Below are 56,935 nucleotides of genomic sequence, written 5' to 3'. Positions count from 1 at the left end.
GGACACGACATGCGGACCTCGGCCCGTTTCGCCCCGCCCGGCGCGTTCCTTCCGTCCCGTGCCCTCACGTACGACATGGACCTGGTTCCCGCGGCGGCCTGGATCGAGGTCGAGCAGCGGTCGGACGGTTCGGGCACCCGGGTCGAAGCCCGGCTGCGTGGGCTCGTACCGGACCGTGCGTACGGGATGCATGTGCACACCTCCCCCTGCGGCGCCGACCCGAAGGCCGCAGGGCCGCACTATCAGCACCGGGCCGCGGAGACCGCGGACCCGGCCAACGAGGTCTGGCTCGATTTCCGGACCGATCGGCACGGGAACGGCTCGGCGCGCGCCCGGCACGGCTGGGGGTTCCGGGAGGGGGGAGCGCGGTCGGTGATCATTCATGATGCGCAGGGTGGTGCGGGGGCCCGGGTCGCCTGCTTCTCGGTGCCGTTCGGGGCGTCCGGGCGGGTGTGATGCCGGCCCGTCCCGCGTAGGACGGGGGCGGTGCGGCGCCCGGCTCCTCCCCGCCGTCGCGGAGGAGCCGGGCGCCGCAGCTCGGTCGGGGTCGGGTCAGAGTGTGACGGCCGCGTGGTTGCGCGGGTGCTCCTCCTGGCGGGCGCTCTCGGCCCGTGCGGAGAACAGCCGGTCCAGGGCCACGGCACCGGGACCCGTGAAGACCAGCAGCAGGAACACCCAGCTGAAGACGGCTGCGGCCTCGCCGCCGTTCTGGAGGGGGAGGAGCGACTGCGACTGGTGCACCGAGAAGTACGCGTACGCCATCGCGCCGGAGGCGACGAAGGAGGCCGCGCGGGTACCGAGGCCGAGTGCGACCAGGGTGCCGCAGATCAGCTGGATGAGGGCGGCGTACCAGGTTGGCCAGGTGCCGGCCGGGGTGGCGCTGCCGCTGCCCATGTGGCCGCCGAGGATTCCGAAGATGGAGGAGGCGCCGTGGCAGGCGAAAAGGAAACCGACGACGAAGCGGAACAGGCTGATCGCGTAGGGCCGTGCCTGATTCAGGGGTTCGAGCATGGGGGGATGGCTCCTTCGGTCTGGTGGGGACGTGAACCGACTGAGCGCATCAGGTTAGGGAAACCTCACCATTACTTGCAAGTTCAACATTCGGTTGAGTGGCCGAAAACTGACTACTCTCCGGTGGTGAGTGATTGCTCCAGAACGGTCTCCAGCTGCGCACCTGCGGCGTTCTCTTTGGCCTGAACCAATGTCAGCGCAGCTTTCCGGCCATGCAGGGTGAGCGTCATCAACTGGTTGCCGAACCATGGGCCGCCCGACTTCCTCCAGCGCATCGGCGGGCTCCCTGTGCGGCCGTGCCGCGCCAGCGCCCGGCCGAGCCGTCGCCCCGTCCGGCTCCAGCCGAAACGGAAGCCCGCTCTGATCGTCGCCGGGATCGAATTGTGGACGGGAGAGCAGGTCAGTTGCAGGATGCGGGCGCCCGGAGGGCCGCCGGGGGTGGAGGCCGGCCACTCGGGCTCGGTGATGTACGCATGGTGCACATCGCCTGATAGCACGCATACCGTCGCCGGGGCGTCCGGGCCGCTCCCCGCCTCCCGCAGCAGCTCCGTCAGCAGGCGGAAGGATTCCGGGAAAGCGGCCCAGTGTTCCAGGTCGGACGCCCGGCGCAGCTTCTCGCCGAGGCGTGCCCAGCGCTCTCCGCGCTCGCCGCGGCAGAGTGCGGCGTTCCAGCTCTCCGCGTCGTGGATGAGCGGTGGCAGCAGCCATGGCAGCGAGCTGCCGATCAGGAGATGGTCGTACGAACCGGGGTCGGCGAGCGCCTCCTCGCGCATCCAGCGGGCCTCGTCGGCGTCGAGCATCGCCCGGCTCTGTTCGTCGAGAACGCGGGCCGCCCGGGTGTCGACAATCAGCAGTCGTACTCGGCCGAAAACACGTCGGTAGCTCCAGCGTGTACGGGTGGGGTCGGCGTCCGCCTCGGCGGCGAAGAGCCGCAGCGGTTCGGTGCCGTCGGGGGTCGCCCGGACCGCCGCGTACAGCGGGTCCTCGGCCAGTTCGGCGGGGGAGAGGTTGCCCAGGTGCTGATAGACCCAGTACGACATCAGCCCGCTGACGATCCGCTCGTGCCACCAGGGCGTGGCCCGGATGTCCGCCTGCCAGGCGGCACTCGTGTTCCAGTCGTCGACGACGTCATGGTCGTCGAAGATCATGCAACTGGGGACCGTGGACAGCAGCCAGCGCACCTCGGGGTCGCGCCAGGACTCGTCGTACAGGAGGGTGTACTCCTCGTAGTCCGCCACCTCGGCACCCGGCGGCTCCGCCAGGTCCCGGCGCGCCGCGATCCGGCGACGGGTCGCCGGTGATGTCTCGTCCGCGTACACCTGGTCGCCGAGGAGCAGCAGTACGTCGGGGCGTACGGCGCCGGGGTCGGCGGCGAGGTGCGCCGCCAGGGTGTCGAGCGCGTCCGGGCCCACCGGGTCCGGCTCACCGGCGGGTGCGGAGGCCCAGCGGCAGGAGCCGAAGGAGACCCGCACGCTCTGCCGCCCGGCGTCGGTGGAGGGTGTGGTGATGGTGCTCGCCGGGAAGCGGGACTCCTCGGGCGGCCACACGCGCCGGGTGCCGAGCAGCACCTCGTACGCCGTGGTCGAGCCGGGCGTCAGCCCCGTGACGACCACCAGGGCGTAGTGGTGCCCCGCGATCGCGAACGTCGGGGACGAGCCGGACGCCCCGTCCGCGCACCGCACTTCGACGGTGCACGGACGGTCGGTCTCGACCCAGACGGTCGCGCGGGAACCGGACTCCCAGTCGACGTACCGCAGCAGTGGTCCCAGGCGCAGCCCGGCCATGTGGTGCCCTCCTCGCGCCGCGCCGGACGGGTCCGGCCACGGGGGCCCCGTGGTGGACGGCCCGTACGGTACGGAACGACGGAGAAGGGGCTAACGGTTCCGCCGGGACCTCGGCCGGGCCGGCGGTCGTTCCGCAGGCCGGTCAGCGGTGCTCGCGCCGGGTCAGCGGTTGCCCCGCCCGGTCAGCGGTGCTCGCGCCGGGTCAGCAGCTGTTGAGGACGGACTGCAGCGCGCTCTTCTCCGCCGAGTCGACGCTCAGGTCGTAGTAGTGCTTGACGTGCACCCAGGCACGGGCGTAGGTGCACAGGTAGGCGCTGCGCGACGGGAGCCACTCGCCCGGGTCCTGGTCGCTCTTGGACTGGTTGACGTTGTCCGTGACCGCGATGAGCTGCGGGCGCGTCAGGTCGTTGGCGAAGGACTGCCGCTGGGCCGTGGTCCAGCTGCTCGCGCCGGAGCGCCAGGCCTCGGCGAGCGGGACCATGTGGTCGATGTCCAGGTCGGAGGCGGCGGTCCAGGTGGCCCCGTCGTACTCCGAGTACCAACTGCCGCTGACCGCGGCGCAGCTGGAGTCCTGCTCGACATTCGTGCCGTCGCGCTTCAGCACGACCTCGCGGGTGTTGCAGGCGCCCGACTGGGTGATCCAGTGCGGGAACTTGTCCCGGCTGTAGCCGCTGGACGATCCCTCGGTCTCCACCGTGAGCTGGCCGAGATAGGTGCGGGCGGTGGACGCGCTGACCGGCGTGGGCATGGCGGCCTGCGCCGTCGGGGCGGTGAGCAGCGCGGAAGTGGCGGCGAGGGCCGCGGATGCGACGACGACGCCGAGGCGACGCGCGTAGACACCAGACATGGGAACTCCCTTGATGTGGGGGGACGTTGGGCTGGCGACCTGATGAAGCCCGGCCATCGTGGCGGCGCCGGGTTTCCGGGAGAAGGTCACCAGGTAACAGGGTGACGACATGCGCACGTCACATCAAGGGTTCTCGCGGATCGGTCTGACGTTCAGTTCGGAGTTTGTGCTGTTTGTCGTACAGCGGGTGTCCGTACGGGGGTTGAGGGGCGGCGGACCACCACTTCGCGGCCGCCTTCGGGCCGGGCGCCGGAAACCGGAAACCGGGCGCCGGGCGCCGGGCGCCGGGCGCCGGACCTAGAGTGGCCCGCGTGCTGCTTCCGGTCACCGTGACGCTCGGGGTCGTCCTCGCCGTACTCCTGGCGTTCGCGACCGCCGTCGCCGCGTGGGCCTCGCTGGGCCGTTCGCGCGAGATCGCCGTCGCCGGGCTGCGGGCCGCGGCTCAACTCGCCGCGGTTTCCCTGGTCATCGGCTGGGTGGTCCACTCGCTCGCACCCCTGCTCGGCTTCGTGGCGCTGATGTTCGTGGTGGCGGTGTGGACCGCGGGGCACCGGATCACCGTCAACCGCACCTGGCGCTGGGCGGCGCTGCCGATCGCTGCCGGGGTGCTGCCGGTGGTGGGCGTGCTGCTGCTCACCGGTCTCGTCCCTGTCCGGGGCATCACGCTGATCCCGGTCACGGGCATCCTCATCGGGGGCGCGCTCACCGCGACGGTCCTCGGTGGCCGGCGCGCGCTGGACGAACTCGTCACCCGGCACGGGGAGGTGGAGGCGGGGATGGCGCTCGGGATGCGGGACCGGGACGCCCGGCTGGAGATCGCCAGGCCCGCGGCGTCGGACGCGTTGCTGCCGGGGCTCGACCAGACCCGGACGGTGGGGCTCGTCACCCTGCCCGGCGCGTTCGTGGGCATGCTGCTGGGCGGCGCCTCGCTCGCCCGTGGAGGCCGGTGCCGTGCAGCTCTTCGTACTCGGGGCGCTGATGGCGGTGCAGGTGGTGGCCGTCGCGCTGGTGCTGGAGCTGGTGGCGCGCGGGCTGCTGCGCCGCGACTGAGTGCGCCGGCGGGGGCGGGGGCGGGGGAGGGGCGACTCGGCGGGGTGGTGCCGGGGCCGGGTCCGGGGGCGTGGGCGGGGGCGCAGGGGCCGCGGGATTCGGCGGCGCCGGGCCGCGGGCCTGCTGGGAGTGCGGGGTTTCCGGGTCGCCCGTCGGCGGGCTGTGGGGTTTCCGGGCTGTGGCGAGCGGCCCTCAGCGGGCGCTGATGTGCAGACGGATCGTGCCGTCCGCCACCGCTTCCACCCGGATCTGCGTCAGATCCTCGACATGGGCGTCCGGGGACAGTGCGGCGGCTCGCGGGCCGACGCCCACCACACGCATGCCGGCCGCCCGGCCCGCCGCGATGCCCGCCTCCGAGTCCTCGAACACGACGCAGTCGGCCGCGGCGAAGCCCAGCTCGGCCGCGCCCTTGAGGAAGCCCTCGGGGTCCGGCTTGCTGGCGCCGACCAGTTCGGCGGTGACGCGGACGGCGGGCATCGGCAGGGCCGCCGCCGTCATCCGGGCCTGTGCCAGCGCCGCGTCCGCCGAGGTCACGAGCGCGTGCGGGAGCGCGGAGATCGCGGCCATGAAGGCGGGTGCGCCGCCGACCGGGACGACGCCGTCCACATCGGCGGTCTCCTCGGCGAGCATGACCCGGTTCTCCGCGTAGTTCTGCTCCATGGGGCGGTCCGGGAGCAGGACGGCCATCGTCGCGTACCCCTGCCGGCCGTGGACGACCTTGAGCACGGCCACCGGGTCGAGCCCCTGCTTCAGCGCCCAGCGCTGCCAGCAGCGTTCCACTACGGCATCGGAGTTCACGAGGGTGCCGTCCATGTCCAGAAGGAGGGCGCTTGTGGTGAGGGCGGTGGCCGACATCGGCTGGCTCCTGAGCGCGGGGGGTGTGGCGTGCACCCCGGTGCGAGGTGGCGCGGGTGGCGTACAAGAGCGGCCCCGCCCGCCGGTCAGGGAGTGCGAGCGGAGGCCACTTTGTTCCATCACGATACAAAAAGCCGCCCCGGAATGCGAATCCCCTTCTTCCGGTACCGGATCCGCTGCCGCCGGGATCCGCTGTTGTCCGGATCCCGTGCGGTCCGGATTCGGTACCGCGCGGATTCGGTCCGTCCCGCCTCCCGTACGTCAGTGGCCGCCGCGCCCGCTCGTCTCCGCCTCCAGCGCACGCCGGGTGTTCGGCCCGTACACGCCCGCGGGGTCGCCCTGGATGGCCTTGTACGACTGGTAGACGCGTACGGCTTCGGCGACCCGGCCCGTGTAGTCGGCGTCCGGGGGCCCCTGGTAGAGCCAGACCTCCTTCAGGCGGTTCTGCAGTTCGGCCACCTCGGGGCCGTGGTCGCCGGGCCGCAGCGTGGGGCCCGTCAGCTGGGCGGGCGGAGCCGCCGACGGGGTGCCCGGGGGCTTCGTGCCGGAGGCGGAGGGGGACAGGTCGGGTGCCGTCGGAGAGGCCGACGCGGACGCGGAACGGGTCGGCTCCGCGCTCTTCGACGGCGAGGTGGAGCCGGAGGCCGGCGCGGAGGACGACGCCTGGGCCGAGCGGGACGGCGAGGGTGAGGCGGAGGCCGACTCCGACACGGAATCGGCCGGTCCGTCGCCCATGCCGTCCGGGGCGCTCGTGGCCATGTCGGGCAGGGCCTCCTGCCGGTCCCCGTCCCCGGAGAACAGCCCCCCGGCGAAGGCCGCAGCGCCGATCACCGCGGCCACCGCCGCCCCGGCGGCGAGCGCCGCGAACGGCCGCCGCCGACGGGGCTGGACGGGATCGGTGCCGGGGTCCGGGCCGAGGCCGACGACGGTGACGGCCGTGCGCCTACGGGCCTCGTCCGGACCCTTCGCGGTGCCCGGCGCCGGGTCGGCGGCCGCGCCCCCGGATCCGTACGCCGCGCCCCCCGCTCCGGATGTCGCACCGTCTCCGTACGCCGAGCCCCCCGCTCCGTACGCCGAGCCTCCTGCTCCGTACGCCGAGCCTCCTGCTCCGTACGCCGGCGCGCCTGCTCCGTACGCCGGCGCGCCTGCCGCCCCGTCCAGGAACAGCGGCATCGTCATGCCCGCGGGGTCCGGGGCGATGTGGCCGTGGACGGGGTCGCGGTGCGCACCGAAGCGATGGATGTCGTCGGGTCCGGATCCGGCTGCCGTGCCGGCGCCCGTTCCGGTGCCGATGTGCTCCTGGGCGGTGGCGCCGCCGCCGGACAGGGTCACGTACGGCCTGATCCGCAGCGGGTCGAAGTCCTCGGCCGCGGCGGTCTCCGCCGCGCGCGCCGCCCGCCGCTCCTCCCCGGTGCGCGGCGCGGCGCCCGCCCCGCACGCGCACGCGTCCGGTCCGCCGCCCCGCGCGTCCGGCACCTGACCTGCGACCGGCTCTCGTCCGACGCGTCTTCTGCCGCACTCCGGGCACATATGTCCGGTCATAGTCGGTCCCCTCCCCTTGAGCTGCCTGCGATTATGCAGGCCGTCGCCGCGCAGCCCAACGACGCGCGGCCGCTCGGCAGGCCGTAAACGGCCAAAACGTCCAGGATGGGGGTGTATCGGACCCGAGGAGACGTTCATGGCCCAGCAGCTGAGCCCGCCGCCCCCGGCCCCGGGCGACGGACGGTCGAAGCGAACCGTCATGGTGGCCATCGGCGCACTGCTGCTCGGCATGCTGCTCGCCGCACTCGATCAGACCATCGTCTCCACGGCACTGCCCACGATCGTCAGCGACCTCGGCGGCCTGGACCATCTGTCCTGGGTCGTCACCGCCTACATGCTGGCGGCGACCGCGGCGACCCCGCTCTGGGGCAAGCTCGGCGACCAGTACGGGCGCAAGAAGCTGTTCCAGACCGCCATCGTCATCTTCCTCATCGGCTCCGCGCTCTGCGGCGTCGCGCAGAACATGCCGCAGCTGATCGGCTTCCGGGCCCTCCAGGGCCTCGGCGGCGGCGGGCTGATGGTGCTGTCGATGGCGATCGTCGGCGACATCGTCACGCCCCGCGAACGCGGCAAGTACCAAGGCCTGTTCGGCGCGGTCTTCGGCGTCACGAGCGTGCTCGGGCCGCTCCTCGGCGGCTTCTTCACCGAGCACCTCAGCTGGCGCTGGGTCTTCTACATCAACCTGCCGATCGGCGTCGTCGCACTCGTCGTCATCGCCGCCGTCCTGCACATCCCGGTCCGTCGGTCCAAGCACACGATCGACTACCTCGGCACCTTCCTCATCGCTTCCGTCGCCACCTGCCTGGTCCTCGTCGCCTCCCTCGGCGGCACCACCTGGGCCTGGGGATCGGCGCAGACCATCTCCCTCGCCGTGCTGGCCGTGCTGCTGCTCATCGCCTTCATCGCGGTCGAGCGCCGCGCCGCGGAGCCCGTACTGCCGCTGAAGCTCTTCCGGATCAGGACCTTCAGCCTCGTCGCCCTCATCAGCTTCGTCGTCGGCTTCGCGATGTTCGGCGCGATGACCTATCTGCCGACGTTCCTCCAAGTGGTGCACGGCATCACCCCGACCATGTCGGGTGTGCACATGCTGCCCATGGTGTTCGGCATGCTGATCACCTCGACCGGCTCCGGCCAGCTCGTCAGCCGCACCGGCCGCTGGAAGGTCTTCCCCGTCGCGGGCACCTTCCTCACCGCGATCGGCCTGCTGCTGCTCCACCGCCTCGACGAGACCAGCTCCACCTGGGAGATGAGCGTCTACTTCTTCGTCTTCGGGGCCGGTCTCGGGCTGGTGATGCAGGTCCTCGTGCTGGTCGTGCAGAACGCCGTGACGTACGAGGATCTGGGCGTCGCCACCTCCGGCGCGACCTTCTTCCGCTCCATCGGCGCCTCGTTCGGTGTGGCCATCTTCGGCACCATCTTCACCAACCGGCTCACCGGCAAACTCAGCAGCGCCCTCGAAGGCCGCTCACTGCCGCCGGGTGTCGACGCCGACCGGCTGGCGGCCGACCCCCGCGCCATCGGACAGCTGCCCGCCGATCTGCGCCCCTCGATCCTCAGCGCGTACTCGACGTCGATCACCGATGTCTTCCTGTATGCCGCTCCCGTCGTCCTGGTCGCCTTCGTCCTCGCCTGGTTCCTCAAGGAGGACAAGCTGCGCGGCTCGGTGACCGCCCCCGACACCAGCGAGACCCTGGCGTCGAACCCCGTGGAGCGCTCCTCGTACGACGAGTGCGCCCGTGCCCTCTCCGTCCTCGCCACCAGGGAGGGGCGCCGCGAGATCTACGTGAAGATCACCGAGAATGCGGGCTACGACCTGCTGCCCGCGGCCAGCTGGCTGCTGCTGCGGATCAAGCGGCACGGCACCGTCGAGCCCGCCCGGCTCGCCGACATCGCACCGGTGCCCCTCAGGGTGATCAGCGAGGCGGCGCGCCAGTTGGAGGAGCGTGGGCTGGCCCGGCGCGAGGGGGTGCAGCTGGTCCTCACCGAGCCGGGGTCGGAGGTCGTCGTCCGGCTCGCCCAGGCCCGCGAGGACTCGCTCGCCGAGTTGCTGGGCGACTGGTGGGGGCCGGAGCGGCCCACCGATCTGGTCAGGCTGGTCGTCGAGCTGACCGCCGAGGTGAGCGGTTCGAGCAAGGAGCGGCCGCACATGCCGGAACCGCGCCGCGACCACGCGGCCTGAACGCCGGTCCGGTCCGGTCCTTGCATGGTCCCGGTGCCGCCCTGCCCGGTCCTGTCCCGCCGCGCCCGTCCCGCGCCCGCGCCCGTCCCGCGCCCGCGCCCGTACCGTCCCGCGCCCGTCCCGCGCCCGTACCGTCCCGCGCCCGTACCGTCCCGCGCCCGTACCGCCCGGCCCCCGCCCTCACCGCTCGCGTCACAGCTCCTTGGCGAACCAGTGTTCCGCGAACTGGTTGCGGTGGTGGAACGCGGGCACCTCCCGGTAGCCGTGCTTCGCGTACAGCCCGCGCGCCTCGACGAGGTCGTTGCGGGTGTCGAGCCGGAGCAGCCGTATCCCGAACGCCCGCGCCGCGTCCTCGACGGCGGCCAGCAGCTGCCCGCCGCCCCCGGTGCCGCGGAAGCCGGGACGTACGTACACCCGGGTCAGCTCCGCGGTGCCCGCGTCCGCGTCCGTCACGAGAAACCCCGCACAGCTCGCGGCCCTGCCCTCGTAGCGGCCCACGACGAACTGCCCGGTGGGCGGTACGAGCCGGTCGGCGCCGTCGTCGGTGAGCCCTTCGTCGATCTCCTCGGCGGTCGCGGGCCGCTGCCAGTAGCGGCTGGCCACCTCGTCGTAATAGTCCCGGCGCAGCATCGCCGCGTCGGGGGAGTCGAAGAGTTCAGGGGTCACGATCCACGTCATGTGGTTCATTCTGACTTTCGGACCATCGGATGGCGAAAAGATTACGTGCAGGGGGAATCGATGACACCGGGGACGGATTCGATGGGGCGGGCCGGGGCGGTCCGGCGGCTGGCCGAGCTGTGGACACGGGAGCTGACGGGTCCGGCCCGGCCGGTCGGCGAGAGCTTTGTGTGCTCGCCCGCCGGTCTGTGGCTGGCCCTGGCCGCCGTGGCGGTCGGCGCGCGCGGCGAGACCGCCGACGAACTGCGCGCACTGCTCGGGGTGGCCGAACGGGAGGCCGGCCCGGTCGTGACGGAGGCCGCCCGCGAGCTGGCCCGCACCGAGGCGCTGGGTGTGGCGACCAGGGTGTGGAGCAGGACGCCGGTGTACCGGGCGTACCGGGAGTCGCTGCCGGACATCCGGTTCGGCGCGATGGATCCGGCGGAGGCCGATGCCTGGGTGCGCGAGGTGACCGGCGGTCTGATCGAGAAGCTGCCGCTGGAGATCAATGACGAGATCCTGCTCGTCCTCGTCAACGCGCTGGCCCTGAAGGCACGCTGGGAGGTGCCGTTCGAGGAGCGGCGCACCCGTGACGCACTGTTCACCGACGCGGCGGGGGTGACCCGTCCGGTGCCGACCATGCACAAGGGGGTGGCACTGTCGGACGCCTGGACGGTGGGCGGCGCGTACGTCGTCGAACTGCGCTGCCGTACGGGGGTGGCCGCCGGGACCCCGGCCGCCGGGACCTCGGCCGGCGGTGCTCCGGCCCGGGTGCGGTTCGTCCTGGGTGAACCGGGTGCGGGCGCGGCGGAGGTGCTGCCCGCGGGCTGGGCGCCCCGGGAATCGGGCACCGCGCCGGACGCCGACGACGTGACCGTCGCGATCCCGCGCCTCACCCTGCGTACGACTGTTCAGGCCTCCGAGCAGCTGCCCGCGCTCGGCGTGCGCCGGGCTCTCTCGGGCGGCGCCGAATTCCCCGGGCTCTCGCCCGAGCCGCTCGCGATTTCGCAGGTGGTCCAGGAGGCCGTGCTGAAGATCGCCGAGGAGGGGGTGGAAGCGGCGGCCGTGACCGTCGTCGCCATGCGGTCCGCGGCAGCCGCACCTCGCTCGCGCCGGGTCCGGCACATCGCCTTCGACCGGCCGTTCGGCGTCGTGGTTCTGGACGGTTCCGGAGCGACCCCGCTGTTCGCCGCATGGCAGGGGGACACACCGGTCCACGAGGACTGATCTCCTTCCTGAGGGCCGAATCCCTTGCGTGAGGGCCGAATCCCTTGCGTGAGCGGCGGCAGAACATGCCGACGGAACATGCCATTCGCGCATTCTTTCGGACAAATAAGCGATGGCAGTCAGGCGAAGAGGGGGTTGATTGTGTCTACCTCATAGGGCAATGCGAGGCTTCATCCGCACGTCCCCGAGTCGAAGGGGCAGTGCATGAAACGGTGGGAGGGGCGGCGCAGCGTGGCGAATGCGGATCACAGTGTGCGCGGGAACGCAGCCACGGACACGGAGCCGAGGACCGGGTTGACCCGGGCCGTGCTCTGGCTGGTCGTGGCCGTACTGGCGGTACGGCAGATGACGGTGGTGCTCCGGCAGCCGCCGGGCGAACGTCTCACGGACCTGGAGACATGGATCGGTGAGAACGGGGTCCTGCAGGTGCCGGGATCGCTGTACGACTCCGACCGGTTCACCGGGACGCCCTTCGCCGGGCTGGTCCTCAAACCGCTCACCGCCTCGGCCGAACAGGCCCTCGGCGTCGCGTGGACGTTCGGCTCCCTGCTGCTGGTCGTCGCACTCGGCATCGTCGCGGCCCGCGCCCTTCCGGCGCCCGTCGGCCGCCGTACGACCCTGCTCGCCGCGCCCGTGGCGATCAGCCTGCTCATGCTGTCGCTGCCCGTGCGCAACGCGCTGTATCTCGGCCAGACCAGCATCCTGCCCGTTCTTCTCGTTCTGCTCGCCTGTTTCGTGGTCCGGGGCGAACGGGCGTCCGGCGTCCTGATCGGGATCGCCGCCGCCCTCCAGCCGGCCGTCCTGCTGTTCGCGGCCCTGCTCTGGCTGACCGGCCGGCGCCGGGCCGCCGCGACGGGCGGTGCGGCCTTCGCCGTGGGCACCGCGGTGGCCTGGGCGGCGATGCCGCACGACTCCTGGACCTACTGGGTCCACCATGTCGCGGGAGCCGGACTCGGTGAGCGGCCGGACAGCCTCGCCAACCAGTCGCTGCACGGTGCGCTGCTCCGGCTCGGCCTGTCGGGTCCCCTGGAGATCGTCCTCTTCCTCGCGCTGGCGGCCGTCGTCGTCGTGCTCGGACTGCGGCGCGCGGTGCGGTACGCACGCGACGGCCAGCTGCTCCTCGCCGTCGCCGTGACCGGCTGCGTTGTCGTCGCCGTCTCGCCGACCGCCTGGCAGCACCAGCTGCTGTGGGTGCTCCTCGCGGTGGTCGGCAGGGTCGGGAAGCGGGCCGCCGACCGGCTGGTCTGGCCGGCCGTCGTGGTGCTCGTGCTCACGCTGCCGGGGAATATGCTGCTGCCGAACATCGGCGCCCTCCTCCCCGTACGGGACAACGTGCTGCTCCTGGCGGCGCTCGGGGCGGCCTGCGTGGCGCCGTTCCTGCCGCGCACCTCGCCGTACTGGCAGCAGCCGATCCCCACCGAGTACGCGAAGCCGGTCGCGGCGCGCTGGAGCCGCGTGCCGCTCCTGCCCTTCTGGCGCCGGGTCTTCAGCCGTCCCAACCTGCTGCTGGAACTCCTGCTGATCCGGGTCGTCTACTCCGCGTACGCCCAGGTCAGGCTGGCGGCGACGGCCGGCCGGGCCACCGCCGAGGAGCACGGGCGGCAGATCCACTCCATCGAGCAGTGGCTGCACATCGACATCGAGCACTGGGCCAACCACGCCGTCGTGGAGATCAACTGGCTGCGTGAGTTCTTCGACTACTACTACTCGACGTTCCACTTCATCGTGCCACTGACCATCCTGGGCGTGCTGTACGTGCGCCGGCCCGCGGACTACCGCTGGGTCCGCAGCTCCATCGGGTTCGCCACGCTGCTCGCGCTCGTCGGCTTCTGGCTCTATCCGCTGGCCCCGCCGCGCCTCATGCCGGGCCTCGGGTTCATCGATACGGTCCACGGGGTGCAGGACTTCGCGAAGCCTGACTACGGGACGCTGACGACGGTCACCAACCAGTACGCGGCGATGCCGTCGCTGCACTTCGGCTGGTCGCTGTGGTGCGGTGTGGTGATCGTGATGCTGGCGCCGAAGATGTGGATGAAGGCGCTCGGGCTGCTGCACCCGCTCTTCACGGTCTCCGCGATCGTGGCCACCGGCAATCACTGGGTGCTGGACGCGGCCGGCGGCGCGCTGGTCGTCTCGCTGGGCTTCGGACTGACGTACCTGCTGTCGGGGCCGCGGAAGCTGCGGCCGGGGACGGCGGGGGAGTCACGGCCGCAGGACGGGGCGAAGGCCCCGGCGGCGGGCGGTACGGCGGCCGGGACGGCTGGGGAGGCCGGTACGAAGGCCGGTACGACGGCTGGGGAGGCCGGTACGAAGGCCGGTACGACGGCCGGGGAGGCCGGTACGACGGTGGCGGAGGCTCCCGGGGAAGCTCCCGAGCCGGTGTCACCGGTTTCGAAGGCCGGAGCGGGCGGCCGGCAGTAGGCCGCCCGGGCGCCGTCGACCGCCGCCACCACCATCGCAGGCCGAAGGGGTGCCAGGGACGTGTTCACCGTCCCGGCACCCCTTCGGCGTGGATCGCCGCGCCCCCAGCATCCGCCAGGACCGGCCGCTCCGCCACTCGAACGGCCCTGCTGCGGCCCTGGGGGAAGCCCGCTCGCCCCTGCCCGCACAGGCGCAAGGCCCGCAGGCCCGCGGGCGCAAGGCCCACAGCATTCCGGCGGGCCTGCGGCCGTGCGCCGGATGACGTCAGCCGGTGGACACCGGCGCCGTGCCGACCTGGAGCTGCTTGATGCCGTTGAGCCAGGCGGAACGCAGCCGCCGCGGGTCCTCCAGCAGCCGCAGGCCGGGCAGCACGTCCGCGATGGCGTTGAAGATCAGGTTGATCTCCATCACGGCCAGGGACTTGCCGAGGCAGAAGTGCGGACCGCCGCCGCCGAAGCCGAGGTGCGGATTGGGGTCGCGGGTGATGTCGAACGTCTCCGGGTTCTCGAAGACCTCCGGATCGTTGTTGGCGGAGGAGTAGAACAGCCCGACCCGGTCCCCCTTCTTGATCCGCTGCCCGCCCAGCTCCAGGTCCTGGGTGGCGGTCCGCTGGAAGGAGACCACGGGGGTGGCCCAGCGGACGATCTCCTCGGCCGTCGTGTCCGGGCGCTCGTTCTTGTAGAGCTCCCACTGGTCGGGGTGGGTCAGGAAGGCGTGCATGCCGTGGCTGATGGCGTTGCGGGTGGTCTCGTTGCCGGCCACCGCCAGCAGGATCACGAAGAAGCCGAACTCGTCGGAGGAGAGGTTGCCCTCGCCCTCCGCCGCGACCAGCTGGGAGACGATGTCCTTGGCCGGGCACTCCTTGCGGGCGACCGCCAGGTTCATCGCGTACGAGACGATCTCCATGGCCGCCTCGGCGCCGACCTCTTCGGTGATCGCGTACTCCGGATCGTCGTACGCCGCCATCTTGTTGGACCAGTCGAAGATCTTGGACCGGTCCTCCTGGGGTACGCCGATGAGTTCGGCGATGGCCTGGAGCGGGAGTTCCACGGCGATGTTGGTGACGAAGTCGAAGGAGCCGTCGTCGTCGGCGGAGGCGAGGGCCGTCTCGACGATGGAGCGGGCCCGGCTGCGGAGCGCCTGCTCCAGGGACCGTACGGCGCGGGGGGTGAAGCCGCGCTGGACGATCTGGCGGACCCGGGTGTGCTCCGGCGGGTCCATGTTCAGCATGATCAGCTTCTGGACCTCGATCTGGTCACGGCTGATCGACTCGTTGAAGCGGATGACCGCGGTGTTGGTGCTGGAGGAGAACAGCTCCGGGTGGGTGGAGACGTACTTGACGTCCGCGTGGCGGGTGACGGCCCAGTAGCCCTCGTCGTCGAAGCCGGAGATCCCGGCGGGCTGGGTGCACCACCAGACGGGCGCGGTCTGCCGCATCCGGGCGAACTCCGGGTGGGGAACCCGGGCCTGGAGCAGGTCCGGATCGGTGAAGTCGAAACCATCGGGCAGATGGGGGCAGCGCATGGGCACCTCTCCACTCCAGATCTGGCAGCGAACTGTCTGACGACCCATCAGAAGTTGCCCGAAAGGTAGTAACGAGTTCTACAAGTGGCAAGGGGGTTGGCCGGATCTGTTTCCCCCGGCGGTCCGGAGCGGCGCGGCCGGGGGCGCGACGGGGGAGCGGAGGGGGCGTGGCGGGGTTGCGCGGCGAGTGGGGAGCGCTTGAGGTGCGTGCAGCGTACGCGAAAGGTGCGTGCGCGCCCCTTGCGTACCGGGGGTAAGGGTCATAAGACTGCTTGCATAACTAGAACGCGTACTAGTTCCTTCCGTGGGTGCCGGGACGCCCCAGCGGAAGTGCGAGGAGAGGACGAGCTCATGGCCGCGGAACCCGTCATCGTCGAAGCCGTACGCACCCCCATCGGCAAGCGCCAGGGGGCGCTCGCCAATCTGCATCCCGCCTATCTGCTGGGCGAGACCTACCGGGAACTTCTCGGCCGCACCGGCATTCAGGCCGACTGCGTCGAACAGATCGTCGGCGGCACGGTCACCCATGCCGGTGAGCAGTCCATGAACCCGGCACGCAACGCCTGGCTGGCCGTGGGGTTCCCGTACGAGACCGCCGCCACCACGGTGGACTGTCAGTGCGGTTCCTCGCAGCAGGCCTCCCACATGGTCGCGAACATGGTCGCGGCCGGGGTCATCGACGTCGGCATCAGCTGCGGTGTGGAGGCGATGTCGCGCGTACCGCTGGGCAGCGGCTCCAAGCACGGCCCGGGAAAGCCGTGGCCGGACGAGTGGAACATCGACCTGCCCAACCAGTTCGAGGCCGCCGAGCGCATCGCCCGCAAGCGCGGCCTGACCCGGGAGAACGTCGACGCGCTCGGGCTGCTCTCGCAGGAACGGGCCGCCGCCGCCTGGGCCGAGGAGCGCTTCAAACGCGAGACGTACGCCGTCCAGGTGCCGACCACCGAGGAGGAGCAGGCGGCCGGTCAGGGCATGTGGCGGCTCGTCGACCGGGACGAAGGGCTGCGGGACACCACGCTGGAGGGGCTCGGCGGGCTCAAGGCGGTCATGCCGACCGCCATCCACACGGCGGGCAACTCCTCGCAGATATCGGACGGGGCCTGCGCCATCATGTGGGCCTCCAAGCGGATGGCGCGGGCGCTCAAGCTCAAGCCGCGGGCCCGGATCGTCGCACAGGCGCTGGTCGGTTCCGATCCGCACTTCCATCTCGACGGACCGATCGACGCGACCCGCGCGGTGCTGGGCAAGGCGGGGATGTCGCTCAAGGACATCGACCTCGTCGAGATCAACGAGGCGTTCGCCTCGGTGGTGCTGAGTTGGGCGCAGGAGTTCGAACGGGACCTCGACGGGCTGGAGAAGGTCAACGTCAACGGGGGAGCGATCGCCCTCGGCCACCCGGTCGGCGCCACCGGGGCGCGGCTGATCACCACGGCCCTGCACGAACTGGAGCGCCGGGACAAGGAGTTCGCGCTGATCACGATGTGCGCGGGCGGCGCGCTGGCGACGGGCACGATCATCCAGCGGCTGTAGGCGCGGGCGTCGGCCGGGTCCCGCTCAGGGGTGCGCTCACGGGCCTGCTCGCGGGGCCTCTTCGCACGGGAGCCTGCCGGCGGAATTATTTCGAGCGGCCCCTTCGAGCGGGAGCCTGCCGGCGGAACCCCTTCGCACGGGCCTCTTCGCACGGGAGCCTGATAGCGGAATCCCTTCGCGCGGGGCCCTCGGCGCGGGAGCCTGCTCGCCGGTGCCTGCTCTCGTGGGTGCCGGTGGGAACGCCGAAGTCCCCGGCCGGAATCCGGTCGGGGACTTCACGCGTCACCGTGCCGCGTACGTCACACGGTGGTGCGGCGGTCGGCTCAGTACCAGCCGTTGGACTGCCAGAAGTTCCAGGCGCCGCACGGGCTGCCGTAGCGGTCCTCCATGTAGTCCACGCCCCACTTGATCTGGGTCTTGGGGTTGGTCTGCCAGTCGGCGCCGGCCGAGGCCATCTTGGAGCCGGGGAGGGCCTGGACCAGGCCGTAGGCGCCGGAGGAGGCGTTGGAGGCGTTCACGTCCCAGCCGCTCTCGTGCTCCACGATCTTGTGGAAGCACTGGTACTGGGAGTCGTCGCCGATCATCTGCTTCGCCGTGGCCTGCGCGCTCGTGGCGGACGTCGGCGCGGCGGCCGGAGCGGCCATCGCCGGGGCGACACCCAGGGCCAGGCCGGTGGCGCCCAGCAGTACGGCGGCACCGCCGACAGCGGCCTTGCGGCGGGCGGTGCGGGGCTGGGTGAGGATGTTACGGGCGAACGACACGGGAGACCTAACGTCGGGGACGGGGGAGTCGCGGCCGGTCGGAACCCGGACGGCGGCCGTGACCTACGGCGGCCGTGGGCCGGATCCATGACCGGATCCGTGGACCGGAGTCCATGACCGGCGCTCCGCACCCTGCGAACTTCGGTCCGGCGGACGGACCCTGTGGTGCTCGGCGACGTGATCCATGGTTAGCGGCGCCGTCCGGCCGGTGCAACGGCCCCCGGTACGGCCTCGCCTCGCAGTACGGGACCAAGGTCCCGTATCGGGATGAACCGCATCAGGGCAGGTCGTTACGGGTGTGATCGGGGTGATGGGGGTGAAAGGTGGGGTTCAGGATCTACTGCCCCCGATAGTGGAGGACCAAGGTCCTGTGGGGTCCTTCACCCCTTCGGGACCTCGAATGTGACCTGGGCCTCGAAGGCGGCGCGGCGGGTGGCCCGGCGCAGCGCCCTCAGCAGGGTGGGTCCGACAGCGAGCGTCAGGGCCACCGTGAGCACGGCCCGGCCCAGGTCCCAGCCGAGCGAGGTCGCCGTGCAGTACGCGAGGAAACGGACCAGGTTCTCTGACAGCGGGTCGCCCGCCACGAACGAGATGCCGGAGCCCAGCCCCGTCACGATCGTCCAGCCGTACAGGTTCATCACCGTGCCGTACGCGAAAGCCGCCACGCAGCCATAGGCCGACAGCATCAGCAGCTCCGCCCGGCCGCGCAGCCGGTCCGGGCCCGGCAGCAGCCCCGCGCCCATCGTGAACCAGCCCATCGACAGCATCTGGAACGGCATCCACGGGCCCACCCCGCCCGTGAGCAGCGCGGACGCGAACATGGTCACCGCGCCGAGCACGAAGCCGAAGCCCGGCCCCAGCACCCGGCCGCTGAGCACCATCAGGAAGAACATCGGCTCCAGGCCCGCCGTCCCCGCCCCCAGCGGCCGCAGCGCGGCACCGACCGCCGCCAGCACCCCCAGCATCGCGACCGCCTTCGCGTCCAGGCCGGAGTCGGCGATCATCGCCACGACCACCCCGACGAGCAGCGGAAGCAGCGCCCCGAACAGCCACGGCGCGTCCTGCGAGTGCGCGAGGCCGGACTCCTCGTCGGCGAGCAGCGGCCAGCCGAAGGCGCCCACACCGATCGCGCTGATCAGGACCAGCGCGGCGATCGCCCGGGGGCCGAGCCGTACCGGCCGCGCCCGGCGGCCGGCCGGAGCGGATCCGTTCGTCGCGCCCGTCATACGGTGCCCTCCAGCGCCCTGCGTACCTGTGTCACGGTCAGCCACTCCCGCGGGGCCAGCACCTTCGCGGTCTGCGGGGCGAACGCGGGCGAGGAGACCACCACCTGTGCGGTCGGGCCGTCCGCGACGACCTCCCCGTCGGCGAGGATCACCACCCGGTCGGCCAGCTCCGCCGCCAGTTCCACGTCATGGGTCGCCAGGACGATGGCGTGTCCTTCGGCGGCCAGGCCGCGGAGCACACCGACCAGCCGGGCCTTGGCCGCGTAGTCCAGGCCGCGGGTCGGCTCGTCCAGGAGCAGGAGCGGGGGACGCGCGGTGAGGACGACCGCCAGGGCCAGCGCGAGCCGCTGGCCCTCGGAGAGGTCACGGGGATGGGTGCCGTCCGGTACGCCGGGCAGCAGCTCCGAGACGAGGGCCCGGCAGCTGCCCGCCGGGGCGCCCGCGTCGGAGTCGGCGGCGGCGCACTCGGCGGCCACCGTGTCCGCGTACAGCAGGTCGCGCGGTTCCTGCGGGACCAGTCCGACCCGGCGCACCATCTCGCGCGGATGGGTGCGCGACGGTGCCAGACCGCCGACGAGGACGGTTCCCGAGGTGGGTTCGATCATGCCGACGAGCGTGGCGAGCAGGGTGGACTTCCCCGCGCCGTTGCGGCCCATCAGCGCCACCGTCCCGCCGGGGGCCAGCGCGAGCGACACCCGGCGCAGCGCTTCGACCCTGCCCCGCCGGACCCCCAGGCCGTCGACCCGGGTCACCGGGTCGGCGACGGCGTCCTGTGCGGCGGCGGGGGCCCTGCGGCCCAGCAGCCGGGCGAGCGGCCCGCGCCGTACGGCACCGGAGAGCGGCGCCGCGGACGGAGCGGGGGACGTGGGCCCCGCGGAAGACGCGGGCCCCGCGGAAGGCGCGGGGGACACGCCGAGGGGGCCGTCCGCCCCACCGTCCATCCCACCGTCCGCTCCGCCGCCCGCCTCCCCGGCCGAGACGGCCGAGGCGGCCGGCGCACCGGGCCCGCCCGACGGCGGCTCCACCGACGCCAGCCGGTCCCGCAGTCCCGCGGCCCGCCGCCGGGCGTCGCGCACCGACAGCGGCAGCGGGTCCCAGCCCGCCAGCAGCCCCAGCTCGGCCACCGGCGGGCGGACGGGCGACACCGTCATCATGTCCGCGGGCGCGCCCATCACCGGCGCGGCGCCGGGGGACGGCAGCAGCAGGACCTGGTCCGCGTACTGCACCACCCGCTCCAGCCGGTGCTCGGCCATCAGAACCGTCGTACCCAGGTCGTGCACCAGCCGCTGGAGCACGGCCAGCACCTCCTCGGCCGCCGCCGGGTCCAGCGCGGACGTCGGCTCGTCCAGCACCAGCACCTTCGGGTGCGGGGTGAGCACCGAGCCGATCGCGACCCGCTGCCGCTGGCCGCCCGACAGTGTGGCGATCGGCCGGTCGCGCAGCTCGGCCAGGCCCAGCAGGTCGAGCGTCTCCTCGACCCGGCGCCGCATCACCCCGGGCGCCAGGCCCAGCGACTCCATCCCGTACGCCAGCTCGTCCTCGACGGTGTCGGTGACGAAGTGGGCCAACGGGTCCTGGCCCACGGTGCCGACCAGATCGGCGAGTTCACGGGGTTTGTGCGTACGGGTGTCCCGGCCGCCGACCGTGACGCGGCCGGTGAGCACCCCGCCGGTGAAGTGCGGCACGAGCCCGGACACGGCGCCCAGCAGCGTCGACTTGCCGACCCCGGACGGGCCGACGAGCAGCACCAACTCGCCCTCGGGCACGGTGAGATCGACCCCGGACAGGGTGGGTGAGCCCATGCCCTCGTACCGTACGGAAACCTGCTCGAACCTGATCACGCCTGCTCCTTGGAGCCGTTGGGGGACGGCGGTACCGGCGCGACCAGAGCGGGCAGCAGCCCGATCAGCACCGCGGCGGCGGGCCACAGCGGCAGCACCGGGGCGACCAGGGGGACGACCCCGGGGTGCAGCGCCTCCGCGTCGACACCGCCGGCCCGGATCATCGCGGCCGCGACCGCCGCGCCCGAGCCCGCCACCAGCCAGGCCCGCGCCCCCCACCGGTCCGGGCGGTAGCGGGTCCGTACCGAACGGCGCCCGCCGAGCCGCAGCCCGGCCATCGCCGCGACCAGCCCGATGAGCAGCAACGGCATCCCGTACACCGCTCCTCGCGAGGCCAGCAGCCCGTAGGTGCCCGCGCACACCCCCAGCAGACCGCCGAGGGTGAGGACATTCGTGGTGTGCCGGACGGCGGGCGGCACCTGGGCGCTGCGCCCGTAGCCGCGCGCGTCCATCGACGCCGCCAGCGCGACCGAACGCTCCAGCGCGCCCTCCAGCACCGGCAGCCCGATCTGCGCGACGGCCATGATGCCCCCGGTCGGGCGGCCCCGCAGCCGGCGCGCGGTGCGCAGCCGCACCACGTCGGCCACCATGTTCGGCGCGAAGGTCATCGCGACGACCACGGCGACCCCGGCCTCGTACAGCGCGCCCGGCAGCGACTTCAGCAGCCGGGCCGGGTTGGCCAGTGAGTTCGCCGCGCCGACACAGATGAGCAGGGTCGCCAGCTTGGCCCCGTCGTACAGCGCGAAGACCAGCTGCTCGGCGGTGACCCGGCCGCCGATCCGGACGCCCTGCGCCCAGTCGGGCAACGGCACCTCGGGCAGCGTGAACACGGTGTGCGTGCCCGGGACCGGCGAACCGAGGAACGCCGAGAACAGCAGCCGCACCCCGACGACGAACAGCCCGATCCTGATGAACGCCCCGTACGAACGGGCCCACGGCGCGTCCGTGCGGCGGGCCGCCACCACATAGCCCGCCACGCCGACCAGCAGCCCGAGCAGCAGCGGGTTGGTGGTCCGCGAGGCCGCCGTGGCCAGCCCCAGCGCCCACAGCCACCAGGCCCCGGCGGGCAGCGCGTTGCCCCGGTCGGCCTCGGGCGCACGCAGACAACGGTGGAGCCGGGCCATGCCGGTGGAGCGGGTCATCGGCGGCGGCGGGCCTGGAACACGGCGGCGATCCCGAGCAGCAGTACGGCACCGACACCGACGAGCAGACCGGCCGAAGGACCGCCGCCGTCCCCGCCCCCGTCGTCCCCTGCCGCGGCGTCGCCGTCGGCGTCGGACGCCGCGGGCGACTTCCCGCCGCCGTCGCCCGGCACCTCCTCCCCGCAGCCCGAGGCCGGGTAGCCGGAGATTGCGCAGAGCATCGCGTCGCTGCTGTACCGCAGCGGCTTCGCCACCGACGCGAGCGCCTCCGCGCTGGAGGCGTCCGGTCCGACCTGAGCACACGCGGTGCGCGGGGCGGGCGGGGTTCCGCCGCCCGGGGCGTCCGCCGCCGTACCGGGGTCGATCACGAGCGCGACCCGCTTGCGGCCCTCCTCGGCGGGAGTGCCCGCGCAGATCGCCCCGAAGTCGGGGGCCCGGCGCGGCTGGGCCGCGTCCTTGGAGTCCTGGCTCACGGCGAACCGGAAGCCCTGCACCGTGCCGTCGTCCGGGCGGACCAGCGAGGGGCCCTGGGTGGCGTACTCCCAGTTCTTGCCGTTGCCCTCCCAGAACGACCAGTAGCGGTAGCCCGCCGCGTGGGCGGTCCCGGCACCGAGCAGCGTCGACACGGCGGTGACCGCGAGCAGCAGCGCGACACCCAGCGCCGTGGTGCGTATCCGGTGCGGTGCCGGGCCTCCCGTACGCCTCACAGCTTCGGGGTCTTCCGGCGCATGCTGATCAGGAAGCCGATGCCCACACCGAAGACGAGGCCGATGCCGATCAGCCATCCGACGCCGAGGGCGCCGTCGTCGCTGCTGGTGTCGCCCTTGGGCTGCTGACCGGTAGCGGTCGGCGAGGGGGCGGCGGTGGCGGCGGGCGCCGGGCCGGTCGCGTTGAGCTGCTTGACGAGGTCGACACCGCCGAAGTCACGGGCGGCGGTGCCGGTCGCGTGCGCGGCGAAGATCAGCTGGGCGGTGGCGGCGGGCCCGCCCTGCTTCGCCCAGCCCTTCGCGTTCTTCTCCAGCCACCGCACCGACGCGGCCGCCTTGTCCTTGTGGCCCGAGGCGGCCAGCGCGACGACCGCGTCCGCCGTGTTGCCGAAGTCGGGCTGCGGGGAGGTGTCCTCGGCGCCCGGCATCGGCGGCAGGTCCAGATGGGGCGACGAGGAGAGGACGCCCGCGAGGTAGTGGGCGCCGTTCTGCGCCGCCTGCTCGGGGGTGAGGTCGGTGCCCTTCTGGCAGACGGGGTCCTTCACGGCGCTGGAGTTCCCGGCCGCCATGCCCTTGCCCATCGCGCCGAGCACCGCGGCGGCCGTGGCGTCCGCGTTGGCGGTGAGTCCGCCGTCCTTGCCGGGCTGGTAGGCGAACGCGCCGCCGTCCTTGCCGCCGCACGGGATGGCGAAGCTCCGGAGCGCGGTGTACGGGGTGCGGCCCCCGGCCGTGGTGACGTCGGCCAGCGGTGTGCCCGCCCGGGAGAGGGCGCCGATCACGACGGCGGTGGAGTTGGCGTCGCTCGGGCTGCCCGCGTTGTACCCCCAGCCGCCGTCCTCGTTCTGGACCGACCGCAGCCAGCTGGCCCCGTTGTCGACGGCCTCGCGGTGCGCGTTCAGCTCGACGAGCGCCTGCATGGCGGCGGCGGTCGCGTTGGTGTCCATCACGGTCGACGCGTCGCACGGTTCGGCGGTGTCCCGGTACGCCGGGAAGGCGCCGCTGTCGCACTGCTGGCCCACCAGCCACTCCACCGACTGCGTGGCGGGCGTGACGTACTCGATCTTCTGCGCGAGCAGGGCCAGCGACTGCCGCCAGACCCCGTCGTACGTCGGGTCCCCTTTGCCGTACAGGCCCGGCGGCAGCTCGGCTTGCGCGGACGGTGAAGGACTCGGTGCGGCGACCGCGGCGGGGGCGGCGGCTGCCAGGAGTACGGCGGTGGTCGCGAGCGCGCAGACGCTGCGTCGTACGTTCATGGCTGGCTGGGCCTCTCCTGAGAGGGCCGGGCACGGGCACACCGAGGCACCGGGCTCCGGCCCCGTATTCCTCGACGGTGCCGGCCACCGGGGTTCCGGTGGCACGAGCCGGTCACGCTCCGCCAGGGTGGTCCGGCTCACCGCCGGTGAAGCGGCTCACGGTTGCGCGGTCAGCGCCGGATTCGCACCGGCTTCCCCCTGTACGGGCATGATGACGACCTGCTCACTCTACCGGGGCGCGCGGGGCCCGGTCCCCGGCACGGCCGGAGGGCTGCCTCACACCGCGCAGCACCTCGGACCGCCCGGCGCCGCACGCCGCGACGTGCCTCACACCGCGATGTACGTCACCGGTTCGCTGCCCGTCACCGCCTCCGCGCGCCCCAGCTTCACCAGGCGGCGCAGGTGGGACTCGGCCTCGGAGACGGCGATGGACCGGGAGGCGGGCGGGATCTGTGCCCAGGGCCGGTTCCACTCCATCCGTTCGGCCAGCTGCCACGGGGTGAGGGGCACGGCGAGCAGCGCCAGCAGTCCGGTCAGCCGCTCCTCGTGGTGGTCCAGCAGCTCCCGTACGCGGCCCGCGGCATCCGTGAACGCGTACTGGTGCGCGGGCAGCACCTCGGCGACCCCGAGCCGGCCGATCCGTTCCAGCGAGTCGAGGTAGTCGCCCAGCGGGTCGGTGACCGTGGTGTCGTCGGGGTCCTCGTACAGCCCGATGTGCGGGCTGATCCCGGGCAGCAGGTGGTCACCGGAGAACAGCCGCCCGCGGCCGGGCAGCCCCGCCGGGTGGTCCTCCTCCAGATGGAGGCAGACATGGCCGGGGGTGTGCCCGGGGGTCCAGATCGCCCGCAGCCGGCGTCCCGCGAGGTCCAGCAGCTCACCCGGCACGATCTCCCGGTCCGGCAGGGCGGCGCGCAGTCCGGGCACGGTGCGCGTCCGGCCGCGGGCACGGGCGGCGCGCAGCGGGGCGAGGTGCTCCTCGGGGGCGCCGACCGCGGCGAGCTTCTCCGTGAGGTACGCCAGCCAGGTCCCCGGTTCCGAGGAGCGGGTGCGGCGCACGATCGCGGTGTCCGCCGCGTGCATCGCGATCCAGGCCCCCGAGGCCTCGCGGACCTGGCCGGACAGACCGTGGTGGTCCGGGTGGTGGTGGGTGATGACGACACCGTGGATGTCGGTGACGGCGACGCCGAGCGCGGCGAGCCCCGCGACGAGGGTGTCCCAGGCCTCCGGGTCGTCCCAGCCGGTGTCGACGAGGACCGGACCCCGGCCGGTGTCGACGAGATGGACGAGCGTGTGGCCCAGGGGATTGTCCGGGATCGGGACCTTGATGCTGTGAACGCCTCCGCCGTGGTCGGTCACCTGCGTCATGGGCTCCCCATCTCTGTGCGGAACTGTGCGGAACATGTGGATCTGTGCGGAACATGTGGATCTGTGCGGGCATCCCGCCGGACGGCTCCTGACGGATCCGTGATCCCCGGTGTGCGCCGGGCTCACTGTAACGAGAACTTGTTCCAGCCGTGGACTCCTGGAACGTTAGCTGGTATCAGTTCTGACACCTAGTCAGATGCGCATTTCCGGAGGTGTTCGCCGGGTGCGCAGTCGGGTAGTGCCGGTCGCGGGAGGCAGCAGCCATGACGGAGTTCGTGGAGCACGGAAAACTGTTCATCGGCGGGGAGTTGACCGAACCGCTCGGCAGCGGCGTCATCGAGGTGATCTCCCCGCACACCGAACAGGTCATCGGCCGTGTCCCGCACGCCTGCGAGGCCGATGTGGACCGCGCCGTCAGCGCCGCCCGCCGGGCCTTCGACGAGGGCCCCTGGCCCCGGATGACCGTGGACGAGCGGATCGAGGTGATCACCCGGATCAAGGACGCCTTCGCCGTACGGCACGAGGAGTTCGCCCGCCTCATCAGCGCGCAGAACGGCACCCCGTACAGCTCCAGTGTCATGGTCCAGGCGCTCGCCGCGATGATGGTCTGGGACTCGGCCATCACGGTCGCGCGTTCCTTCCCGTACGAGGAACGGCGCGACGGGGTCCTCGGCCCCCTGCTCGTCCGCCGGGAACCGGCCGGAGTGGTCGCGGCCGTCGTGCCGTGGAACGTCCCGCAGTTCACCGCCGCCGCCAAACTCGCCCCCGCCCTGCTCGCGGGCTGCTCCGCCGTGCTCAAGGTCTCGCCCGAAACCCCGCTGGACGCCTACCTGCTGGCCGAGATCGCCGCCGAGGCAGGGCTGCCGGAGGGCGTCCTGTCGATCCTGCCCGCCGACCGCGAGGTCAGCGAGTACCTGGTCGGACACCCGGGCATCGACAAGGTCTCCTTCACCGGGTCGGTCGCCGCCGGACGCCGCGTCATGGAGGTCGCCTCCCGCAATCTGACCCGCGTCACCCTGGAACTGGGCGGCAAGTCCGCCGCCGTGATCCTCCCGGACGCGGATCTGGACGCCGCCGTCGCGGGCATCGTCCCCTTCGCCTGGATGATCAACGGCCAGGCGTGCGTGGCCCAGACCCGCATCCTCGCCCCGCGCTCCCGGTACGAGGAGATCGCCGAGGCGTTCGCGGCCGCCGCCGGAGCGCTCAGGATCGGCGACCCGCTCGACCCGGCGACCGAACTCGGCCCGCTGGTCGCGCGGCGCCAGCAGCGGCGCTCCCTCGACTACATCCGCGTCGGCCAGGAGGAAGGCGCCAAGATCCTGACCGGCGGCAGCCGCCCGGCCTCCCAGGAGCGCGGCTGGTACGTCGAACCGACCCTGTTCGGCGACGTCGACAACTCCATGCGCATCGCCCGGGAGGAGATCTTCGGACCGGTCATCTGCCTGCTCCCGTACGGGGACGAGGACGAGGCGGTACGGATCGCCGACGACTCCGAGTACGGGCTCAGCGGCAGCGTCTGGACCGCCGACACCGAACGCGGCATCGACATCGCCCGCCGGGTCAGGACCGGCACGTACAGCGTGAACACCTTCAGTCTCGACATGCTCGGCCCGTTCGGCGGCTACAAGAACTCCGGCATGGGACGGGAGTTCGGACCCGAGGGGTACGGCGAGTACTTCGAGCACAAGATGATCCACCTGCCGGCCGGATACCAGGGGGCGTGATGGGAGACCGCTGGCATGTGGAGGTCGACCGGAGCGTCTGCATCGGCTCCGGCATGTGCGTCAACCACGCCCCGGACGGTTTCCGGCTGGACTCCGCCCGGCAGTCCCACCCCGCCGACCCTTCGAGCGACGCCAACGAGCGGATCCTGGCGGCGGCGGAGGGCTGCCCCGTCGAGGCCATCACGCTGACCCTGCTCGGCTCGGGCGAGGTGGTGTTCCCGCCGGAGGACTGAGGGCCGTTTCGCGGGCCGGGTCCGCAGCGCCCGGCCGGCAGGGGCTTCCCGCCAGGTCAGAGCCGTGCGAAACTCCGGAAAAGATCGCACGGGCGCCCGCCCGGGAGCGAACGACCGGGCGGGGAAACACCTGTGCGTACGACAAGAGCGGCGGCGCTGGCCGCCGTGGTGAGCGCGACACTGATCGGCACAGCGGGCTGCGGCCTGGTGGACCAGGACACCCGGAGCGCGCCGAAACCGCCTCCGACCCCCACCGCACCGTTCACCAAGGAGGCGGTGGCCAACGAGGTCGGCGCGGCGGCGGACGCCTCGGGGCTGCCGCCGGGCGACGACTCCACCGCCGGAATGCCCGAGGGGGAGTGGCAGTCCTGCGTGGCGCCCTGGATGGCCGACGCCCCCGAGGCGTCCGCCGCCGACGCCTTCGCGGCGACCGTCAGGACCCTGCGGAAGCAGGGCTGGAAGCTCACCACGAGCCGCGCCGAACAGGACGTCACCTTCCGGACCCTCACCAAGCGGGGCTGGAAGGTGCACGCCCGCCACTACGCGATGGACGGCTTCGGCGCCGAACAGCCCGTGTCGTTCACGGCGGTGAAGGACGGCTGCGAGCTGCCCGAGGAGATCAAGGGCGACTTCCAGGACACCCTCTGACCCGGTGACCGGTCAGGACGGCTCGCAGCCCGCGTCGGCGAGGGCGAAGTGGCCCGCCGGGGACTCCTTGAGGGTGTGGGTGACGAACACGTTGTACAGGCCCATGTTCTCGCCGGAGCCGGTCGCGTACGTGTGCACGTACGGGGTGCGGGTGTACGGGTGTGGGTCATGCGGACGTGCGGGTGTGCGGACGGCTGCCGGAACCCGCCGCGGGCGGTCCGCCGCCGGAACCGTTGCCGCCGGAACCTATGGGCCCGCGCGGCGGGCGCCCATGTGGCACGCGGACACCCCCGGTGCGCGGGTGTGTGAGCCGCCGCTCCTGCGTGAGTCGGGCGCGTCTCCGGCGGGGCTCCCGGAGCGCCGCGCCGTCGCTTCCCGGGCCCGCCCCGCACCATGTACGCCGCCACCATGTCCGCGTACGTGGGTGTGTGCACCGGCCCCGTGTGATGCGGGCCGCGCCGTCCCTACCGTGACGGCCATGCAGACTTCCCCGCGCCCCGACCGGGCCAACGCATCCCTCCCCGCAGCCGACCGGTTCCTGGCCGGGCGGGCCGCCCTGGTGACCGGAGCGGCGAGCGGCATCGGACGGGCCTGCGCCGAGACCCTGGCCGCCGCGGGCGCCCATGTGCATGTCGTGGACAAGGCCGCCGAGCCTGCGGAGGAGCTGGCGGAACGGATCGGCGGCACGGCCTGGGTGATCGACCTCGCGGTGCCCGGGGCGGTGGACACCCTGCCCGCCGACGCGGACATCGTGGTCAACAACGCGGGCCTCCAGCATGTGGCCCCGGTGCACGAGTTCCCGCCGGACCGCTTCGCGCTGATCCACCGGGTGATGGTGGAAGCGCCGTTCCGCATCTTGCGCCGCACGCTGCCCGGCATGTACGAACGCGGCTGGGGACGCGTCGTGAACATCTCCTCCGTCCACGGACTGCGTGCCAGCCCCTACAAGTCGGCCTATGTGTCGGCCAAGCACGCACTGGAAGGACTCAGCAAGGTGGTCGCGCTCGAAGCGGCGGAGCACGGGGTGACGAGCAACTGCGTCAGCCCCGGCTACGTCCGCACGCCCCTGGTGGAGAACCAGATCGCCGCGCAGGCCCGTACCCACGGCATCTCCGAGGAGGAAGTGGTGGGCCGGGTGATGCTGGAGCGCAGCGCGATCAAGCGACTGATCGAACCGGCCGAGGTCGCCGAGGCCGTCCTGTGGCTGTGCGGGCCGCGTACGGGGCACATCACCGGAACCTCGCTCGCCATGGACGGTGGCTGGACGGCCAACTGACCCCGGCCGGGCCACCGATGGCCGTCCGCCCCGTCCGCCCCGTCCGCCCCCGCGCGCACCGGCCGCAAGCCCCGCGCGCACCCGCGTACCGGCAACAGACCCCGCGCCCGGTCCCTCCCGCCCCGTCCCTTCCGCCCCGTCCCTCCCGCCCCGTCCCTTCCGCCCTCCCCGTCCCGCCCTCCCGAGAACGCTGGCGCCCATGTCCGGACCTTCCCCTTCCCCCGCCGCTCCCGCCGTCCCCGCCGCGCCCTTCCTGCGCCGTCTGCTGGACCTGCTGGCCGACGACGCGCCCGCCGAGGCGCTGGGCGCCGTCTCCTCGGAGGCGAGGGCGGCCGGGGTGCGGGCGGACGAACTGGCCGAGGTGGAGAAGGCGGTCGCCACCGCCCTGCGGATCAGGGGCGCCCTGCGTCAGCACCGGCGCCGGGAACTCCAGCTCACCGCCCTCTTCGACACCGCCGGGGACCTGGCCGCCTCCCGCGACCTGGACGATGTGCTCAACGCGATCGTGCGCCGGGCCAGGATGCTGCTCGGCACCGACACCGCCTACCTCACGCTCCCCGACGAGGAGGCCGGGGACACCTATATGCGGGTCACCGACGGGTCGGTGTCCACGGTCTTCCAGCGGCTGCGCCTCGAACTCGGCGAAGGGCTGGGCGGTCTGGTCGCCCAGACGGCGAGCCCGTACGCGACCCCCGACTACGGCACCGACGAACGCTTCCGCCACACCCGCAACATCAACGCCGGAGTGCTCGCGGAAGGGCTCGTCGCCATCCTCGGCGTGCCCCTGCTGCTCGGCTCCAGCCGCGGCGGTACGGGAAAGGTCATCGGCGTCCTCTTCGCCGCCGACCGGGCCCCCCGGGTCTTCGGCCCGGACGAGGTCGCCCTGCTGTGCTCACTGGCCGCGCACGCCGCGATCGCCATCGACACCGCCCGTGCCCTCGCCGACACCCGCGCCGCCCTCGACGAACTCGCCGGGGCCAACGCGGAACTGGCCGGGGCGAACGCGGCGGTACGGGAGCACTCGGCCGCGATGCGGCGCGCAGAGGAGTCCCACGACCGGCTCACGGACCTGGTGCTGCGCGGCCGTGACGTCAAGGATGTCGCCGCCGCCGTCGCCGGGCTGCTGAACAGCCCGCTGACCATCCACGACCCGGGCGGCCGGCCGCTGGCCGCGGTCCGTCCCGACGGAGCGGGGTTCGCCGCCGACAGCATGGACGCGGGCTGGCTGGCGGAGACGGCCGAGGAGTCCCGCGCCGGGGCGCGTGCCGTCCACCGCGGCGGGCGCGTGATCTGCGCGGTGCTGGCCGGGCAGGAGCTGCTGGCCGGTCTCGTGCTGCACCGGCGCGAACCGCTCGACGACTCCGACCGGCGTCTGTTCGAACGGGCCTCCGTGGTCACCGGCCTGCTCCTGCTGATCAGACGCACGGTGGCCGAGACCGAGAACCGGATCAGGGGCGAGCTGATCGGCGATCTGCTGAGCGGCGCGGAACGCGATCCGGCCGGACTCGCCGAACGCGGCCGCCGTCTCGGCATCGACCTGGACCGGCCCCATCTGGTGCTGGTGGCGGAGGCCGGTGCCCGTGAGCGGCTGGCCTCCGCCGCCATGCGCTATCTGTTCGGCGGCGACATCCGCGGGGTGAGCGCCGAACACGCCGGAAAGGTCGTCCTGTTGATCGAGTGCGGGGCGGACGGGACGGCGGAGGGGCAGTCCGCGGACGGCGTCCGGCCCGGCGCCGGAGAGGCGGCCCGCGCCGCCGCGGCCCAGCTCGGCCAGCTGGTCCAGGCCCCCGTCACCGTCGCGGCCACCGGCCCCGCCCGGGGCCCGCGCGAACTGGCCGCCGCCTGCCGGGAGGCCACGCGCTGTCTGCGGGCCATGCGCGCGCTGGGGCGTACGGGCCAGGGAGCGTGCGTCGACGAACTCGGCTTCCTCGGCGTGGTGCTGGGCGACGCGCAGGACGTCGACGGTTTCGTCGACGCCACGCTGGGGCCGCTGCTGCGGTACGACGAGAAGCGCGGTACGCATCTGGTGCGCACGCTCGCCGCGTACTTCGGTGCGGGCGGCAGCCTGATCCGGGCGAAGGACGAACTGCACGTGCACGTCAACACGGTGGTGCAGCGGCTCGACCGGATCCAGGTCCTGCTGGGGCGCGACTGGAACGAGCCGGACCGGGCGCTGGAACTGCAACTCGCCCTGCGGCTGCACGGTCTGTCGGGCGGCTGACCGCCGGACGGTCGCGGCCGCCGGAGGGATGACCGTACGGCGGCGGGGCGGCGGCCACCTCACGGCCAGCCGCCCCCCGCCGCGTACGCCTCCCGCCGCGTACGCCCCTCAGCCGCGCACGCCCCTCAGCCGCGCACGCCCTCAGCCGCCGGAACCCTCCGGACACCCCGCCGCCGCCAGCAGGTGCCGGGCCACCTCCCCGGCCCCCGCGTCCCCCGTCAGCAGCGTGTAGTGGTTCACGTCCGGTACCGCCACCGCCCGTACGCGGGTGTCCTGAAGACCCGCCGCTGCCAGCCGGGAGGCGTCGTACAGGCCCTGCTCCTCGTCCATCAGTCCCCGTGCCGCCCACAGCAGGGTCGCGGGGTCCGGCAGCCTGTGCACCGCCGAGAGGACCTCGTCGTCGAACAGGCCGATGCCGTCCGCGCGTACCGCCTCGATCCTGCACGTGGAGCGCAGTTCCGGCTCCTCGCCCGTCAGATCGCGCTGGATGTACGCGTCCACGTCGGCGGACCACGCCCCGGCGAACGCGGGGTGCGCCTGCCAGAACCCCCGGTACGAGGCACGGTCGGGGAACGTCATCGACAGCCGGTCCATGGCCGGGCCGATCACCGCCGTCATGAGTTCGTCGGGCGACAGATGCGTGGGGGCGGGGAAGCCGAACCCGCCGTCCACCAGGACCGGCGGGCCGAACAGCGCCGGATGCCGCACCGCGGCCAGCGCCGCCACGAAGGCGCCCATCGAGTGCCCCGCCAGCACCGTCCGGCCGCCCCCGGGGGCCAGCGCGCCGGCCAGCGCCGCCGCGTCGTCGGCGTGCGCCGCGATCCCGTACGGCTCCGGCAGCCCGCGGCTCCCCGCCCGGCCGCGCAGATCCGGGGCGACCAGAGTGACCCGGCCCGCCAGCCGCCGGGCCACCGGGCCCCAGGAGAGCGCGTTGGCGGTGATCCCGTGCAGGGCCATCACCACCGGCGCGCCGGGGTCGCGGGCGGGCCAGCGCAGCACGGCCAGGTCGCCTCCGGCGACCGGGACCCGGAGCTCCTCGTGCAGCGGTGTGTACGTGGTCATGGGCGTCGGTTCTCCTTCGTGGTTCCCCGCGGCGGGGCCGCCCGGGACGACAGGCGCGAGGGCAGCCGGGCAAGGCCGCCGGGCAGCAGATGTACCACGGCCACGAACACCACGCCGAGCAGGAACAGCGGCTGGGAGAGCGGAACGCGCAGCACGGCGGGCAGATCGGCGACCGCTCCCGACCCCGCGAGGTCGCCGAGCCGGTGATCGGCCCAGGTGTAGAGGATGCCTCCGGCCATCGGCCCCCAGCGGGTGCCCGATCCGCCGAGCACGACCATCACCAGCAGGGACAGCGTGAAGTCGGACGTGGTGGTCTGCGGGGTGGAGCCGCCGGTGAGCAGCAGATGGACGAGCCCGCCGAGCGCGGCCAGCGCACCGGCCAGGACGAAGGCCGCCAGCTTGAAGCCGTACGGCTTCAGGCCCAGGACCTCCACCCGGCGTTCGTTCTCCTTGATGCCTTCCCAGACCCGTCCGGTGGGGGAGCGGACCGCCCAGTGGACGACGCCGAGGGTGAGAACGAGGTAGGCGAGCGAGACCCAGTAGAGGTTCGCCGTGTGCTCGATGCCCACCAGCGCGGAGGGCAGCAGGTCGGCGGGGGCCGCCCGGCCCTCCTCGCCGCCGGTGATGCCGCCGGGATCGCGGGCGACCAGGAGGGAACCGGCCTGGGCGAAGGCGAGCGTCACCATGGAGAAGCCGATCCCGGTGACCCGCAGGCTCACCGAACCCAGCACCACGGCCAGCGCGGTCCCGAAGCAGAGGCCGAGGACGGCGGACAGGGCGAACGGCAGCCCGGCCTCCAGCAGGAACATGTTCGTGGCGTAGCTGCCCGCGGCGAAGTACAGCGCATGGCCGAAGGAGAGCAGCCCGGTGCGACCCAGCAGCAGGTCGTAGCCGGTGGCGAGCGCGCCGAACAGCAGGCAGGTGGCGAGGAGCTGGAGGCTGCCGGGGCTGCCGACCGGGCCGTCCAGCAGGCCCGGCAGGGGCAGTGCGCTGTACGGGGCGACGATCAGGAGCGCCAGGGCGGCGGCGGGCCACCAGCGCAGCAGCCGGGCCGCGGCTCCGGGCGCCCCGGACGGGGCGGCCGCGGGGGCGGGGCCGGTGTGTCTCTGTGTCTCGGTGACGGTGCTCACGCGAGCCTCCCGGTCAGTCCGCTCGGGCGGACGAGCAGCAGCGCGGCGAGCAGGACGACGACCGCCAGGTCGCCGAGGCCCGCGGCGGTGTAGTAGTTGGCGAACTGCTGGACCAGGCCGATGACGACGGACGCCACGGCGGCGCCGGTCACCGATCCCATGCCGCCGGTGACCACCACCACGAAGGCGAAGATCAGCAGCGAGGTCCCCTGCCGGGGGTCGACGGAGCCGAAGTACAGCCCGCCGAGCGCCCCGCCGAGCGCGGCGGCGGCACCCCCGATGGCGAAGACGAGGGTGAACGCCCTGCGGACGTCGATGCCGAGCGCGGTCACCATGGCCCGGTCCTCGACGCCCGCCCGGACGACCAGACCGTGCCGGGTCCGGCCGAGGAAGAGCCGCAGCGCCAGCAGGACGAGGACGGCCGCCGCGATCAGCACCAGCCGGTTGACGGGGACCTGCGCGCCGAGCAGCCCGAAGGTGCCCGACAGTGCCTGCGGCCCGGGGAACGTCAGCGCGTCCGGGCCCCAGATGCCGGACAGCAGCGCGGGAACGGCGAGCCCCACCCCGACCGTGGCGAGGACTTGTTCGCGCGGCCGGGTGTAGAGCGGGCGCACGACGGCGAGTTCCAGCACGACGGCGGCGAGGGTGCCCACCGCCGTACCGAAGAGCACGGCGAGGACGAAGCCCGCCCCACCGCTTCCGGCGCCGGGCAGATTCCCGGACGCGGCCCACCAGGTGCCGTACGCCCCGATGGACAGCAGCGCCCCGTGCGCGAAGTTGAGGACATCCATCAGGCCGAAGATCAGGGAGAGCCCCGACGCGATGAGGAAGTAGAGGGCTCCCAGACCGAGTCCGGTCATGGTGAGCAGAACGATGGTGGACATCAGGAATCCGCCTCCGCGGTCGGGGAAGGGGCGGGGGACGCGGCGGTGGCACCGGGGGCGTGGCGGCTGCCCACTCCCAGCAGCCTGCGGGCCGCCTCCGCGTCGTCCAACAGGGCGCCGGCCGGGCCCTGGTGGGCCGTGCGGCCGTCCGCGAGCACCACACAGCGCCCGGCCAGCCTGCGGACGACGGCGAGGTTCTGCTCCACGAGCAGCACCGGCACCGCCTCGGCGGCCCGCTCCAGCACCTGGGCGACCTCGGTGACGACCCTGGGCGCGAGCCCCTTGGTCGGTTCGTCCGCGATGATCAGCGCGTTGCCGTTGAGCAGGGTGCGGCCGATGGCCACCATCTGCTGTTGGCCGCCGGACAGTGTCCCCGCCAACTGCCGTGCCCTGTGCTTGAGTTCGGGGAAAAGCTCATGGACGAGCGGATAGTCGGGGCCGTCCGCCCCGGCCCGTTCGGCCAGCCGCAGGTTCTCCGCGACGGTCAGTGAGGCGAAGATCCCGCGGTCCTCCGGGGCGTAGCCGATGCCGCGCCGCACCAGTACGTGCGTGGGCAGCGACACGGTCTCCTCGCCGTCGAGCCGTACGCTCCCGTCGCGCGGGACGAGCCCGAGGATGCCGCGTACGGTCGTCGTCTTCCCGGCACCGTTGCGGCCCAGCAGCGCGGTCACCCCGTGCCGGGCCACATCCAGGTCGACGCCGTGCAGGATGTGCCGGCCGCCGATGAGCACCCGCAGGTCCCGCACGGCGAGCAGGACGTCGTGGCCGGGTGCCGCGCTCCCGGGTGCCGCGTCGCCGGGCTCCGTTGCGCGGGTCTCCGTGCTGCGGGGTGTCACAGTCCCTCCCCGAGGTAGGCCTGCTGCACGGCAGGGTCGGCGGTCACGGCCTCGGGGGTGCCCAGCGCCAGCAGACTGCCGTGGTGCATCACGGCGAGCCGGTCGGCCAGACCCAGCAGGACATCCATGTGGTGCTCGACCATCAGGACGGTGCGCCCCTCGTCGCGGTGCAGGGTGCGGATCAGCTCGGTGAGCGCGGGGACCTCCTCCGCGCTGACCCCGGCCATCGGCTCGTCGAGCAGCATCAGCCGCGGATCGCCCACCAGCAGCACGGCGAGCTCCAGCTTCCGCTTCTCGCCGTGCGACAGCTCGGCCGCCGGCGTCGACGCCCGGTGGCCGAGACCGGTGCGCTCCAGTACGCCGCGCACCTCGGCGGTGTACGGGGCGGCGCGCCGCCACAGCCGGTACGAGCCGCCCCCGGCGGCCTGCGCGGCCAGCCGGACATGCTCGGCCACCGTCATCGCGGGCCAGAGGCTGGACGTCTGGAAGGTGCGTCCGATGCCGCGCCGTGCCCGGGTGTGCACGGGCAGCCGCGTCACATCGGTGCCGTCCAGCGCGAGGGTGCCCGCGGTCGGGGCGGTGATCCCGCTGATCAGGTTGAACAGCGAGGTCTTGCCCGCCCCGTTGGGGCCGATGAAGGCCAGGAACTCGCCCTCCCGGACGCTCAGCGAGACGTCCTCGACGATGGTGGCCCCGCCGATGGTCCAGCCGAGCCCGGTGAGCCGGAGCACGGGAGCGGTGAGGGTGTCGGGAGCGGTCATCGCCTCAGCCCGCCGAGGGCTTCGCGGGCGGGGCCACCTCGTCCATCGGCGCGGTGGACACCAGCTCCGGTACGGCGGTGGCGCCCTTCCCCGTGAGCCGGGCGACGAACATCGGCTGCACCAGGGCGTGGTCCTCGGCGCGGATGTGCTGCTTGCCCTTCACCCCGTCGAAGGTCCAGCCCTCCAGGGCCTTCACCATCGCCGAGGTGTCCGTGGCGCTGCCGTCCCGGACGGCCCGCACCACCATCTGCGCGGCGGTGAAACCGTCCGGGGTGAACAGGTCGGGGGTGCCGCCCGCCTCGGCAACGCCGTCGAGCATCGCCTTCTCGACGGCGTTGCCGCCGCCCGCGCCGGGGAAGTAGTGCGCCAGGAACGAGACCTTGGAACCGGCCGCTCCGAACACCGGGTACGAGGCCGTACCGGCCAGCCCGGTCACCACCTTGCCCGCGTCCAGCACCCCCTGCTGGTCCAGCGCGGTCCACAGGGCCGGTGCGGTGGAACCGGCCCAGGCCACGAAGACCAGATCGGGTCCGGCGGCCTTCACCTGGCGGGCGAACGGCGTCAGGTCCGTCGCGCTGGGCGGCGCCAGCACCGACCCGACCTCGGCGCCGCGCTCCCCGAGGACGGCCTTGACGGCGGTGACGTTGGCCTGGCCGAAGGTGGAGTCCTGGGCCAGCACCGTGACCTTCTTGCCCTTGGCCTCGCCCAGCATCGTGCCCGCCGTGAGGATGTCCTGGTAGGACTGCCGGCCGGAGCGGAAGGTGTACGCGTTGACCCCGGTCACGGCGTCGGTGGCGGCCGGGCCGTCGATGTACAGCACCTTGTTCTGGGCCGCGAGCGGGGCCATCTGGAGGGCGACGCCGGAGTCGGTGGTGCCGGCCAGCACCTTGTAGCCCTTGCCGATGAGGTTCTTCGCGGCGGAGACCGCCTTGCCCGGGTCGCCCGCGTCGTCCTGCTCGGTGACCTCGATGCGGTGGCCGTCGACCTTGCCGGTGCCGCCGGTGGCGTGGGCGAGGCCGGCCATGAACCCGTCGCGGTACTGCTTCCCGTACGCGGCGAGCAGCCCGGTACGGGAGTAGACCAGGCCCACCTTGACGGTCCCGTCCTTCTCCCCGGCCGAGCCGTCCCCGGAGCCTCCCGCCTGACCGGCGGCGGTGCAGCCGGTCAGCAGGAGCCCGGCGGTGGCCAGGGCCGTGAGGGTCAGGGATCTGGGACGGGCGGTGCCTACGGCTCTGCGACGCATGGTGACCGGCTCCTCGGCGTGGTTCGGTGATGTGCGCCGAACCGTATGAAGAGCGTCGCGCCGTCGACATGGTGCAGGGCACCTCACCTGACGGGGGCCGCATGTGGCCGCGGTACATGGGTGCCCGGGAGGACCGCCGCGCGGGGGGGGCCGCGGCGCGCGTTACCGGGGGCCGGGCTCCGCCGTCACGGCGATGAGCCTGCACACCGTCTCGATGTCTATCTTCACCTGGGCGATCGAGGCCCGCCCCGACAGCCAGGTGATCAGCGCGGAGTGCCAGGTGTGCTCGATGACCCGTACCGCGGAGAGCTGTTCCGGCGTCGGGTGCTCCAGCCCCATCGCGTCCAGGATGATCGCCGTGGTGAGCCGCGAGACGGTGTCCACCTCGGGGCTCACACTGCGGTCCGCGAACGTCAGCGCGCGTACCATCGCGTCAGCCAGATGAGGTTCGCGCTGAAGGGCGCGGAAGGCCCGCATCAGGGTCTCGGCGACCCGCTGCGCGGCGTCGTCCCCGGCGGGCGGACGCTTGCGGAGCGTGGAGTGCATGTGCTGGAGCTGGTCCTGCATGGTGGCCACCAGCAGATGGACCTTGGAGGGGAAGTAGCGGTACAGGGTGCCCAGGGCGACCCCGGCGGCCTCGGCCACCTCGCGCATCTGCACCGCCTCGAACCCGCCCCGTCCGGCGAGCTGGGCGCTGGCGTGCAGGATGCGGCGGCGGCGGGCCTCCTGGCGTTCGGTCAGCGGAGGCGCTGCGGGTCTGGCTTCCGCGGTCATGAGTCCCCATCCATGGCTTTCGTCCGCATCCGGGAGCGGTCGAGCGGGCTGCCGGGCGCGCACAGCATGCCAGGGTGCCCGCCGTGGCGCGAATCACCTGATCCGGCTGTCACGCCGACGCTACCTGCCGGTAGATTCGAGCCTTATTGAACGAGCCGGTCTGAAACTTGTTCTAGATTAGCGCGAGCGGTTACGCTCCGGCGAACACGCAGGGAGAAGGGGGCCGAGTGTGACCGCTGAGGCCATAGAAACGGGCCCCCGCACGGGCAACGGCACGTCCGGCCGTGCCGGCGACGGGCCGCTGCGCATCGCACTCCTCACGTACAAGGGAAACCCGTTCTGCGGCGGCCAGGGCGTCTACGTGCGCCACCTCGCCCGCGAACTGACCCGTCTGGGCCACAGCGTCGAAGTGATCGGTGCCCAGCCCTACCCGGTGCTCGACGAAGGCGTACCGCTCACCGAACTGCCGAGCCTGGACCTCTACCGGCAGCCGGACCCGTTCCGCACCCCGGGCCGCGGTGAGTACCGCGACTGGATCGACCTCGCCGAGGTCGCCACCATGTGGACCGGCGGCTTCCCCGAACCCCTCACCTTCAGCCTGCGGGCCCGGCGTCATCTCGCCGCCCGCCGGGGCGAGTTCGATGTCATTCATGACAACCAGACCCTCGGCTACGGTCTGCTCGCCGACCTCGGCGCCCCCCTGGTGACCACGATCCACCACCCCATCACCGTCGACCGGCAGCTCGACCTGGACGCCGCCGACAGCCGCCGCCGCCGTGCCTCCGTGCGCCGCTGGTACGGATTCACCCGGATGCAGAAGCGCGTGGCCCGCCGGCTGCCCTCCGTCCTCACCGTCTCCGGCTCCTCGAAGCAGGAGATCACCGAGCACCTCGGCGTACGCGAGGACCGCATCCGGGTGGTGCACATCGGCGCCGACACCGACCTCTGGTCGCCCGACCCCTCGGTCGCCGAGGTGCCCGGCCGGATCGTCACCACCTCCAGCGCCGACGTCCCGCTCAAGGGCCTGGTCCACCTGGTCGAGGCCCTCGCCAAGCTCCGTACCGGCAACCCCCACGCGCACCTCGTGGTCGTCGGCAAGCGGGCCGAGGACGGACCGGTCGCGCAGGCCATCGAACGCCACGGCCTCCACGACGCCGTCGAGTTCGTGAAGGGCATCAGCGACGCCGAACTGGTCGACCTCGTGCGCGGCGCCCAGATCTCCTGCGTGCCCTCCCTGTACGAGGGCTTCTCGCTGCCCGCCGCCGAGGCGATGGCCACCGGCACCCCGCTGGTGGCCACCACCGGCGGCGCCATCCCCGAAGTCACCGGCCGCGACGGGGAGACCTGTCTCGCCGTGCCGCCCGGCGACTCCGACGCGCTGGCCACCGCCCTCGCCCGGCTGCTGGGCGACGGGGAGCTGCGGGCCCGCCTCGGCGCGGCGGGCCGGGACCGGGTACTGGCCAACTTCACCTGGGCCGGAGCGGCCGCCGGCACCGCCGAGCTGTACCGTCGGGCGATCGCGGCCAGCGGAGCCCGCAGGTGACCGCCCCGGCGCCCCGCACCCCCTGATCCCCCTCCCCGGACCCCGTACCTCCGACCTCGAAGGCAGGCCCCGTGCTGACCGTCGACTTCACCCGCTTCCCGCTCGCCGCCGGCGACCGAGTGCTCGATCTGGGCTGCGGTGCCGGCCGGCACGCCTTCGAGTGCTACCGGCGCGGTGCCCAGGTGGTGGCCCTCGACCGGAACGGCGAGGAGATCCGTGAGGTCGCGAAGTGGTTCGCCGCGATGAAGGAGGCCGGGGAGGCGCCACAGGGCGCCACCGCCACCGCGATGCAGGGCGACGCCCTCAACCTGCCCTTCCCCGACGACTCCTTCGACGTCGTGATCATCTCCGAGGTCATGGAGCACATCCCCGACGACAAGGGCGTGCTCGCCGAGATGGTCCGGGTCCTCAGGCCCGGCGGCCGGATCGCGATCACCGTGCCGCGCTACGGCCCCGAGAAGGTCTGCTGGACGCTGTCGGACGCGTACCACGAGGTCGAGGGCGGCCACATCCGTATCTACAAGGCCGACGAACTCCTCGGCAGGATCCGCGAGGCCGGACTCAAGCCGTACGGCACCCATCACGCCCACGCCCTGCACAGCCCCTACTGGTGGCTGAAGTGCGCGTTCGGGGTCGACAACGAGAAGGCGCTGCCGGTGCGCGCCTACCACAAGCTGCTGGTCTGGGACATCATGAAGAAGCCCATGGCCACCAGGGTCGCCGAGCAGCTGCTCAACCCGGTCGTCGGCAAGAGCTTCGTCGCGTACGCCACCAAGCCGCACCTCACCAGGGCCGAGGCGTGAGCACTCCCGAACAGACCGAACACCTTGTCCTGCCAGGAGTCCTCACCGCCGAGCAGGCCACCGAGACGGTGGCCGCGCTGGTGGCGGCGCAGTGCAGGAACGGGGCGCTGCCCTGGTTCCGCGGCCACCACCTCGACCCGTGGGACCACACCGAGGCCGCCATGGCGCTGGACGCGTCGGGCGAGCACGCGGCGGCGGAGCGCGCCTACGACTGGCTCGCCCGCAACCAGAACGCCGACGGCTCCTGGTACGCCGCCTACCACGACGGTGATCCGGAGCGGCCGACCGACCGGAGCCGGGAGAGCAACTTCTGCGCGTACGTCGCCGTCGGCGTCTGGCACCACTACCTCGCCACGGGCGACGACGCGTTCGTCGACCGGATGTGGCCGACCGTCTACGCCGCGATCGAATTCGTGCTGGGGCTCCAGCAGCCGGGCGGTCAGATCGGCTGGAAGCGCGAGGCGGACGGCACCGCGGTCACCGACGCCCTGCTGACCGGCTCCTCCTCCGTCCACCAGGCCCTGCGCTGCGCGCTGGCCCTCGCGGAACGGCGGGAAGAGGCCCAGCCCGACTGGGAGCTGGCGACCGGAGCGCTCGCGCACGCGATACGCAGCCACCCGGAGCGCTTCCTGGACAAGAGCCGCTACTCGATGGACTGGTACTACCCGGTCCTCGGCGGCGCGCTCACCGGAGCCGCCGCCACCCGCCGTATCCAGGAGGGCTGGGACCGTTTCGTCGTCCCCGGTCTCGGGGTCCGCTGCGTGCTGCCCAACCCCTGGGTGACGGGCGGCGAGAGCTGCGAACTCGCCCTGGCGCTCTGGGTCATGGGGGAGTCCGACCGGGCGCTGGAGATCCTCCAGTCCATCCAGCACCTGCGCGCCGAGGGCGGGATGTACTGGACGGGGTACGTCTTCAAGGGCAGCCGGGCCTTCTGGCCCGAGGAACTCACCACCTGGACCGTCGGATCGCTGCTGCTGGCGGTGGCCGCGCTCGGGGGCGACGAGGCGACCACCGCGGTCTTCAGCGGTGAACGGCTGCCCGTGGGCCTGGAACCGGACTGCTGCGGCTGACCGGTACGACGGCGGCGCCGGCGCCTTCGCGTTCGAGGACGTCGTCAACAGCGTCGAGGACGCGGGGAGGAGCGCGGGCGCCGAGGTGGGGGGCAAGGCCCCGCCGCCTCCCGGCCGCGGTCCCCGCCGCCTCCCGGCCGGCAGGTTAATCATGTGATCGGGCGCCCTGCCGCGCTCTAGGGTGCGGGCATGACTGCACTCACGTACGACCGCTACTGCGACGAGATCCTGGCCCAGACCGACGAGCTGCGGGCGCTGCTCAAGGGCGCGGACCCGGCGGCCCGGGTCCCCACCTGCCCCGACTGGAGCCTGCGGGAACTCGCCGCGCATGTGGGCGGCGCGCACCGCTGGGTGGGCGAGATCGTACGGTCCCGGGCCACCGAGGACATCCCCGAGGAACGGATTCCGGGGTACGCCGGACCGGACGGCGAGGGCCCGGCGGCGCTCGACGCCTGGCTCGCCGAGGGCGCGGACACGGCGGTCGCGGCACTGCGCGAGGCCGGATCCGGCGCGGAGGTCTGGACGTGGTCCTGGGACCGGCGGACGGACTTCTGGGTGCGGCGGATGACCCATGAAACCGTCGTCCACCGCGCCGACGCGGCGCTGGCCGCCGGGGCGGTGTTCGAGGTGGCGCCCGAGGTCGCCGCCGACACCATCGACGAATGGCTCCGTATCGTCGCCTTCTCGCAGGCCGGCGGCGACCCGGAGGCGGCCGAACTGCGGGGCGGCGGACGCTCGTTGCACCTGCACGCCACGGATGTGCCGGACGCCGAGTGGCTGATCGAGTTCGGCGAGGAAGGCTTCACCTGGCGGCGGGCCCATGAGAAGGCCACCGTCGCCCTGCGCGGACCGCTCACCGATCTGATGCTCGTCTTCAACCGCAGGCTGGACCCCGGCAGCGACCGGGTCGAGGTGCTCGGCGACGCGGAGCTGCTGGACTTCTGGCTGGAGCGCTCGTCGTTCTGATGAGCCGGACGCGGGCCCGTCCGCACGGGCCCGTCCGCACGGGCCCGTCCGCATGGACCCGTTCAGCTGTTGAGCTCCGCCAGTACGCGCAGGGTGGCCGGGTCCGGTGCCGTGACCAGAAGATCGGTGACCGGGCCCTCGCGCCACAACTCCAGCCGCTCCTTGATGCGTTGGCGCGGGCCGACCAGGGAGATCTCATCGGCGAACGCATCGGGCACCGCCAGCACGGCCTCCTGCCGGCGCCCCTGGAGGAACAGCCATTGGATGTGCCGGGCCTCCTTCTCGAATCCCATCCGGGCCATCAGGTCAGCGTGGAAATTGCGCGCCGCGTGCCCCATCCCGCCGATGTAGAAGCCGAGCATCGCCTTCACCGGCAACAGGCCCTCCGCGACGTCGTCGCAGAGCTGCGCCCGCGCCATCGGCGCGATCATGAACCCCTCGCGGAGCCCGGTCAGCGAGGCCTCGTACACATCCTTGCGCATCGGCGACCAGTACAGCGGCAGCCAGCCGTCCGCGATCCGGGTCGTCTGCGCGATGTTCTTCGGCCCCTCGGCGCCCAGCAGCAGGGGCAGGGAGGCCCGCAGCGGATGGGTGATCGGCTTCAGCGGCCTGCCGAGCCCGGTGCCGTCCGCACCGGTGTACGGATGGGAGTGGAAGCGGCCGGCCAGTTCGACGGGGCCCTCGCGCGCCAGGACCTGGCGGATGACGCCGACGTACTCGCGGGTGGCCGTCAGCGGGCTCTTCGGGAACGGCCGGCCGTACCACCCCTCCACCACCTGCGGCCCGGAGAGCCCGAGGCCGAGCATCATCCGGCCGCCCGAGAGATGGTCCAGGGTCAGTGCGTGCATGGCGGTCGCGGTGGGCGTACGGGCCGCCATCTGCGCGATGGCCGTGCCCAGCCGGACGCGTGAGGTGTGGGCGGCGATCCAGGTCAGCGGGGTGAAGGCGTCCGAGCCCCAGGCCTCCGCCGTCCACACCGAGTCGTAGCCGAGTTCCTCGGCCTCCCGGGCGAGGGCGAGATGGCCGGGATTCGGGCCGCGGCCCCAGTATCCGAGCGCGAGTCCGAGCCGCATTCCGGTCCCTCCAACGGTATATGACGCTACGTCAGATCAATGCCGCGCTCCGGGACTGTACGACAACGGCCCCCCGCCCGGAAGGGCGGGGGGCCGCGGGGCCGTGCGCGGGGTCAGCCGCGCTGGATGCCCGTGGTGTCCTGGAGGACGCCACGACGGCCGTCCTGCGTCTGGGCGATGAGGCCCGGACCGCGCTGCTCCACCGCGAGGTACCAGGTGCCCGGCGCCAGTTCGGCGATCGGGTTGGGCGAACCGTCCTCGCCGTACAGCGGGCGGGCCACCGGAACGGCGAACCAGAACGGGGTGAAGTCGCCGGCCGGAGCGGCGGCACCCTGCGGGGCCTGCTGCGCCTGGGCCGCCTGCGCCGGGTCGGGCTGGCCGGGCTGCGCGCCGTACGGCTGGGGCTGGCCCGGCTGCGCGCCGTAGGGGGACTGCTGGCCGCCGGGGTAGCCGTAACCCTGGCCGGGCTGCGGCTGGGCACCGTACGGCGACTGCGCACCCTGCGCCGGACGCGGCGCACCGGCGAGCGGGGCCTTGAGCGCGGGGACGAGCGGACCGGCGACCGCGCCGGCCGCCAGCACGATGGCCGCCAGCAGGCCGAGGATCATGCCCGCGCCCGCGTCATTGGCGTCGATGATCGTCCAGAAGGCCGTCCACAGCGAGAAGACCGTGAACGCGACGCCGAACTGGGCGAGATCGAGCCCGACGACCTTGCGGCCCGGGTTGGCGCGCCCGACGATCAGCAGCGCCGCACCGATGACACCGGCCAGGAAGATGCTCATCAGGAGCGAGAGGGAGTCCCAGGCGTTCGCGCTGTACTGGGAGCAGTCGATGCCCCGCGGGCAGTCGTAGCCGGAGAGGTCGAGGAAAGAGGCGATGAACAGCACGACCGCTGCTCCGATCACCACGCCGTCGCCTCGAGTGAGGGAGCGGATATTCACGTGAAGGTCCTTAGTCGGTCGTCTCGTCGGGGCGGTCGTCGCTGCCGCCGTTGCGGCGGGTACGGCATGAAGCTCGGGGGCGGCTCCCCATCGTACGGATGAATCTATCGTCTGCCCGGCCGGGTTGCGCCCCGGTCCGGGAGCTGATCGGTTATCCCCCCGATTTCAACCCAGAACTACCCCTTCAGGTAGCTGGTGATGCCATCGGCCATGCCCTGGGCGGCCTTCTGGCGCCAACTCCCGCTGGTGAGCAGGGCGGCGTCCTTCGGATCACGCATATTGCCGCATTCGATGAACACTTTGGGCACGGTCGACAAATTCAGTCCGCCGAGATCACCGCGGGTGTCCAGTCCGGTTTTGCCGCCGATGTAATTGGAAGGCGCAGTTCCGGTAGTCCGCAGGAAGTTGCCCGCGATCCGGGCACCGAGATCGGCCGAATGTTCGACGATCTTCGAGGTGTCCGCGGCGCCCGAGCGGACCCGTGCGGGGAGGATCACATGGAATCCGCGGTTTCCCGCGGCGGACCCGTCCGCGTGCACCGAGAGCACCGCGTCGGCCCCGGCCTCGTTGCCGATCCTGGCCCGCTCGTCGACGCACGGGCCGAAGGCGCGGTCGTTGTCGTACGTGAGTTTCACCTCGGCCCCCCGCGCCCGGAGCAGATCGCGCAGCCGGTGCGACACATCGAGGGTGAACAGGGCTTCCGCGTAACCCCCGTTGGTGGAGGTCCCGGTGGTGTCGCACTCCTTGGTGCCGGTGCCGATGTCCACCTGGCGGCCGATCTCGCGGGTGTGTTCGCGGTTGCGCGGGTTGTGACCCGGGTCGATCACCACGGTCCGGCCAGTGAGCGGGCCCCTGGGCGGCTTCGGCTCCTCGGAAGCCGGGGGCTTCGCCGGCTCCGTACCCGGACGCGTGCTCCCGGGTGGGGTGGACACCGGGCCGGACGGTGACACCGGGCCGGACGGTGACGCCGGTACGGACGCGTCGGCGCCGGAGCCCGGCCGGGGCTGCGACCGCGCGGTACCGTCCTCGCCGCCACCCCCTCCGCATCCGGCGACGGTCAGGCAGAGCGAGGCCAGCGCGGCGGCGAGCAGGGGCCGGGCGCGGCGGGTGGGGGGAACGCTGTCGTCGTACGGCACGCGGGCGATGGTATCGGGGCGGGTCAGATACCCGGTCCGGTACGCCGCAGGACGCGGAGCGAGTCCGTCACGGACACCTCGGCGAACGCCCCGGAGGCCAGCGCGCGGAGATAGATCCCGTACGGCGCCCGCCCGCCGTCGGCCGGGTCGGGGAACACGTCGTGAATGACGAGCAGCCCGCCCTCGGCGACGTGCGGGGCCCAGCCCTCGTAGTCGTTGGCCGCGTGCTCGTCGGTGTGGCCGCCGTCGATGAAGACGAGGCCCAGCTTCCCGCCCCAGACGGCCGCGACCTGCGGCGACCGCCCCACGAGCGCCACCACGTGCTCCTCCAGGCCGGCCCGGTGCAGGGTGCGCCGGAACGTCGGCAGGGTGTCCATCAGCCCCACCTCCGGGTCCACCACGGACGGATCGTGGTACTCCCAGCCGGGCTGCTGCTCTTCGCTGCCCCGGTGATGATCGACGGTCAGCGCCGTCACCCCGGCCGCCCGCGCGGCGTCGCCGAGCAGGATCGTGGAGCGCCCGCAGTACGTCCCGACCTCCAGCAGCGGAAGCCCGAGCGCGGCGGCCCCGACGGCGGCCGCGTACAGGGCGAGCCCTTCATGTACCGGCATGAAGCCCTTCGCGGCCTCGAACGCGGCGAGAATCTCCGGCTTGGGCCCGACTGCGGACTCGGCGGCCACGGGTTCCTCCAGATGGGACATGGACGTACGGGACGGCGCCCCATCGTGCCGCACGCCCCCGCCGAGGGCACCGGCGGGGGCGTGGGTGGGGTGAGCCCGGGTCTGGGCGCCCCCTGGCGGGGCTGCTGCGTCAGTCAGCAGCTCTGCCAGAGTCGGGTCATGACGCGGACGCCGAAGCGCAGGCCCTCCAGCGGGACGCGCTCGTCCACGCCGTGGAAGAGGCGGCCATAGTCCAGGTCGTGCGGGAGCTTCAGGCCCTTGAAGCCGAAGCAGCGGATGCCCAGGTGGGTGAAGGCCTTGGCGTCGGTGCCGCCCGGGTTGCAGTACGGGACGGGGTGGCCGTCCGGGTCCTCTGCGCGCACCGCGTCGCACATCGCGTCGACCAGCGGGCCGTCGAACGTCGTCTCCATCGCGATGTCGTGGTTGACCCACTCGCGGCTGACGGAGGGGAGCAGGAGCTTGTCGATCGTGTCGATCAGTTCCTGCTCGTGGCCGGGGAGGAAACGGCCGTCGACGCGGGCGGTGGCCTTCCCGGGGATGACGTTGGTCTGGTAGCCGGCGTGGAACATGGTGGGGTTCGCCGAGTTGCGGAGCACCACCTGCATGAAGTCCGCGACCGGGCCCAGCCTGGCCAGACTCGCCTCGATGTCGTTCTCGTCGAACTCGACGCCGTAGAGGCGGGCGGCCTCCTCCAGCAGGGCGCGGACCGGCTCGATCAGACGGATCGGGAAGGTCTCGCGGCCGATCCGGGTGAGGGACTCGGCGAGGTCGGTGACGGCGTTCTCGTCGTTGGGCGACGAGCCGTGTCCGGCCCGGCCGTTCGCGGTGAGCTCCATCCAGGCCATGCCGCGCTGGGCGTTCTCGATGGGGTACAGCCGGCGCGTGTCGTCGAGGGCGAAGGAGAAGCCGCCGCCCTCGCCGATCGCCTCGGTGACCCCGGAGAAGAGGTCCGGTCGGTGCTCGACCAGCCAGTGGGCGCCGAACTTGCCGCCCGCCTCCTCGTCGGCGAGGAAGGCGAGCACCACGTCGCGGGACGGCGCGGTGCCGGTGCGGGCGAAGTGCCGGGCGGTGGCGAGCATGACCGCCACCGTGTCCTTCATGTCGATCGCGCCGCGGCCCCAGAGGTAGCCGTCGCGTATCTCGCCGGAGAACGGCGGCACCTGCCACTCGGAGGCGTCGGCGGGTACGACGTCCAGGTGGCCGTGGACCAGCAGGGCGCCGCGGGTGGGGTCGCTGCCGGCGATCCGGGCGATGACGCTGGCCCGGCCCGGGGCGGACTCGACCAGTTCGGAGGCGATGCCCACCTCGGCGAGGCGGCCCACCACCCAGTCGGCGGCGGCACGTTCGTCGCTGGTCGGGTTGGAGGTGTCGAACCGGATCAGCTCGGCGCAGAGGTCCACGACCTCGCTCTGGGCCTGATCGGAGGCGGGGATGAGGGTCATGCTGCTCCTGCCGGAGTGGTCGCGCGGGCGGCGGGGGCGGAGGCGGTCCCCTCCTCGTCGTCCAGGGTGGAGGTGCCGTACGGCTTGACCCAGCCCAGCAGGCCGAGCGCGCAGTACAGCAGGAAGGCGGTGACCAGCGAGTTGAGGGCCGGGATGCCGCCGTCGTAGAACTTGCCGACGCAGAACGCCACGACCCAGATGACCAGGGACATCGGCACCCAGGTGGGCGAGGTCCGCGGCAGGGTCTCCGCCTCACGGGTGTCGTCCAGCGGCTTGCGCATCCGCTTCACGACCCAGTACTCGGCGACGATGATGCCGCCGATCGGCGGGATCATCACGCCCAGCAGGGAGAGGAACTCCGTGAAGTGGGTCATGATGCCGACCGCGGACAGGAGCGTGCCGGCGATGCCGAGGACGACGGTGACCACGCCGCGGTGCAGCCGCTTGCGGAAGACGACCTGGAAGAAGTTGACGACGCCGAGCGAGGAGCCGTACAGGTTCCAGTCGTTGATCTTCGCGGTGGACATCAGGACCACCATCACACCGAAGGCGCCCGAGGTGGAGAGCACGATGTGGGACACGTCGCTCGACTTCACCAGGTGACCGAGCAGCACACCGACCATGCCCACGATGTACTCGGAAAGGATCATCGAGGAGGCGCTCTGCACGAAGACGTGCGAGCCCTTGCGGTTGTAGCGGGTCATCTCCGGGGAGACGATCGCGCCGGTCATGTAACCGCCCGCGATGGCGGTGGCGGCGACGGCCAGCGGGATCGCCTCACCGGGCGGCGGCGAGTTGATCAGGTCGCTGATCGAGTGGTCGTTGAGCGTCGTGATGATCGACCAGGCGACCATCCCGAAGAACAGCGGGGTGACGATCTTGGCGAAGAGGGCCATGTACTTGAAGCCGAAGATCACCAGGGCGGTGATGGCGATGCCCGCGATCACGCACCACATCCAGGACGGTCCGCCGACCAGCGCCGAGACGCTGTTGCCGAAGATCGTGTTCTGGACGCCGAACCAGCCGACGAGGCTGACCGCGATGACAAAGCTGACCAGTGCCGAACCGTTTCGGCCGAAGCCCGCCCAGCGGGTGAGCATCGGGGTCGCCAGACCCTCGCGCATTCCGGCCAGGCCGATCGCGAAGATCACGATCTCCAGGATCACCGCGCCGAGCGTGAAGGCGAGGAAGGCGTCCCCGAAGGTCATGCCGACGCCGATGGTGGCGCCCAGCGTGAACTGGGAGATCGAGCCGGACTGGGCCAGCCACTGCAGCAGCATGGACCAGAAGCCGAAGCGCTTGTCGCGCGGGACCCGCGAGAGCGAGTAGTCGTCGCTGCCGATGCTCTTGGCCTCGGGGGCCGTGGCGTCGGCCTGGGGGGCGGATGCCATCAGGACTCCTGGGGTGTGCGGCCGAGGGTCTGGAGGTGAGCCAGCGACCCGTAGCGGTTGACGAGGTTGTCGAACTCCACCGCGTCGTGGAATTCCAGAGTCCCGGCGCCGAAGGCCTTGGCGACCTCCACGGCGTAGCGGGCGGCGGACGCGATGTCGCTCTCGTGACTCGCGCCCGTCTGGCAGCCCGGCACCGCGGCGGCCGAGGTGACCGCGAGACCGACGACCGGAGCGGCGGTCGCGGTGGCGGGCTGGAGAATCGAATTGATGTGGTGTGCACCGTTACCGTACGGCGTGATGTCCTGCGTGGTCACCGGGTATGTGACCAACGGCTCACCGGTCACCACGGCCAGCAGCTCCCCGAGCTGCTCGCTGACCCGGAGCACCCAGCCCTCCTTGACGGTGGGCGACAGGGCCAGGCCCTTGTGGTTGATGATCCGGTTGCCCTTGGTGGTGTCGATGGAGAGCACGGCCTCCATCTCCTCGGTCACCTCGTGCCGGTTCATCGTCGCGATGTCCACGGGGGAGCCCATGAACGGCACCGGGTCGTGCGGCTCGGTCGGCGCGTTCGGGCAGATGTGGGTGGCGACGATCACATCGCCGGGGAGGACGTCGCCGCGGCGGCGCATGTCGAGGAGCTTCGCCGCCGTCGCGATGGCGCTGGCCGCGCCGTCGGCGTCGGAGACCAGTCCGGTCACCTCGGGCCGGGCGCCGATCCCGCCGAGCCGGCCGACCACACCGAGGGTGCGGGCGTCGCCGCCCGACATACGGCCGCGGGAGCCGGGGATGCGGACGAGCACGAAGTCCGTCGACCCCTGGTCACCGGCGACGGTGGTGACCTGTGCGGACGAGCCCTCGGCCCCCGCCGCGGAGTCGAGGTACTCGACGACCGTCTTGCCATTCACCTGGGGATCGTCCAGAAGCTCGACGATGTCCAGTACGTACTTCAACATGGGGGGCCTTTCTCCTGATCCGACACCCGCCCGGCGCTCTACGGGGGGAGAGCGCGGGGCGGGGTGCTGAGGACACATTCGGGATCGGATAGCGTTGAACGCAACTGTTTCCCGTTATTTGCAATTCAGGTCTGAATGGTGAGATGACGATGGCCGACTTCGATCTGGACCGGCGCACCCCGGCCGGTGCCCTGCAAACCGTCGACCGGGCGCTCCTGGTGCTGCTCGCCTTCGAGCGCACCAGGCCCGACTGGGGGGTCACCGAGGTCGCCGAGGAGTTCGGGTGGGACACCTCGGTCGCCCAACGGCTGCTCGCCACCCTCGCGGGCCGCGGCTTCCTGGTCTCCGACCCGGCCACCCGCCGCTACCGCATCGGCCCCGCCGTGCTGCGGCTCGGCCGGCTCTGGGAGCGCTCCGGCTCGCTGGAGCTGCTGGCCGGACCGGTACTGGAGGAACTGCGCCGGACCACCGGCGACACGGTCCTGTTCTGTCTCCCGGACAGCTTCCACATGCGCTGCGTGGCCGCCGAGGAGGGCGACACCGGACCGCTGCGCTACTACCCGCTGGTCGGCGAGCTGTACCCGGCGCACGCCGGAGCGACCAGCAAGTCGTACTACGCCTGTCTGCCCGACGAGCAGCGCCACCGGCTCTTCCGGGGCCGTCCCATGGCCCGCTTCACGGACCGGACCGTCACCGATCCCGACCTGCTGGAGCAGGAGTTCATGAAGATCCGGGCCCAGGGTTACGCCTGGACGGTCGGCGAGTACGACACCGGGATCGCCACCGTCGCCGTACCGGTGTTCCTGGGCCGCGAGCCGTACGGCAGTCTCAGCCTCGGTGGCGGCGAGGACCGGTTCCGGGGGGCGCCCGAGGACCGGCTCGACGCCCTGCGGCACGCGGCCCAGCTGCTGGAGCAGCGGCTCACCCACCCGCCGCAGCGGCCCAAGTCCCGCGCCCGGCGCCCCCGCACCACCTGACCCCACCGACGTATCCGAGGAACCCCCCGTGAATCTGCTTCTGCTCTCCAACTCCACCCAGTACGGCCGCGGTTACCTGGAACACGCGCTGGACACCGTCACCGCGTTCCTCCCCCGTGACGCGCGCCTGGCCTTCGTCCCCTACGCGCTCGCCGACCACACCGCGTACACCACCCGGGTCCGCGAGGCCCTGGAGCCCTCCGGCATCACCGTGCGCGGCGTCCACGAGAACGCCGACCCGGTCGCCGAACTCGCCGCCGCCGACGCCGTGTTCATCGGCGGCGGCAACTCCTTCCGGCTGCTGAGCGCCCTCTGCCGCACCGGTCTGCGCGAGGCCGTGCGGGACGCGGTGCGGGGCGGGCTGCCGTACATGGGGGCCAGCGCGGGCACCAACATGGCCGCCCCGACGCTGCGCACGTCCAACGACATGCCCATCGTGCAGCCGCCGTCCTTCGAGACGCTGGGCCTGGTCCCGTTCCAGATCAACCCGCACTACCTGGACCCGGACCCGGCCAGCACCCACAAGGGGGAGACCCGCGAGGAGCGCCTGACCGAGTTCCTGGAGGAGAACGACGTCCCCGTGCTCGGGCTGCGCGAGGGCTCCTGGCTCCGCGTCGAGGGGAGCCGGGCCCATGTCCGGGGCGCCCGCCCCGCCCGGCTGTTCACCCGAGGGGCCGAGCCTCAGGAGCTTCCGGCGGGGTCGGACGTCTCCCGGCTGCTCACGACAGTGCCGCGGTTCGACGCTCCGGTGCGCTGAGCGCCGTCAGGACGAGATCGGTCTCCGTGGGACGGCCGGTCGCCGGGGACGCCGCCGGGCAGGCGCGCGGCGCGTACCCGGCGGCCGTGGCCGCCAGCACATAGCGCCCGCCGGGCACGGCGGTCAGCGCGTACCGGCCCGCCTCGTCCGCGACGGTGAGCCCCGCCTGCCGGCCCAGGGTGTCGATCAGCGTCACATTGGCGCGCGCCACCGGCGCCCCGTCCGGGTCCAGCACCCGGCCGTGGAAGCCGCCCGAACCGGCGACGGGCACCGACGCCGGAGCCGGGGCGTGGTCCGGGCCGGAGTCCGCGGCCGGTGCGGCCTGAGCGTCGCCCGCACTGCTCGCCAGCAGCACCGGACGCGTCGCCGCCCGCCGTGAGGGCAGGAACGCGGCCAGCGCCAGTCCGATCAGTACCGCCCCCGTGGCGATCAGGAACGAGATCCGGAAGCCCTCCAGCGACGGCACCTCCGACGACCCCATCCGTACCGAGGTGTTCGCCAGCACCATCCCGATCACCGCACTCGACACCGAGGTGCCGATCGACCGCATCAGGGTGTTCAGTCCGTTGGCCGCGCCCGTCTCGGAGGGGTCGACGGCCCCGATGATCAGGGCGGGCAGCGAGGAGTACGCGAGTCCGATCCCGGCTCCGATCACCACCGAGATCACCACGGTCTGCCAGGTGGCGCTCATCAGGCCGAGCCCGGCGCCGTAGCCGATCGCGATGACCAGCAGCCCGAGCATCAGGGACACCTTGGGGCCGCGCTGGGCGGACAGCCGGGCGTACAGCGGGGCGACGAACATCATCGTCAGGCCCAGCGGCGCCACGCACAGCCCGGCGACGACCATCGACTGTCCCAGCCCGTAGCCGGTCGAGGCGGGCAGCTGGAGCAGCTGGGGCAGGACGAGCGAGATCGCGTAGAAGGCGACGCCGACCATGACGGAGGCGAGGTTGGTGAGCAGCACCTCGCGCCGCGCGGAGGTGCGCAGATCGACCAGCGGTGCGGAGCTCCGCAGTTCGAACAGACCCCACAGCACCAGGATCACCAGGGACGCGGCGATCAGACCGAGCGTGGTGCCCGAAGTCCAGCCCCAGTCACTGCCCTTGGTGACGGGCAGCAGCAGACAGACGAGTCCGAGCGAGAGCCCGAGCGCGCCGATGTGGTCGAAGCGTCCGGGCGCGCGCAGCGGCGGCTCGGGAACGAAACGCACGGTGAGGACCATGGCCAGCACCCCGAGCCCGGCCGCACCGAGGAACAGGGCGTGCCAGTCGGCGTGCTGGGCGACGAGCGCGGAGCCGGGCAGAGCGAGTCCGCCGCCCACTCCGACCGAGGAGCTCATCAGCGCCATCGCGGAACCGAGCCGCTCGCGCGGCAGTTCGTCGCGCATGATGCCGATGCCGAGCGGGATGGCGCCCATCGCGAAGCCCTGGAGGGCGCGGCCGACGATCATCACGACGAGCTCGTCGGTGGAGGCGCAGACGAGCGAGCCGATGACCATGACGGCGAGGCTGGCCAGCAGCATGCGGCGCTTGCCGTAGAGGTCGCCCAGCCGGCCCATGATCGGGGTGGACACGGCTCCCGCGAGGAGCGTCGAGGTCATCACCCAGGTGGCGTCGGACGGATCGGTGTCCAGCAGGACGGGCAGGTCCTTGATGACGGGGACGAGCAGGGTCTGCATCACCGCGACGGTGATACCCGCGAAGGCGAGTACGGGGACGATGCCGCCCGTACCGCGGTCCTTGCCCGGATCGGGGAGTTCCCCGGCGTGCTGTTCCTTCGTCGTCCGTTGCATATGTGCGGCCTCCGGGCAGCGTCGATCACCGGGGCTCCCCCCAGGGTGCGTGCATCCTGAACGCTTCCGTATCCGCACGATATTCCGATGAATGGGGTGCGAACGGGACAAGGCTCGAACCGGCCGGTGTTCTGACCTTCCGTCATATTGGAACGTGTTCTACTCTTGCGCCGTTCCAGTGGCTGCGACCGGCGAGGATCCGCAATGGGCATCGGAATCACCGAAGAACACCGCGATGTGGCGCAGGCCGTACGAGGATGCCTGGCCCGTGCCGTGCCACCTGAGGAGATCCGTAAGATCCTCGACGCGCAGGCCCCGCCCATCCCCGGCGCACGCCCCGCGCACTGGGAACGGCTGGTCGAACAGGGCCTGCCCGGCATCCATCTGCCCGAGGAGTACGGGGGCGGGGGCGGCGGGCTCCTGGACCTCGCCGTGGTCCTCGAAGAGGCCGCCCACGCCTCGCTTCCTGGGCCATATCTGGCCAGTGCGCTGACCGCCGCGGTGCTGGCCGGGGCGGGCGCGGCGGCCGGGACGGCGGCGCCCGGCGCGGAGCGGGGTGAACTCGTGCGCGCCCTTGCCACCGGCGCCCGCATCGGCGCCCTCGCCCTGGCCCCCGGCACCCTCACCGCGGTCGCGGACGGGGAGGGCCACCTCCTCGACGGCACGGCCCCGCCCGTACTCTCCGGAGCCGAGGCCGATCTGCTGCTGCTCCCCGCCGCCACCGCGGACGGGCTGCGCTGGTTCGCCGTCGACGCCGCCGCGGACGGACTGACCGTGCGCCCGCACCGCGGTGTCGACCCGACCCGGACCACCGCCGAGGTACGGGCCGACGGCGTCCGCGTCCCCGCGCACCGCGCCGTGCCGGCCGACTCCGCGCTCGTCCGCGACCTCGCCGCCACCCTGTTCGCCGCCGACGCCTGCGGGAGCGCCGCGCGGTCCCTGGCGACGGCCGCCGAACACGCCAAGGTCCGCGAACAGTTCGGCCGCCCCATCGGACAGTTCCAGGGGATCAAGCACCTCTGCGCCGACATGCTCGTCCGCGTCGAACAGGCCCGCGCCCTGACCTGGGACGCCGCCCGCACCGCGGACGAGAACCGCGTCGGCGCGGGTTCGGCCGGGGAGGACGCGGCCGGGGAGAGCGCGGCCGGGGAGAGCGCGGACGGCGCGGGGACGTCCGGCAGCGGCGCCGGGGCGCGGGGGCTGACCGCCGCCCTCGCCGCGGCCACCGCGCTCGACGCCGCGTACAGCTGCGCCAAGGACTGCATCCAGATCCTCGGCGGCATCGGCTTCACCTGGGAGCACGACGCCCACCTCCAGCTGCGCCGCGCCGTCGCCGCACGCCAGCTGCTCGGCGCGGGGGACGCCCACCGGCTGCGGGCCGCCCGGCTCGCCGAAGGCGGCGCCCGCCGCGAACTCACCCTGGAACTCCCCGCCGAGGCCGCCCGTCACCGCGCCGAGGCACGCTCACACCTCGCGGCCGCCCGGGGCCTGGGCCCCCGGGAAGCCCGGCGCGCCCTCGCCCCCACGGGCTACGCGGCCCCGCATCTGCCCGCCCCGTACGGTCTGGACGCCGGACCCGTACAACAGCTCGCGGTACAGCGGGAGCTGAAGGACCAGGGCATCAGGATCAGCGACCTCGGCATCGCCACCTGGGTGGTGCCCTCGCTGATCGCGTACGGGACGAAGGAGCAGCAGGACCGCTACCTTCCGGCCACCCTGCGCGGCGAACTCCTGTGGTGCCAGCTGTTCTCCGAGCCGGACGCCGGATCCGACCTCGCCTCGCTGCGCACCAGGGCGGTACGGACCGGCGAGGGCTGGCGCGTCACCGGACAGAAGGTCTGGACGAGCGCCGCGCAGTCGGCCGACCACGGCATCCTGCTGGCCCGGACCGACCCGGACGCCCCCAAGCACCGGGGCCTCACCTACTTCCTGGTGGACATGAGGAACACCCGGGGCATCGACATCCGCCCGCTGAAGGAGATCACCGGGGACGCCCTCTTCAACGAGGTGTACTTGGACGATGTCCTGCTGCCGGCCGACGCCGTCGTCGGCGGGGTCGACGACGGCTGGCGCGTCGCCCGCAACACCCTGGGCAACGAACGTGTCCACATGGCCGACCAGATGACCTTCGACACCGGGCTCGAAGCACTGATCGCCCGCTCGGCCGAGCTCGACGGGGCGGGCCGGGCGCGCGTCGGCGCGCTCGCCGCCGAGGCCCACGCACTGGCCTGCATCGGCCTGCGCACCACGCTCCAGCAGGTCGCCGGACGGGAGCCCGGCGCCGGAGCCTCCGTCCGCAAGCTCATCCAGACCACCCACCAGCAGAAGGTCGCCGAACTCACCCTGGAACTGCTCGGCCCGGCGGGCGCCACCGCCGAGGACGGCACCGAACGGGCCGTGCACGGCTTCCTCATGTCGCGCTGCCTGACCATCGCGGGCGGCACCACACAGGTCCAGCTCAATGTCGTCGCCGAGCGCATCCTCGGCCTCCCCAAGGACTGAAGGGCACACATGATGAAGGCGTACATCGTCGGCGTCGGGATGACGAAGTTCGAGAAGCCCGAGACCCGCGACTGGCAGTACTGGGACATGGCGAAGGAAGCGGGCGGCAAGGCCCTCGACGACGCCGGAATCCGGTACGACCAGGTCGAGCAGGTGCCCGTGGGCTACTGCTTCCAGCCCTCGACGGCCGGGCAGCGGGCCGTCTACGAACTCGGCCTGACCGGCGTCCCCGTCTACAACGTCAACAACAACTGCGCCACCGGCTCGACCGCGCTCATGATGGCCCGGCAGTTCGTCGCGGGCGGGATCAGCGACTGCGTGCTCGCCCTCGGCTTCGAGAAGATGGCGCGCGGCTCGCTCGGCGGCGGTGGCGCGGACGGCGGCGCGGCCGACTTCAAGACCTCGCCCGTCGCCCGGCACTACGGGATCATGGCCGCCGCGCACGGCTTCGAGATGTCCCCGCCCACCGCCCAGATCTTCGGCAACGCGGCCCGCGAACACATGGAGCGCTACGGGACGACGGCGGCACAGCTCGCGGCCGTCGGCGCCAAGAACCACCGGCACTCGGTGAACAACCCGTACGCCCAGTTCCAGGACCCGTACACGGTCGAGGAGATCCTCGCCGCCCGGACCGTCCACCGGCCGCTGACCAAGCTCCAGTGCTCACCCACCTCCGACGGCTCGGCCGCCGCCGTCGTCGTCTCGGAACTCTTCGTCGAACAGCACGGGCTCGGGGAGCGGGCCGTGGAGATCGCCGCCCAGGCCATGGCGACCGACACCGAGGAGTCCTTCGCCTCCGGCACCTGCGTCGACGCCGTCGGGGCGACGGTGTCACGGGCCGCCGCGCAGCAGGTGTACGAGGCCTCCGGCCTCAGCGCCGAGGACCTCGACGTGATCGAGCTGCACGACTGCTTCTCCATCAACGAACTCCTCACCTACGAGGCCCTCGGCCTGTGCGGCGAGGGCGAGTCCGGAAAGCTCGTGGAGTCCGGGGCGACCACCTACGGCGGCCGGTGGGTCGTCAATCCGTCCGGCGGACTGATCTCCAAGGGCCACCCGCTGGGCGCCACCGGGCTCGCCCAGGCCGCCGAGCTGACCTGGCAGCTGCGGGGCGAGGCGGGGGCCCGGCAGGTCCCGGGCGCACGCACCGGGCTCGCGCACAACATCGGGCTCGGCGGGGCTGCGGTGGTGACCC

At 72.7% G+C, this 56,935-nt stretch carries 48 protein-coding genes, 1 pseudogene and 1 riboswitch (2 of these 50 only partly in view); of the genes and pseudogenes, 19 read left to right on the top strand and 30 right to left on the bottom strand.

From position 1 onward, the window contains the following. Positions 1-456, top strand: partial view of a superoxide dismutase family protein gene (locus ACIGJO_RS02815; RefSeq protein ID WP_399951054.1) — the 3' portion only. It extends 309 nt beyond the left edge of the window; only the last 456 of its 765 coding nucleotides appear in the window; its start codon lies off the left edge, out of view; the stop codon is at positions 454-456. A gap of 96 nt (positions 457-552) precedes the next feature. On the opposite strand, the gene ACIGJO_RS02810 is transcribed toward ACIGJO_RS02815, so the two are convergent. From ACIGJO_RS02810 to ACIGJO_RS02800, 3 genes are all read right to left on the bottom strand, one after another. Beyond that, positions 553-1,011, bottom strand: coding sequence for a DoxX family protein (locus ACIGJO_RS02810; RefSeq protein ID WP_399951051.1), 459 nt, complete (start codon positions 1,009-1,011; stop codon positions 553-555). Between the two features lie 113 nt (positions 1,012-1,124). Then, positions 1,125-2,795 (bottom strand): alkaline phosphatase D family protein, encoded by a 1,671-nt coding sequence (locus ACIGJO_RS02805; RefSeq protein WP_399951047.1) that lies wholly within the window; start codon positions 2,793-2,795, stop codon positions 1,125-1,127. Positions 2,796-2,997: 202 nt separating this feature from the next. After that, positions 2,998-3,642: an HNH endonuclease family protein gene (locus ACIGJO_RS02800; protein ID WP_399951044.1), complete on the bottom strand. Its 645-nt coding sequence runs from the start codon at positions 3,640-3,642 to the stop codon at positions 2,998-3,000. Positions 3,643-3,953: 311 nt separating this feature from the next. Between ACIGJO_RS02800 and ACIGJO_RS02795 the strand changes: the two are divergent. Continuing rightward, a pseudogene (locus ACIGJO_RS02795) lies at positions 3,954-4,692 on the top strand (ABC transporter permease). A gap of 192 nt (positions 4,693-4,884) precedes the next feature. Here ACIGJO_RS02795 and ACIGJO_RS02790 read toward each other — a convergent pair. Then, a complete protein-coding gene (locus ACIGJO_RS02790; protein ID WP_399951041.1) occupies positions 4,885-5,547 on the bottom strand; it encodes an HAD-IA family hydrolase in 663 nt (220 codons plus the stop codon). Between the two features lie 261 nt (positions 5,548-5,808). Further along, positions 5,809-7,089 carry a peptidoglycan-binding protein gene (locus tag ACIGJO_RS02785; protein ID WP_399951038.1) on the bottom strand — a complete coding sequence of 427 codons (1,281 nt, stop codon included), beginning with the start codon at positions 7,087-7,089 and terminating at the stop codon, positions 5,809-5,811. Between the two features lie 136 nt (positions 7,090-7,225). Here ACIGJO_RS02785 and ACIGJO_RS02780 point away from each other — a divergent pair, with 136 nt between their 5' ends. Next, on the top strand, positions 7,226-9,268 hold the full coding sequence (locus tag ACIGJO_RS02780) for an MFS transporter (protein WP_399951035.1): 2,043 nt from the start codon (positions 7,226-7,228) through the stop codon (positions 9,266-9,268). A gap of 192 nt (positions 9,269-9,460) precedes the next feature. Here the strand turns inward: ACIGJO_RS02780 and ACIGJO_RS02775 are convergent, their stop codons facing one another. Then, positions 9,461-9,946: a GNAT family N-acetyltransferase gene (locus ACIGJO_RS02775; RefSeq protein ID WP_399951032.1), complete on the bottom strand. Its 486-nt coding sequence runs from the start codon at positions 9,944-9,946 to the stop codon at positions 9,461-9,463. Positions 9,947-10,006: 60 nt separating this feature from the next. On the opposite strand from ACIGJO_RS02775, the gene ACIGJO_RS02770 reads away from it, so the two are divergent. Both ACIGJO_RS02770 and ACIGJO_RS02765 read left to right on the top strand, forming a co-directional pair. Beyond that, positions 10,007-11,152 (top strand): serpin family protein, encoded by a 1,146-nt coding sequence (locus ACIGJO_RS02770; protein ID WP_399951030.1) that lies wholly within the window; start codon positions 10,007-10,009, stop codon positions 11,150-11,152. Positions 11,153-11,356: 204 nt separating this feature from the next. Next, a complete protein-coding gene (locus ACIGJO_RS02765; protein WP_399951026.1) occupies positions 11,357-13,573 on the top strand; it encodes a bifunctional glycosyltransferase 87/phosphatase PAP2 family protein in 2,217 nt (738 codons plus the stop codon). A gap of 264 nt (positions 13,574-13,837) precedes the next feature. Here ACIGJO_RS02765 and ACIGJO_RS02760 read toward each other — a convergent pair whose 3' ends face one another. After that, on the bottom strand, positions 13,838-15,097 hold the full coding sequence (locus tag ACIGJO_RS02760) for a cytochrome P450 (RefSeq protein ID WP_399951022.1): 1,260 nt from the start codon (positions 15,095-15,097) through the stop codon (positions 13,838-13,840). A 351-nt stretch (positions 15,098-15,448) separates the two neighbouring features. Here ACIGJO_RS02760 and ACIGJO_RS02755 point away from each other — a divergent pair, with 351 nt between their 5' ends. Next, positions 15,449-16,627 carry a steroid 3-ketoacyl-CoA thiolase gene (locus ACIGJO_RS02755; RefSeq protein WP_399951017.1) on the top strand — a complete coding sequence of 393 codons (1,179 nt, stop codon included), beginning with the start codon at positions 15,449-15,451 and terminating at the stop codon, positions 16,625-16,627. Between the two features lie 323 nt (positions 16,628-16,950). Here ACIGJO_RS02755 and ACIGJO_RS02750 read toward each other — a convergent pair whose 3' ends face one another. From ACIGJO_RS02750 to ACIGJO_RS02720, 7 genes are all read right to left on the bottom strand, one after another. Beyond that, a complete protein-coding gene (locus ACIGJO_RS02750) occupies positions 16,951-17,388 on the bottom strand; it encodes a transglycosylase SLT domain-containing protein (RefSeq protein ID WP_399951014.1) in 438 nt (145 codons plus the stop codon). A 380-nt stretch (positions 17,389-17,768) separates the two neighbouring features. Further along, positions 17,769-18,614, bottom strand: coding sequence for an ECF transporter S component (locus tag ACIGJO_RS02745; RefSeq protein ID WP_399951011.1), 846 nt, complete (start codon positions 18,612-18,614; stop codon positions 17,769-17,771). Continuing rightward, positions 18,611-20,455, bottom strand: a complete 1,845-nt coding sequence (locus ACIGJO_RS02740; RefSeq protein WP_399951008.1) for an ATP-binding cassette domain-containing protein — start codon at positions 20,453-20,455, stop codon at positions 18,611-18,613. Before ACIGJO_RS02740 ends, ACIGJO_RS02745 begins: the two co-directional genes overlap by 4 nt. Next, positions 20,452-21,597 (bottom strand): energy-coupling factor transporter transmembrane component T, encoded by a 1,146-nt coding sequence (locus ACIGJO_RS02735; RefSeq protein ID WP_399951005.1) that lies wholly within the window; start codon positions 21,595-21,597, stop codon positions 20,452-20,454. Before ACIGJO_RS02735 ends, ACIGJO_RS02740 begins: the two co-directional genes overlap by 4 nt. Further along, entirely contained in the window at positions 21,594-22,304 is a 711-nt protein-coding gene (locus tag ACIGJO_RS02730; protein ID WP_399951002.1) for an SCO2322 family protein, read from the bottom strand. The genes ACIGJO_RS02735 and ACIGJO_RS02730 overlap by 4 nt, the downstream gene beginning before the upstream one ends. Next, positions 22,301-23,557, bottom strand: coding sequence for a prenyltransferase/squalene oxidase repeat-containing protein (locus tag ACIGJO_RS02725; RefSeq protein WP_399950999.1), 1,257 nt, complete (start codon positions 23,555-23,557; stop codon positions 22,301-22,303). Before ACIGJO_RS02725 ends, ACIGJO_RS02730 begins: the two co-directional genes overlap by 4 nt. Before the next feature lie 125 nt (positions 23,558-23,682). Further along, positions 23,683-23,757, bottom strand: a riboswitch (cobalamin riboswitch). A 127-nt stretch (positions 23,758-23,884) separates the two neighbouring features. After that, the gene (locus tag ACIGJO_RS02720) at positions 23,885-24,922 is read right to left on the bottom strand and encodes an MBL fold metallo-hydrolase (protein ID WP_399950996.1); all 1,038 of its coding nucleotides are present in this window, start codon (positions 24,920-24,922) and stop codon (positions 23,885-23,887) included. Positions 24,923-25,185: 263 nt separating this feature from the next. On the opposite strand from ACIGJO_RS02720, the gene ACIGJO_RS02715 reads away from it, so the two are divergent. The 3 genes from ACIGJO_RS02715 (at position 25,186) to ACIGJO_RS02705 (ending at position 27,527) form a co-directional block, all read left to right on the top strand. Beyond that, on the top strand, positions 25,186-26,646 hold the full coding sequence (locus ACIGJO_RS02715) for an aldehyde dehydrogenase (protein WP_399950993.1): 1,461 nt from the start codon (positions 25,186-25,188) through the stop codon (positions 26,644-26,646). Beyond that, the gene (locus tag ACIGJO_RS02710) at positions 26,646-26,879 is read left to right on the top strand and encodes a ferredoxin (protein WP_329943352.1); all 234 of its coding nucleotides are present in this window, start codon (positions 26,646-26,648) and stop codon (positions 26,877-26,879) included. Before ACIGJO_RS02715 ends, ACIGJO_RS02710 begins: the two co-directional genes overlap by 1 nt. Positions 26,880-27,011: 132 nt before the next feature. Further along, positions 27,012-27,527 carry a hypothetical protein gene (locus ACIGJO_RS02705; protein WP_399950989.1) on the top strand — a complete coding sequence of 172 codons (516 nt, stop codon included), beginning with the start codon at positions 27,012-27,014 and terminating at the stop codon, positions 27,525-27,527. 12 nt (positions 27,528-27,539) lie between these two features. On the opposite strand, the gene ACIGJO_RS02700 is transcribed toward ACIGJO_RS02705, so the two are convergent. Then, positions 27,540-27,665 (bottom strand): hypothetical protein, encoded by a 126-nt coding sequence (locus tag ACIGJO_RS02700; protein ID WP_399951755.1) that lies wholly within the window; start codon positions 27,663-27,665, stop codon positions 27,540-27,542. A 340-nt stretch (positions 27,666-28,005) separates the two neighbouring features. On the opposite strand from ACIGJO_RS02700, the gene ACIGJO_RS02695 reads away from it, so the two are divergent. Together ACIGJO_RS02695 and ACIGJO_RS02690 are read left to right on the top strand one after the other, a co-directional pair. Next, the gene (locus tag ACIGJO_RS02695) at positions 28,006-28,803 is read left to right on the top strand and encodes a 3-hydroxybutyrate dehydrogenase (protein WP_399950986.1); all 798 of its coding nucleotides are present in this window, start codon (positions 28,006-28,008) and stop codon (positions 28,801-28,803) included. Positions 28,804-29,002: 199 nt separating this feature from the next. Then, positions 29,003-31,024, top strand: coding sequence for a helix-turn-helix domain-containing protein (locus tag ACIGJO_RS02690; RefSeq protein ID WP_399950983.1), 2,022 nt, complete (start codon positions 29,003-29,005; stop codon positions 31,022-31,024). A gap of 141 nt (positions 31,025-31,165) precedes the next feature. Here ACIGJO_RS02690 and ACIGJO_RS02685 read toward each other — a convergent pair whose 3' ends face one another. The 7 genes from ACIGJO_RS02685 to ACIGJO_RS02655 all read right to left on the bottom strand — a co-directional run bounded on the left by ACIGJO_RS02685 (position 31,166) and on the right by ACIGJO_RS02655 (position 37,714). Continuing rightward, positions 31,166-32,086 carry an alpha/beta hydrolase gene (locus ACIGJO_RS02685; RefSeq protein WP_399950980.1) on the bottom strand — a complete coding sequence of 307 codons (921 nt, stop codon included), beginning with the start codon at positions 32,084-32,086 and terminating at the stop codon, positions 31,166-31,168. After that, positions 32,083-33,216, bottom strand: coding sequence for a branched-chain amino acid ABC transporter permease (locus ACIGJO_RS02680; protein WP_399950977.1), 1,134 nt, complete (start codon positions 33,214-33,216; stop codon positions 32,083-32,085). The genes ACIGJO_RS02685 and ACIGJO_RS02680 overlap by 4 nt, the downstream gene beginning before the upstream one ends. Further along, complete coding sequence (locus tag ACIGJO_RS02675) at positions 33,213-34,100, bottom strand: branched-chain amino acid ABC transporter permease (RefSeq protein WP_399950974.1); 888 nt, start codon at positions 34,098-34,100, stop codon at positions 33,213-33,215. The genes ACIGJO_RS02680 and ACIGJO_RS02675 overlap by 4 nt, the downstream gene beginning before the upstream one ends. Beyond that, positions 34,100-34,846: an ABC transporter ATP-binding protein gene (locus tag ACIGJO_RS02670; protein ID WP_399951719.1), complete on the bottom strand. Its 747-nt coding sequence runs from the start codon at positions 34,844-34,846 to the stop codon at positions 34,100-34,102. Before ACIGJO_RS02670 ends, ACIGJO_RS02675 begins: the two co-directional genes overlap by 1 nt. 86 nt (positions 34,847-34,932) lie before the next feature. Further along, on the bottom strand, positions 34,933-35,697 hold the full coding sequence (locus ACIGJO_RS02665; protein WP_399950971.1) for an ABC transporter ATP-binding protein: 765 nt from the start codon (positions 35,695-35,697) through the stop codon (positions 34,933-34,935). 4 nt (positions 35,698-35,701) lie between these two features. After that, entirely contained in the window at positions 35,702-36,940 is a 1,239-nt protein-coding gene (locus tag ACIGJO_RS02660; protein ID WP_399950968.1) for a substrate-binding domain-containing protein, read from the bottom strand. Positions 36,941-37,102: 162 nt separating this feature from the next. Further along, on the bottom strand, positions 37,103-37,714 hold the full coding sequence (locus tag ACIGJO_RS02655) for a TetR family transcriptional regulator (protein WP_266930265.1): 612 nt from the start codon (positions 37,712-37,714) through the stop codon (positions 37,103-37,105). A 229-nt stretch (positions 37,715-37,943) separates the two neighbouring features. Between ACIGJO_RS02655 and ACIGJO_RS02650 the strand changes: the two genes are divergently transcribed. The 4 genes from ACIGJO_RS02650 to ACIGJO_RS02635 all read left to right on the top strand — a co-directional run bounded on the left by ACIGJO_RS02650 (position 37,944) and on the right by ACIGJO_RS02635 (position 42,096). Further along, positions 37,944-39,257 carry a glycosyltransferase family 4 protein gene (locus ACIGJO_RS02650; protein WP_399950964.1) on the top strand — a complete coding sequence of 438 codons (1,314 nt, stop codon included), beginning with the start codon at positions 37,944-37,946 and terminating at the stop codon, positions 39,255-39,257. Positions 39,258-39,328: 71 nt separating this feature from the next. Further along, complete coding sequence (locus ACIGJO_RS02645) at positions 39,329-40,060, top strand: class I SAM-dependent methyltransferase (protein WP_399950961.1); 732 nt, start codon at positions 39,329-39,331, stop codon at positions 40,058-40,060. Further along, a complete protein-coding gene (locus ACIGJO_RS02640) occupies positions 40,057-41,130 on the top strand; it encodes a prenyltransferase (protein ID WP_399950958.1) in 1,074 nt (357 codons plus the stop codon). The genes ACIGJO_RS02645 and ACIGJO_RS02640 overlap by 4 nt, the downstream gene beginning before the upstream one ends. A 189-nt stretch (positions 41,131-41,319) precedes the next feature. Beyond that, a complete protein-coding gene (locus tag ACIGJO_RS02635) occupies positions 41,320-42,096 on the top strand; it encodes a maleylpyruvate isomerase family mycothiol-dependent enzyme (RefSeq protein WP_399950955.1) in 777 nt (258 codons plus the stop codon). Between the two features lie 62 nt (positions 42,097-42,158). Here ACIGJO_RS02635 and ACIGJO_RS02630 read toward each other — a convergent pair whose 3' ends face one another. The 7 genes from ACIGJO_RS02630 to ACIGJO_RS02600 all read right to left on the bottom strand — a co-directional run bounded on the left by ACIGJO_RS02630 (position 42,159) and on the right by ACIGJO_RS02600 (position 49,712). Next, complete coding sequence (locus tag ACIGJO_RS02630) at positions 42,159-43,169, bottom strand: LLM class F420-dependent oxidoreductase (RefSeq protein WP_399950952.1); 1,011 nt, start codon at positions 43,167-43,169, stop codon at positions 42,159-42,161. 113 nt (positions 43,170-43,282) lie between these two features. After that, positions 43,283-44,110, bottom strand: coding sequence for a hypothetical protein (locus tag ACIGJO_RS02625; RefSeq protein ID WP_399950949.1), 828 nt, complete (start codon positions 44,108-44,110; stop codon positions 43,283-43,285). 176 nt (positions 44,111-44,286) lie between these two features. Next, positions 44,287-45,246, bottom strand: a complete 960-nt coding sequence (locus ACIGJO_RS02620) for an N-acetylmuramoyl-L-alanine amidase (protein ID WP_399950946.1) — start codon at positions 45,244-45,246, stop codon at positions 44,287-44,289. A 23-nt stretch (positions 45,247-45,269) separates the two neighbouring features. Further along, entirely contained in the window at positions 45,270-45,947 is a 678-nt protein-coding gene (locus ACIGJO_RS02615; protein WP_399950942.1) for a class I SAM-dependent methyltransferase, read from the bottom strand. A gap of 113 nt (positions 45,948-46,060) precedes the next feature. Beyond that, on the bottom strand, positions 46,061-47,368 hold the full coding sequence (locus tag ACIGJO_RS02610; protein WP_399950938.1) for a M20/M25/M40 family metallo-hydrolase: 1,308 nt from the start codon (positions 47,366-47,368) through the stop codon (positions 46,061-46,063). Continuing rightward, positions 47,365-48,759 (bottom strand): cytosine permease, encoded by a 1,395-nt coding sequence (locus ACIGJO_RS02605; protein ID WP_399950935.1) that lies wholly within the window; start codon positions 48,757-48,759, stop codon positions 47,365-47,367. The genes ACIGJO_RS02610 and ACIGJO_RS02605 overlap by 4 nt, the downstream gene beginning before the upstream one ends. Continuing rightward, positions 48,759-49,712, bottom strand: a complete 954-nt coding sequence (locus ACIGJO_RS02600) for a DUF1177 domain-containing protein (protein WP_399950932.1) — start codon at positions 49,710-49,712, stop codon at positions 48,759-48,761. The genes ACIGJO_RS02605 and ACIGJO_RS02600 overlap by 1 nt, the downstream gene beginning before the upstream one ends. Positions 49,713-49,861: 149 nt before the next feature. On the opposite strand from ACIGJO_RS02600, the gene ACIGJO_RS02595 reads away from it, so the two are divergent. Continuing rightward, a complete protein-coding gene (locus ACIGJO_RS02595; RefSeq protein ID WP_399950930.1) occupies positions 49,862-50,689 on the top strand; it encodes an IclR family transcriptional regulator in 828 nt (275 codons plus the stop codon). 28 nt (positions 50,690-50,717) lie between these two features. Next, on the top strand, positions 50,718-51,446 hold the full coding sequence (gene pepE, locus ACIGJO_RS02590) for a dipeptidase PepE (protein WP_399950927.1): 729 nt from the start codon (positions 50,718-50,720) through the stop codon (positions 51,444-51,446). Here pepE and ACIGJO_RS02585 read toward each other — a convergent pair. Beyond that, positions 51,409-53,238, bottom strand: a complete 1,830-nt coding sequence (locus tag ACIGJO_RS02585; protein WP_399950924.1) for an MFS transporter — start codon at positions 53,236-53,238, stop codon at positions 51,409-51,411. The genes pepE and ACIGJO_RS02585 overlap by 38 nt on opposite strands. Positions 53,239-53,442: 204 nt before the next feature. Here ACIGJO_RS02585 and ACIGJO_RS02580 point away from each other — a divergent pair, with 204 nt between their 5' ends. Further along, entirely contained in the window at positions 53,443-55,740 is a 2,298-nt protein-coding gene (locus tag ACIGJO_RS02580) for an acyl-CoA dehydrogenase (RefSeq protein WP_399950921.1), read from the top strand. 12 nt (positions 55,741-55,752) lie between these two features. Continuing rightward, positions 55,753-56,935, top strand: partial view of a lipid-transfer protein gene (locus ACIGJO_RS02575; protein WP_399951716.1) — the 5' portion only. Its footprint extends 14 nt past the window's final position; 1,183 of the gene's 1,197 nt are visible here — the first part of the coding sequence; it begins with the start codon at positions 55,753-55,755; its stop codon lies beyond the right edge, outside the window.

This window comes from Streptomyces sp. NPDC079020 (genome assembly GCF_044542225.1).
Taxonomy (GTDB): domain Bacteria; phylum Actinomycetota; class Actinomycetes; order Streptomycetales; family Streptomycetaceae; genus Streptomyces.
This window is presented reverse-complemented; position numbering and strand designations above follow the sequence as displayed.

Excerpts from the sequence above, each read along its gene's own strand:
- ACIGJO_RS02635 (WP_399950955.1), top strand. The coding sequence starts at position 41,320 with ATGACTGCACTCACGTACGACCGCTACTGCGACGAGATCCTGGCCCAG.
- ACIGJO_RS02790 (WP_399951041.1), bottom strand. The coding sequence starts at position 5,547 with ATGTCGGCCACCGCCCTCACCACAAGCGCCCTCCTTCTGGACATGGAC.
- ACIGJO_RS02630 (WP_399950952.1), bottom strand. The coding sequence starts at position 43,169 with ATGCGGCTCGGACTCGCGCTCGGATACTGGGGCCGCGGCCCGAATCCC.
- ACIGJO_RS02780 (WP_399951035.1), top strand. The coding sequence starts at position 7,226 with ATGGCCCAGCAGCTGAGCCCGCCGCCCCCGGCCCCGGGCGACGGACGG.
- ACIGJO_RS02600 (WP_399950932.1), bottom strand. The coding sequence starts at position 49,712 with ATGTTGAAGTACGTACTGGACATCGTCGAGCTTCTGGACGATCCCCAG.
- ACIGJO_RS02585 (WP_399950924.1), bottom strand. The coding sequence starts at position 53,238 with ATGCAACGGACGACGAAGGAACAGCACGCCGGGGAACTCCCCGATCCG.
- ACIGJO_RS02765 (WP_399951026.1), top strand. The coding sequence starts at position 11,357 with ATGAAACGGTGGGAGGGGCGGCGCAGCGTGGCGAATGCGGATCACAGT.
- ACIGJO_RS02660 (WP_399950968.1), bottom strand. The coding sequence starts at position 36,940 with ATGCGTCGCAGAGCCGTAGGCACCGCCCGTCCCAGATCCCTGACCCTC.
- ACIGJO_RS02605 (WP_399950935.1), bottom strand. The coding sequence starts at position 48,759 with ATGGCATCCGCCCCCCAGGCCGACGCCACGGCCCCCGAGGCCAAGAGC.
- ACIGJO_RS02725 (WP_399950999.1), bottom strand. The coding sequence starts at position 23,557 with ATGAACGTACGACGCAGCGTCTGCGCGCTCGCGACCACCGCCGTACTC.
- ACIGJO_RS02755 (WP_399951017.1), top strand. The coding sequence starts at position 15,449 with ATGGCCGCGGAACCCGTCATCGTCGAAGCCGTACGCACCCCCATCGGC.
- ACIGJO_RS02760 (WP_399951022.1), bottom strand. The coding sequence starts at position 15,097 with ATGCGCTGCCCCCATCTGCCCGATGGTTTCGACTTCACCGATCCGGAC.
- ACIGJO_RS02675 (WP_399950974.1), bottom strand. The coding sequence starts at position 34,100 with ATGTCCACCATCGTTCTGCTCACCATGACCGGACTCGGTCTGGGAGCC.
- ACIGJO_RS02800 (WP_399951044.1), bottom strand. The coding sequence starts at position 3,642 with ATGTCTGGTGTCTACGCGCGTCGCCTCGGCGTCGTCGTCGCATCCGCG.
- ACIGJO_RS02685 (WP_399950980.1), bottom strand. The coding sequence starts at position 32,086 with ATGACCACGTACACACCGCTGCACGAGGAGCTCCGGGTCCCGGTCGCC.
- ACIGJO_RS02580 (WP_399950921.1), top strand. The coding sequence starts at position 53,443 with ATGGGCATCGGAATCACCGAAGAACACCGCGATGTGGCGCAGGCCGTA.
- ACIGJO_RS02775 (WP_399951032.1), bottom strand. The coding sequence starts at position 9,946 with ATGACGTGGATCGTGACCCCTGAACTCTTCGACTCCCCCGACGCGGCG.
- ACIGJO_RS02695 (WP_399950986.1), top strand. The coding sequence starts at position 28,006 with ATGCAGACTTCCCCGCGCCCCGACCGGGCCAACGCATCCCTCCCCGCA.
- ACIGJO_RS02615 (WP_399950942.1), bottom strand. The coding sequence starts at position 45,947 with ATGTCCCATCTGGAGGAACCCGTGGCCGCCGAGTCCGCAGTCGGGCCC.
- ACIGJO_RS02735 (WP_399951005.1), bottom strand. The coding sequence starts at position 21,597 with ATGACCCGCTCCACCGGCATGGCCCGGCTCCACCGTTGTCTGCGTGCG.
- ACIGJO_RS02665 (WP_399950971.1), bottom strand. The coding sequence starts at position 35,697 with ATGACCGCTCCCGACACCCTCACCGCTCCCGTGCTCCGGCTCACCGGG.
- ACIGJO_RS02690 (WP_399950983.1), top strand. The coding sequence starts at position 29,003 with ATGTCCGGACCTTCCCCTTCCCCCGCCGCTCCCGCCGTCCCCGCCGCG.
- ACIGJO_RS02595 (WP_399950930.1), top strand. The coding sequence starts at position 49,862 with ATGGCCGACTTCGATCTGGACCGGCGCACCCCGGCCGGTGCCCTGCAA.
- ACIGJO_RS02715 (WP_399950993.1), top strand. The coding sequence starts at position 25,186 with ATGACGGAGTTCGTGGAGCACGGAAAACTGTTCATCGGCGGGGAGTTG.
- ACIGJO_RS02810 (WP_399951051.1), bottom strand. The coding sequence starts at position 1,011 with ATGCTCGAACCCCTGAATCAGGCACGGCCCTACGCGATCAGCCTGTTC.
- ACIGJO_RS02745 (WP_399951011.1), bottom strand. The coding sequence starts at position 18,614 with ATGACGGGCGCGACGAACGGATCCGCTCCGGCCGGCCGCCGGGCGCGG.
- ACIGJO_RS02785 (WP_399951038.1), bottom strand. The coding sequence starts at position 7,089 with ATGACCGGACATATGTGCCCGGAGTGCGGCAGAAGACGCGTCGGACGA.
- ACIGJO_RS02710 (WP_329943352.1), top strand. The coding sequence starts at position 26,646 with ATGGGAGACCGCTGGCATGTGGAGGTCGACCGGAGCGTCTGCATCGGC.
- ACIGJO_RS02805 (WP_399951047.1), bottom strand. The coding sequence starts at position 2,795 with ATGGCCGGGCTGCGCCTGGGACCACTGCTGCGGTACGTCGACTGGGAG.
- ACIGJO_RS02610 (WP_399950938.1), bottom strand. The coding sequence starts at position 47,368 with ATGACCCTCATCCCCGCCTCCGATCAGGCCCAGAGCGAGGTCGTGGAC.
- ACIGJO_RS02655 (WP_266930265.1), bottom strand. The coding sequence starts at position 37,714 with ATGACCGCGGAAGCCAGACCCGCAGCGCCTCCGCTGACCGAACGCCAG.
- ACIGJO_RS02770 (WP_399951030.1), top strand. The coding sequence starts at position 10,007 with ATGACACCGGGGACGGATTCGATGGGGCGGGCCGGGGCGGTCCGGCGG.
- ACIGJO_RS02720 (WP_399950996.1), bottom strand. The coding sequence starts at position 24,922 with ATGACGCAGGTGACCGACCACGGCGGAGGCGTTCACAGCATCAAGGTC.